Below are 57671 nucleotides of genomic sequence, written 5' to 3'. Positions count from 1 at the left end.
CATGCCCATTGTCCTATAAATTGAGCTATTGCCATAATATGAGTACGCTCATGGAAATCATTACTCATTTCATAACCCATAGCTACATAAGGCACACTAAAAAGAGTAAGACCCAAATAAAAAACTAATGACCACAAAAAGAAATACCAAAAATTATATTGCAAAGAGTTTTCTCTAAAAAGTTGCCACATAATAATGTATGAAATTCCCATGATAATGGCACCTATAAACACATACTGTCTCCGACGTCCCCATTTAGACTTTGTATTGTCAGAGATAAAACCCATAATAGGATCAGTGATAGAATCGAATATTCTTGGCGCGAAGAAAATAACGCCCCACATCCATCCGGGAAAACCTAAATCCTCTACCAAAACAACCATAAAAATCCCCATAATAGCAGGAAACATTTGATTAGCAAACATTCCGATACCAAAAGCAATTTTTTGCCCGATTGGAACTTTATTTATAGCTGAACTTGACATATTTATCTTGTTTTAGTTGGAATTAGAATCGTTTGTATAGCTTGTTGGTTAATTTTTACTTTTACAGTTCGTTCACTAAGAGATAAAGTAAAGTCCTTTGGTGTTTCACCTTCATTAAATAATACCACTGCTATTGATCCATCAGGATTTTTCGCAGCCGTAACCATTAAATCCATATCTGTATTTTCTACTCCAATAACTTCTGCTCCTGGTCTAATGTATTTGCTAAAATGTGCCATGGTATAATACAATGGTGTAAAGTAAACCTCATCGGCTTCTGGGTCTACAATAACTGGTGCTACACACCAATTTTTAAACCAGTTTGGTCCTCCTTGTCGGTCTAAAACCATATTCCAATCGACCCAACCATCTACCCAATTGTTAAGGCAGCCAATAATATCTCTTGCATAGCGATTTACTGGTGCATACTTTGGATGTAAATGTTTATCTTCTTCTGATGCCCAATCCCAACCCCAATCTGTAGCTTCTTTTCTCCAATACCAAGCATCATCTTTCCATTTTGGGATTTCAGAATCTACACACCCTTCGGTCTCTATTAAATATTTATTTGGTGCTTTGTTATGAGCGTATTGTAATTCTTCGGGAAAATAATCATAGGTACTTTCATACCAATGAATGGCTAATCCATCAAAATATTTTGAGGCCGCTTCATCTTTATACATTTCATCTACCCACTCTTTTATCCCTTTTCGGTTTTGATCGTAACCCAAAATATTAACGTTTGCGAAACCATCAGCTTCCAATTTAGGGCCTAAGTGATTTTGTACAAAGTCTGTTTCTTCTTCTGGAGAAAAGTGCATACTTTCCCAATTGTTCCCGTTTCCATGTGGTTCATTAACTGGTGTTAGACCCCAAATATCAATTCCCTCTGCTTTATATGCTTCTAGATATTTTGAAAAATACAGTGCAAATGCATCGTAGTATTTTGGTAGTAATTTTCCGCCTACATATGCCTTATTATCTTTCATCCAAGGAGGTGATGTCCACGGTGAAGAAATAATTTTAAATCCATCTTTTGAAACCTTCTGAGCATCCTTAATCATTGGAATTAAATCATCACGATCGTCATCAATGTTAAAGCTTTTCATTTCCATATCATCTGCAACAGGTGCATATGTATAATTGTTTAATGAAAAATCGCAAGAAGCAATATGTGTTCTTGTTAAAGAATAACCAGCACCATCCTCAGCAAAATAAGCTTGAAGGATAGTATCGCGATTTTTTTTACTCAACTTATTTAATAAATAGGCTGAGGATTCTGTAAAAGAACCTCCAAAACCTGTTATGGTTTGAAATTTTTGCTCTGGCAATAGCTTTATAACCGTTGAAGAATCTACTTTAGAAAACTCAGTAATTCGTGTGAGTTTATTTCCATTTTCTGAAGTTTCATAAATTTCAACGTGTAAGTTTTTAATTTCTTTTTTTTCTGAAGTACAACTCATTACAGTAAAAATTAAGAGTACGATTATGCTATATCTTGATAATTTCATTTGTCTTTAATTAGTTGTTTTTATTTACAGATGTATAGATATCTTTTACTACTGTGTATACTTTCTTCTTATTTCTATCAATATCTACAATACCCCAAAACTCTTCATTAGGACTACCATCAAAGGGTACTCCTGTACTGTTTGGTGCAGTTCCACCAGTGTCTTGCACGTCGTTATTTCCTGCTTTCCACCAACCATCAGTAAATTGAAAAAGTGTTACTCCAGAACAAATATCTTTACCTTTAAATGTGGCTTTCAAAATAATTTCCGTGGCATCTGCTTGTGCCTTTTCATTAATGCCTTGCTCATAGCCTTGATTAGCAATTTGCATATAACTATCTGCTCCTGTTTCGGATAAATACATGGGCTTGTCACTGACTTCTTTCCACTCTTTAAAAATGGTTTCTGGTCGTACTGAACGATATACATTCATACCCCAAACATCAATATTAGCACCCATAGAACGAGCTAAATCATCTGGTAAATCTCCATGTGCAGTGGCCACAGGATGTAAAGTGTCGTTCTTATGAATTACAGCAGCAGCTTCATTCATGGCTTTATACCAATTTTTAATGTCTCCGTTAAACCATTCAGGATGATAATTGTATTCATTCCCTAGTTCCCACATTAAAATAGCGTTGTGATTTTTGAATTTATTGACGTAATCTATAAATGTGCCTGAAAGAATATCATTTTTTCCACCTTGGTTATATCCAAAACCAATAATTACTTTTAGTCCAACACTATCAATTTTATCCAAAACATTCTCATCTTCAATTGGCTCATAAACTCTAACTGTATTGATACCCGCTTCTACCATCAGTTTTAGATCTTGAGTTAAAGACCCAAAATCTCTTTTAGATTTGCCCTTTGATACTGGATGATAGCATATACCTGTAATTAAATAGTCTTTATCATTAACCATTAATTGTCTTCCTGTAATAGATACAATATCAATCTTTGGGGTTTCTGTATTTAATGAAATTCCCTTTTTATTCGATTCATTTTTACACGAAACAAAAGCAGTTAGACTAATTATTATGGCTATTAATTTCTTCATTCTAATCTCTTGGATATTCTGTATTTGGCACTAAAACATCTTTCATTAATGCTTCAAGGTTTCCGTTATAGGTTTTAGTAATTGGCTTTCCATCTCTGGTTAAACCATTAAATATTCCGTCATCTACTAAACTCCATAACGGATATTTTGCTTCACTTTGTAGATTAATGAGACCAAAGTGGTTTTCTGATCCTAAGGGGTTTTGTCCATCCTTCCATTGCTCATCAAAAGCTTCGAAATAGAAACATGAAATATTTTCTTTCTTGGTCCATTCTCTCATATGCTTGTGATATAAGCCTTGCTTATATTCGTCCGTAGCTCTCGAACCCTCTTTTCCGTAATGGCCATTAGACACTGACGCCCAACCAGTTTCACCGATATGAATAGGTTTGTTTACGCCAATACTTTTCATATAATTTGAAACAGAATCATATTGCGTTTTGGCAAAATTTAATGCTCGCAACATGGCAGCATCTATCTTTTCTTTATCCGTTAAATTTTCTTCTATTTGTGGTATTTTCCAAAATTCTGGGTTGTAATGAGAATTATGATATGGGTAAGTATGCATAGAAATATAATCTACCGCATTGGCTAGCTTTTCTAAATCTTCTGTATGGTAACTTGCATCTCCACCACCCCAAGATGCATAATCATCTGAACTTGTAATCCATAAATCTGCTGGTAATTCTCCTGTTTTCTTTAAATCTTGAAGATGATTTACCCATTTTAAAATAATCCATGGTTGCACAAAATAACTAGTTGCCCATCTTACCATTGCTTCGTTACCAACGGCCAAAATTTTAACGATGTCTGGATATTGTTTAGCTAATGAAACCGCTGTATTAACCTCAATAGGATTTCTTTCACTTTCTTTACTATGGTCTGGCTCACCATTTTCCCAATTAAAAGCAGATTTACAATCTATCCAAATCCCTAGCATTACATACATCTCGAAACTAGCATCTTCTTTTCTTAATTCGGTTATTGCTTTTAAGAGATTTGCGGCTTGATTAAAATGTACATTGTAAGTTCTTAATATTTTTACACCCATGGCACTTAAGATTTTCATATCTTCTTTAAGTTCAGCAATAGTTGGTTGTACTTCTCTATTCTTTTCTCTATAACCTCCATAAGAAATCGCTAAATAATCCGGATTTCCTAAAATATCTTTTGCACTCACAGCTTGTTCTTCTTTTACAATTTTTTCGTTGCGCTCTTTTTTTGTGTCATTGCACGAAAAGACTAATGACATAACCAATACAAATGCCGCTAATTTTAAACTGTTATTCATGTTTAAACCTGTTGAATTATTCTTTAACTGATACAATTATTTGATTCACTTCGCCTGCACGATTAAATATTTTAGCACTAATATTTTTATCTAGTTTTAGTTCATTAAAACTTAAAACCGAACCCTCATTAAATTTAACTTCTAAACTGTTTTTATCTTGAAGCTGGTAAATAATAGGTACTTGGCAATAGGTAAAACATAATGATCCTTTTAAAAGTTGAATTGTTTTTTTCGTTTTGTCTATTGCAGTGTACACGAATTCTTTTGGTTCGCTTAAAAACTCTTCTTTTCTTAAAAGTCTTGGGTTAAAATACAGTGAACCTTCAGTTACAAACACACCTAATTCCCCAAAACGACATAAAACATCTTCCTTAACTTGACCCGTCATTCCTGGTTGTTGTGCACCTTTTCCACCTGGTGTATGAGAATATGGATCTGTTGGAAAAGCACCATACAATTTTGGTGACTTGTGTACTCCAATACCTTCGTTAATTTCGTAATAATGTTCTAATAATCTTCCTATTGTTTCTTCGCTTTCATTTCTCGCTACTGCTAACAAACAATTTTCTTGAACCGCTAATAATAATTTAGACACCATGTGCCAATAAATGGACCCTAAGCCTTCATAACCGTAAAATGTACCTGAGCGACCTGTAAAGGATTTATGATCGAACATCTCCTCAAAAATATCTAATAACAATTGTTTCTCAGCTTCGATTAAGACTTCGTATTTTCCTTTTGGCAACCCATTTAATGCAGCTTTTAAACTGTCTGCATTATTGAAATTACCATTAAAATGATACTGACCAGTAACATCCTTTTCAATAATCTGTGTGTTATTATCTGAAATTAATTGCGTCAATAATTTTGAATTTGCAACAGATTTAGCAGGAATAATATTCTTATCCACAAAGCGCGACAATTCCTTATTTGGGTATAAAATATAACTATATTGATCGTGTCTAAAGAGTGCACTAGCTTTTAATCCATCTAATAAACTTAATGCTTCTTTTGGTTGTAAATATCCTGAACTTAAAACAGCAACTTGTCCTTCTAACATTTCTGACAAATATGAAATTGATACTTCTGTATCATTTTCAACCGTCATTAAATTGTATGCATGATATAAATTATCTGATCGTTTATTGGCTTTTATAGTATGGTCTAAATAATCTTTTAATTCTTTAAAAAACTTTAATAAGTCATCCTTAGAGATAGATGCTTTATCACCTAAAAAACCAGCTTCATAAATCTGTAATCTGTATTCACTACCAGCAGTTCCTAAACCATCTAAAATGGTTTTTCGATCTTTATCTGACACCTTACCCGAGAGTACACTTCTATTGGCATTTAATGTATTTACAACAGCTTCAAAAAACGTTTTTAATTCTATTGAAAGATCGTATTTGGCTTCTGATGCATTTTCTACAATAGCTTCAAAGAATTTAATAAATCGTCTTAGATAATATAGGGTAACCATAGAAACTCCATTGCCAACTAAGGCGTTATTAGCATCGTTCCATTCTGGTCGTTGTGTATTTAACCAAATACCTCCTTCTGGTATAAAATTAGATACCTTAGCTAATACAGTAGCTAATAATTTTTCAACTAAATTAACTTTATGAATAAAGTAATTTTGGTCTCTTAATAAAGCTCCATCAGCACCTAATCTATCTTTTATTTTATTTATCTTTACATCTAAATCATAATCAAAATCTATAGTATCCTTTGGGTTTTTTAGCGTGTCTTGATAACTCTTTATTTTATATGGCACATTAGCATAAACAAATACATCTTGAGTGAAATTGTTTGCTAGTTTATTAGGGTTGTGTTTCTCAATAAACTCTAAAAACTTCAATAAATAGATGATTTGATGATCGCCCCAATACCCAATGTAAGACCAAGGATCATCTGCTTCGATAGTTTCCCAATCGAACCCGTCTTTTGTTACTCGATAAGGGTTATAACCCTCGAAAGTAGTTGCATTAAAGAACTTATGGATCATCCCTTCCATAAAGGCAGGATATGAATGTGCAAGGGTTTCCCAATTCTGAAAAATATCTCTCCAATTCCCTTGGTAATCTAAAATTTTGGAACCATCTACTTCACTTCGTGTATTTATAGAAAACTTATTCCATGGTCGGCTTGGATCTCCATGTCTTCTACTAAACTTCAGCGGTAAATATTCGTAGCACAACCTTTTAAAATTGCTATCCTCGTCTTTATCTGCAATGTTCTTAATATAATCTACGTTAAAGATTTCTGGTAAATTATTTAAAATATCTTCTTTGCTTTTTGAAACCTTTGTATTAGCCTTAGCGATATATTTTACAAAATCTTGTTTTTCGATGTTATAATTATCATCAAAGATTCCACCTCTCATAATATTAAAAAGGGTATTGGCAAAATGCCTTGTATCCCTTAATGTATCATCTGTTAATTGAATTCCATCAGATGCACCAACTAATTCTAAAAGACTCCTTGTACCAGCGTCAATATCTTGCTGAATAAGTTCTTTGAGATTACTATTGCTTTTAATTTTTTCTGAGATATCGTTTATAGCACTAATCGTTTGATTGACATTAGCCACAAACATCCAACTTTTTTCTTCTTCTGGATTTAAGCTTAAATCTTTTGAAATAAAGTAAGCACCTTTTTCTGCTCTTATATCTTCCTCTTGTGTTATGGTTTTACCATTTCTAAAATTATCTAACTGTAAAGCCGATATTAAATGTGTAGGGTTTTCTATTCCCGTAGACCAAACCGTATTTGCTTTTAAAGCTTCACTTGGTTCTGCTCTATCTACAATTATAGCGCTTAATGCGAATATCCCAATTCCTGTATCGGCTTCTAACTCACACTTTTTATAAGCGTCAATAAGGTTACTTGTTGCATTTTGAAATACTGAATCTAAACCATAAGGCAAAATATTTTGTATACCATCTAGAATTGTTGCTTCAACTTTTTCATTGGTATTATTAATAATATTAGCCTTCCTAACAAAACCAAATTGATCACTAGTGTTCCATTGGTATCTAAAAGTTAGTCCTAAATCTTCATTGATTTCTTCAAAAAGTACTTTATTACCACAACTATTTTTATACAAATTTCGTTTTGTAGCATAAACACCTTGATAGCGATTTGAAAATGGCTCCCAAAGAAAAGTTTTTCCGTCTTTATGAACCTGAACAATAGTCTTACTTCCTGTTGTTTCTAGTGATTCTGTTATTTTATCATCTGTATAATATGGGAACAATGCATTATTAGCATCTTTTCTACCAGCCGTTAATGCTCCATTACTAGAAATAAACAACCAGTGATTAGAGTTACTTACCAAACTCATAAAGAATGGTCTCATTTTATCACTGTTTGATATTTTATAATAGGTCTCACCTATAATTGTTACCAATTCTCCTTTCACTTCTAAGGTATCAAAAGCTGCCAGCTTTTCACCTATGTATATTGGATTCTTACTCATTAATTCTTTTTGTGTCTCTTCGGTGTATTTATGAAATAAAGTATCATTCATAAAAAAGTTCTACATCATTTTAATGGTCATTAAAGACCGCTATATTCAAATTAGTTTGAAAAGGTCGAACCCATTTGTTCGACCTTTTAGATAGTTGCTCATAAAGACTACTCATAGATTTTATGATTCAATTTTTTTTTTATCATTTTATTATTGATAAACTCTTATATAATCTACTTCCATTGTATCTTCAGTAAATGCTGGATTAATAGTTCCGCCTAAAGTTCCTCCCATTGCAATGTTCATTATAAAAAAGAAATCTGCATTAAAAGGTAAATCAGGGTTATTAGCTAAAGTCATATAAGGAACCTCATCTAATGAAATTTTAATAGAGGTTTCATCCCATTCAATTGAATATAAATGAAATTCTGTTGAAGCATTTGCTACAGCAGTTGTTTCTCCATAACTAGCATTTGCATTAGTGCCGTTATCAAACCAATGGCATGTTCCTAAAGTAGTCCCTTTATCCCAACCAGTTTGCTCCATTATATCCATTTCACCACTTTGAGGCCAACCTACAGTTGGGAAATTAGATCCTAACATCCATAGTGCAGGCCATGTACCTTCTGCCGAAGGTAATTTTGCACTAATCTCAATTTTACCATAAGTAAATTGTTGAAGTCCTTGTGATTTTATTCTTGCAGACGTATAACCTCCACTACCATCTGCTTTTGCTGTTATTTTTAACACACCTCCTTCTACAATTACATTTTCTGCATTACTTGTATAGGTTTGCACTTCACCATTTCCCCAGCCACCTGCACCAAGATCGTAAGTCCAGTTTGCGGCATCTGGCGCACCATCTGTATTAAACTCATCTGACCAAACTAATTCATAATCAACTACATTTCCACCTTCCTCTGAAGTTAAAATAAAACCCCAATCAAATTCTCCGTTACCATCGGTTGATCGCACGCTCATTTCATTAGCAGAACGCATTTCAATTTTATAAGTATGATCTCCACCTATATAGTAGCCTAAAAACGCAATACCAGATAAACTTAATGTTTCAACACCTCCTGGCGCAGAAAGCGACCATTGTGCCGTATAATCGGAATAAGGATAATTTTCAATATCCGCACCATTTGCTGTACCAGGACCACCAGTTCCGTTTAACTCGTCGATTAAAACTTCGCGACCAAACACAGTGCCATCTGTATTAACTCCTCCATCATCATTTGTACTATTGGTAATATGTGTAAATGTACCATCTACATTAAAAATATAGCGATCATCATACATACCCACTCCAGCTTTCTCTTCTGCACTAGCTTGATACCATTCATTAAAACCGCCACCAACTGGACCTAAACCAAAATGACTACCTGTTTCACTTTTAATTCTCCATGTTCTCGAACTGTCTGCCGTAAGCATTGTAATTAAATCTGCTGGTGGCTCATATAATGAAAGCACGTCAACATCTATTGTCTCGCTAGTTGATGCACCACCAGTACCAAAAGCAATTACAGTAACCGAATACGTATTTAAACCAAGGTTTGCGAAGTTGTAACTCTGTTCACCATTTGGTGCTGAAGTTCGTGATCCATTATACACATATTGATATGAAATAGCATTAGTTGCTGTTGTCGTAAAATTTACGACTCCACTACCATCACCATTTGGGTTATTAGCATCAGCACCAACAATATCAACAGTAATTTGAATATTACTTGGTGCAACAACTTCCCCAAAATCTGCATCATCTTCTTGACAGCTAGTAACCACTAAAAACATGGTCAACAAACTGTATATTATATATTTTAAATTCTTCATAATTAATAAATTAGTTTGTTAAAATAAAATCATCAAAATAAAACGTTTCACCTTGACCTAAGTTTCCAAAATCTGGAAAAACAATTACATTGCTATATTCAATTGACGTACTAAATGCAGTAAAACTTGTTAGGTCAAAACTTACTTCTTCCCAACCATTAGCAATAGTTGTTGTTCCTATAACTTCAACAAATACACTTGGGTTTCCATTACCATCTGGTGGTGAATTCACATCTTCCATTTTAAATAATACAGGAACACCTGATCTAGGAGACCATACTTTTATTTTAACAATTGTTCCATATGCAAAATCTACAGGAGCATCTAACGGCATAGAAGCACCAGCCCATACTTGAGAGCCCGTTGGTTTTTGAATTTCTAAAACATTTGAGGAAGTATTTATTCCTGAAGAATTTGGGTTAGCAATAACTGTAGCCGGAATTGGTCCGAAACCAGGATCTCCAAAACCTGACCATGTATAATCTAAAGCATTGGTTTCAAAATTTATTGGAAACTTCTTAGATGCAAACTCTATATCATCGAAATAAAATGTTTCTCCTTGTCCTAAATTACCAAAATCTGGAAAAATAATTACATTTTCATAGTTGATAGCAGTATTAAAGCCACCGAATGTAGTCATATCAAAAGATAATTCTTCCCATTGGTTAGCTGTGGTTGTATTGGCTATAACTTCAGCGAATACAGAAGGATTACCATTGCCATCTGCCGGTGAACTTGGATCTTCTGTTTTTAACAAAATAGGTACACCGACTCTTGGAGACCAAACTTTAATAGTTAGTGTAGTACCGTTAGTCGCAAAATCTATCGGGCCATCTAAAGCCATTGAAGCTCCCGCCCATACTTGTGAGCCACTAGGCTTTTGAATTTCTAAAACATTTGATGTTGTATTTATTCCTGTTTGATCAGGATTAGCAATAACTGTTGCCGGAATTGGTCCAAAACCAGGATCACCAAAACCTGACCATGTATAATTTAAATTAGCATTATCAAAAGTAACAGGTAAGTTATTTAGAACAGAAGGGTTTTTCCAAAAATAGATGTTATCTATAAATACTGTTCCGGCAGCCCAAGGTGTACCTACAAATTTTAATTGAAAAATCTCTGTAACTGTTAACCCTTGATCTGTATAATCTGAAATTGGAATTTCAATACTTGTCCAACTATTTGGTGTTAATGCTGAAGTAATCGGTGCTTCTGTAACCGTACCAGAAGCATTGTTAATTAAAGATGTTTCTATATCTGTAACTGCTTCTGCTGTCCATACATCTAAATGAAGGTATTCCATTTGCGATACATCTACTGTTGTTCCATCTGCAAGTGCAATTCCTTGGTAACTTAGATTAATATATTGTAACATATCATCGCCATCTAAATTATACATTGCCCAAGAACTTCCTTGTCCACCTTGTCCCCAATCTGGGAAATAATTAGTGTCTGGCACGTCATTATATGCTGCACTAAAAATAGATATTACATCAGCATCATTTCTAGCAGGAGGTGCCGGAGCAGATACAACTGGTGCTTCAATAGCAGTTACTTCAAACGCTTCTGTATAAGTTGTGGTTTCAATTGCAGAACCCATAGCCACTACTGTGATAGTATATGTACCAGCTTCTTGGTATATATATGAAACTGTATCACCTATATTTCCACTTACTGGTGTATCTTCTCCAGGCTCACCGAAATAAACATCATAGCTCATTGCAAAGTCTGCTGTTGCTGTAACATTTACTTGTTTTGAAACTGCTGCATCATTTTCTATTGTTACCACTAGATTTTGAGGTGCCTGAAAAGACACAACTAATTGTTGTTCGGCTTGTGTTGTTAAACCATTAATACTTGTAGCAGTTACCGTAACCGTATGTGTTCCTTCTGGATAAACATTGTCTACAGATTCACCAGGATCTAAACTTACAGATTCGCCTGAGCCATCACCAAATAATATATCGAACTTTGTAGCTCCTACCGCTGTAGGTGTAATGGTAACAAGCCCTGAATTGTCTTGTGTAGTTCTAAATTGCAATACAACTTCGCTAGGAGCATCTGCATTATCAACAAATTGGGTACTGCGTTCATCCTCTTCACAGCCTAAAAATGCAATGAGAAAAAAACTTGCTAAAATTAATTTAATATTTTTCATTTTTCTTTTTTTTAATATCCTGGATTTTGTTCCCACTGATTACCAGCTAATTGAATTTCTATTAATGGTATTGGGAACACTTCGTGCTTACCCGCTTCAAATCCATCAATTTCAGCTGCTGCTCTTCCTGTTCTTACCAAATCAAAGAAACGGTGACCTTCGCCAACCAACTCTACTCTTCTTTCGTGATAAATTGCATCTGTTAATGTTGCACCTGTAGCACTCACATTATTATCTGAATTACCAAAAGCACGTTCTCTAACTCTATTTAAATACATTTGTGCTCTAGCGTCACTTACGTTACCTCTATTAAGTGCCTCTGCAGCCATCAATAGTACATCTGCAAACCTAATAGCTCTATAATTATTAGGATTAGTAAGGTTAGCATCACCTGTATTAGCATCACCTTGTCTTGAGATATACTTTCTATTATAATAGCCCGTATGCTCATAACCTGTACCAAACGTTGCTCCTGTATTTGCAGCCCAAGTCTCAATATCCAAGATTGCAGTTTCTAATCTCATATCACCATCTTCAAACTCATCTACAACTTCTTGAGTTGGTACATTAAAACTGAAACCAGACTCAAATAATGGTCCATTGTAATTTCTTATGCCATTAAATCCAACAGCTACATTTCCTTCACTACATTGTAAACAACCAAAACCAGCACCTTCTTCATCAGTGTATTGTACTTCAAAAACTGATTCGATGTTATTTTCATTATCATTCTCAAACATGGTACTATAATCTGATAACAAATCATATGGCCCATTGTCTATTAAATCTTCTAATACGGCACCAGCTTCAATAAATTTGTCTTGAAATAAATATACTTTTCCTAATAATGCTTGTGCAGCACCTTTAGTTATTCTTCCTGTTTCGGACTGTACATATGGTAAATTATCTGCTGCAAATATTAAATCTTGCTCTAATTGAGTATAGATTTCTGCTTTTGGGGTTCTTGCAATTGAAAACTGGTCACCAAATTGAATACGTCTATCAACAGCAAAAGGCACATCTCCAAACCACTTTACCAATTCGAAATAATAATATGCTCTTAAGAATCTTGCTTGAGCCAAAACACCTTCTTTACCAGGAAAATCTGTTTTATCCTGAAATTCCATAATATAATTAGCTCTATTTACACCAGCGTACATCCAATTCCAAAGCGATCTTAATTGAGCATTTATTGGAGTATGAATCATATCATCAATTTGCTGAAAACCAGGTACATCATTTGCATTCTCTCCACCACACAATGTATTGTCTGATGCTATTTCACCTAGCAAAACATTTTGATATGTTGCTTGTAATAAATCGTACGCACCAATTAAGGCGTTTTGATAGTCTTCTTCTGAATTGAAATAATCTTCAGAATTTTCATTGTTAGATGCTACATCTACAAAGTCGTCACTGCATGAAGCCATGACAAACAATGCTATAAAAATGTATGTAATTTTTAAATTTTTCATGGTTCTATTAAAATTTTAAGTTCATTCCTACTAAATAAGTTCTTGGATTTGGATAAAATCCGTAATCGATTCCACCACCAATTGGTGCACCATTTGATGTTGTTGGGTCATAACCGCTATATTCCGTTAACGTAAATAGGTTGCTTGCTGATACATAGAATCTCAGTTTATCAATTCCCCATTTTTCGGCAGTATCAGATGATATTGAATAACCTAATTGTACGTTTTGTAATCTCACAAAAGAACCATCTTCAACATAAAAATCTGAGAATAAGGTGTTATTTGTTGCACCTGTAGTTACCCTTGGAAAACTATTACTTGTTCCTTCACCCGTCCAACGATTTAAATACTGAATAGGTCTATTGGTTAAAGGAAGATTTCTTTCGTAATTCCTTACAATTTCATTTCCAATTGATGCAAACGCATAAGCTCCAAAATCGAAATTATAAAAATCGAATGATAGGTTTAATCCCATTGTAGCATCTGGTATAGGATCTCCGAGGTTTGTTTTATCTAAATCATCAATGACTCCATCTCCATTAATATCGACAAAAATTAAATCACCAGGCTGCGTATTATTGTTAAGCACTGCCGAATTATCTATTTGTGCTTGATTTTGAAAAATACCATTGGTTTTATATCCTCTAAAGTAACCGATTGGATAACCAGCTTCCATCCTTGATGGTGCTTCTTGACCTATTCCAAACGCACCACCTGGCACAAAACCACCTTCTTGACTTACCGAAATAACGTTATTATCTAAAGCGGTAACATTATATTTAAGGTTAAATTTAAAATTGTCACTAATCTCTTCAGAATAACCAATAGCAAATTCTAAACCTTTATTTTCCACAACACCAGCGTTAATAATTGGAGGAGAAGCTCCTGGAGCGGCAGTACCCAAAATACCTGAAGCATCCGGTTGCACTAACAAATCTTCGGTACGCTTTTTAAAGTAATCTACCGTAACATCAATTTTATTATCCCAAAAACGCATGTCTAATCCAACATCGAAAGTTTTTTGCTTTTCCCATCTAATTTCTGGATTTCCAATTCTTCCTGCTGCAGAACCAAAATATAATGTATTATCAAATACATAAGTAGCTTCACCGTCTAAAACAGATACAAAGCCATAATCTCCAATTCTATCGTTACCTAATATACCATAGGAAACTCTAAACTTTAAAAAGTCAATAAAATTGCTATTTTCTAAAAATGTTTCTTCGGAAGCTATCCACCCAATCGAACCAGATGGAAAAATACCAAATTTGTTTTCTGGACCAAACTTAGTTGAACCATCACGTCTTACTACTGCAGATAATAAGTATTTTCCTTTATAATCGTATTGAAGCCTTCCAAAATAAGATAACAATCTAGAATCGAAACTAAGATCATTGCCATTTGGATTGTTATTTTCGACTCTCATTGCGTCTTCTAAGTTAGCATTACCAAAATAATTATCTCTAATGCCATAACCCGTAAAAGACTTAAAGTCTCCAGTGGTCTTAAATACCGATGTTCCTAACAATACATTTAAATTATGATTGTCAGCAAAGGTATTTTGGTATTTAATAAAAGCATCAAAAGTATAATCTCTATAATGCGCTTCACTTTCATAAACCGTATTATTATCTGCATCTGCATTTGGTATTAAATCGAATACTTTATCAACTGTCCCTAAAATTCCGTAATCAACAAAAGGGGCAAACGACTTAATATCTACTCTGGCATAATTAAATTGATAGCTTGCTTGCGCTGTAAAATGTTCTAAAAAATTATAAGACAGATTAAGGTTTCCATTAATTTTATTCACTAAACCTCTGTTATGTGTATTGCTTATTTGTTTTAAAGGATTGACAACCTCAAATCCAAGATTGTTTGCAGCATCATTTACACCTAGTGTAGGAGCCATGTTTACAGCATTGAAAAGTACAGAACCAATTCCTGTTTCTGGTAAGGTTTGTCTTGTAGTGTGGGTCCAAGTAATACCAGTGTTTAGTTTAAAGTTTTTAAGAAAATCTAAACCATAACTAAGTCTTTTAGTTAATCTGGCAAAATTTGATTTATTTCCACCAACAATACCATCTTGAGTTAAAAACGAACTACCAAAAGCATACGTTGAATTTTCACCACCGCCCTTAAGTGTAAGAGCAGTACTTAATATTGGCGCTTTTTGAAAAACCTTATTTTGCCAATCTGTACCTTGTCCCAAACCAGCTGCATTTGGATAAGGTATTGTTTCACCATTAGCCGCATAAGACTCATTAAGTAACAATGCATATTCTGTAGCATTTAATAATGGTATTTGCCTTGTAGTTTCTTGTACTCCACCATAAGAATTAATTTCAATAGTTAATGGCATACTTTTTCTACCAGATTTTGTTGTGATAAGAATAACACCATTTGCAGCTCTTACTCCATAAATACCAGCAGTTGCGTCTTTTAAGATATTCATGGTCTCGATGTCATTTGGATTAATAACACTTAAGTCTTCTACTACGGTTCCATCTACCAATATTAATGGCTGATTGGCTCCGTTAGTAGAAATACCTCTAATACTAATTGTAGATGAAGCTCCTGGTGAACCAGAATTTGATACAATATTTACACCAGCCACTTGACCTTGTAAAGCTTGTTCAATCCTAGTAGGCTTTAAAGTTTCGACCGTTTCACTAGAAACGACAGATACAGCACCAGTAATTTCTTTTTTCTTTTGAGTACCATAACCAATGACTACAACCTCATTTAAAGATTCTGAATCTTCTTGGAGTAATATGGTTATTGGCTCGTTGTTAGTAATTGTAACCTCTTGTGTTACAAAACCTAAATAAGAAATAACTAATACAGAATTTAAAGGCACATCGTTTAAGGTAAACTTTCCATCAAAATCTGTGGAAGTCCCTACAGATGTATTTTTAAGGATGACATTTACACCCAGTAAAGGTTGTCCCGAAGACGCTTCAGTAACGGTACCTTTAACATTAACATTTTGCCCATAAAATGCCATTGTAAGAATAAAGGCAATGAGCGTTAAGATTTTTGTTTTCATATTATGTTGCTTAGATAATGCAACTTATAAATTGATACTGATAAATCCGCAAAATATAGCAATACAAAAAACATACAATTCAAAAAAAAGACACATATTTTGTCAAAATCGCATTTAAACCCCTTTAAATATTAGGAATTGAACTCATAACACCAGTTAATATAAAAATAACATTTATTATAAAAAACTACTATTTAAGCTGTTTGTATAGGTATTGTATAGGTAATAATTAGATTTGTATAGGTGTTATAACTCGATAATGTAATTAGATAAGCTCTGGTCGTGATCTAATCCTATTTTTTTTCGCAAACGATATCGCTTAACTTCAACACTTTTATGTGAAATATTTAATAAGGGAGCAATTTCTTTTGAAGATAGATTAAGTCTTAGATAAGCGCATAATCTTAAATCATTTGGAGTAATGGCAGGATGTTTACTTTTTATCTTTTTCATAAAGTCTTTGTCCACATTATTAAAAGCTTCTTCAAATAATTTCCAATCGCCAGTGTTATTTAAACTCGAATTTATAAGCTTAACTACCTTTTTAATGTCATTTACTGAATTACTTTTCGATAATTCGGTCTTAATATTATTTAGCAATTCATTTCGTTTTACCAAATTCATAGTAGCCATACCAAGCTCTCTATTTTTATTCTCAATGTCTAATTGTAAGTTTTTATTTTTAAACTGAATTAATTGACGCTGATTTTCTAATTGGTCTAACTTCAATTCTCTTTCTTTCTTTTCAAGAAGCTTTTGTTGCTGCTTCTTATAATGGCGTTTATTAAAAAAATGCAATAAATACATTAAAAACAAACCAAAACCAACATATAGAACTATTGCTAATGGTTTAATGTACCAAGGTTTTTCAATATTAAAACTATAAGACAAGACTTTATCTGATAAAATTCCACCAGACATCGCTTTAGCCTCAAATGTATAATCACCATGCGGTAAGTTCTTAAAAAAGACCTCTGAATTCCTTGACCAATCGCTCCAATCGTTATAAATACCTTTTAATCTATATTTATATTTAGAAGACAATAGTTTTTCATAATTGGCTATACTGTAATTAAATTTTAAGTTATTGAACTTATTTTTAAGCATGGCTTCATTAACCAGGTTTAATGGTTGAAGTTCATTAGGCAAAGCACCATATTTAATGTTGTTTAAATGTATTTCTAATGGTTGATGTGCAATTTTATTTAGGTCCATTATCAGATAGCCTTCTGTTGTACCAATAAGATAATTATTATCACGAAGAAGCAGTATGTTCTCAAAAGCGGGTTTACTTTTACGAACTTCACTTGAGATAGCAATGACGTTAACTTTTGGTTTGCTAGATAATTTTCCAGGTTCTACATAAATAATTTCATTATTAGAAAAACCCCAAAGTTTATCCCCTTTTTTATCATAGATAAGCTTACCTGAAACGTATTTATCGCCACTTAACAACTTGCTTAAAACGGTATCTTTTTTAAAGCTGTTATTTTTAAATTTGAATACGCCTTCTCTAGAACTATATAAAATTTCATCATTATAATTAACAATACTCGACTTTATACCTTCATTAATTGACATTTTTTTGTAATCAATTATCTTCTGATAATCTTTATCAATCTTTATTTTATAAACTCCTTTATGCTCATGACTAACAAACAATTCATTTAAATCTATAAATTCAAAATATCGAGATGAGATATTAAACCCTTCAATCTTATTTCTAAATTGCCATGTGTTATTTAATTTTTCGAGTATAAATAACCCTTTATAGTTTCCTTGAATTAAAAGATTTGGTCTACCCACAATTTCTTTTACAGCCCAAGTTCCTATCTCACTGGATACTTTTTGTGCAACAAAATTATTGATAACAAATGTTCCTTTATCATGACCACAAAATAAGGTTCCTTTTAGAAAGGATAAACTCCATACTTGACCTTTTGTACCCTCAATAAATTTAAATTTCACATTTGTATTTATAGGCTTATAAAACAGTCCTTGATTTGTACCTAAATAGAGGAAATCATGCGTTTGAGCTGCAGCATAAACCGTTCCTAAAACCCCTTGTTTGTCTGTGTAAACTTTAAACGGAGAATTTAAATTAACAACATTAATTCCGTTATCAAGACCAAGCCAAATATTACCAAAATTATCTTCGAGCAAAGAAAGTATTGTGTTATTACTAAGCCCGTAAGATTGATCAATTTTTAATAGCTGCTTACCATTTTTATCTAATTGTATAATCCCATTAGCAATAGTCCCAAGAATAAAACCACCTTCCCTTAAACTTATACTACTATAAATACTAATATTAGATAATAAATCGTCTATTTCTGTACTCCATCTATTAACACTATTATTCTGAAAGGTATAGAAACCATGTTCTTTAGTTTGTAGTAAAAGGCCATTGTCAAAATCATAAATATTAACTAACTCTTTACCTTTTATAGCTTCTGATGATATAATTACGTTGGCTTTACCATTTCTTATTTCAAAAACACCAACATCCATCTTCTGAAAATAAATAGATTGGCCGACCTTAAATACTTTATTTATTCTTTCATCTGATTCTATAATATCAAAACTTAAATCTGTTGTATTATAAATATAAATTCGGTCAAAAGATTGAAAAATTACATAACCCTCAACATCAATAATGCCCCAAAAATCCTCATCTTCTTTAATTGAAAAGTTTTTATTTTCTGCAAGTGAAGTATATTGAAAACCGCCGAAATCATCTTTAAGCCAATACCCAAAATCCATATAACCTCCAGAAAAAATCTTATCACCTACAACTCTTACGGATCTTAAAATACCATCATTGGGTGAATTATAAAGTTGCCATGATGCACCATTATACTCTAATAAACCCTTATTGTTTGCGACATATATAAAGTCATTATCAGCTTGAGAAATAGCCCAGTTTTGATTCTCAGCACCATAGTCTTGGGATGAAAAAACTTGGATTGGAGGCATCTCTTGACTAAATGAATTAACATTAGTAATTAATAAAAATAATACTAGGCAAAAATTAACCTGCCTATTAATATTTAACAACATAAATTTAATTTGTATTAATGTTGTTAAGGTATAAAAATTAAAGAAGACTAGAAAACATAGTAAAAACCGCTACGCTTGAAATGACATTGTATAGGTATATTTACTCAATACTGTTTATATTTTTTAATGTGAATTTTTAAGTACTAAGAATAAGAAATGGCTTCGCGGAGTTTTATATCAACATCTTGAGAAAAGCCAAATCAAAATATTGGATTGCTTTTTTGGTTTAAAAATACACTTGAAAGTAAGCTCTCAGCTATTTTTAAAACAAAAAAGCCGAAACTTTCGTTTCGGCTTTTCATCTGTACTGAAGACGGGAATTGGCTTAACCGAGTCCCAGTTTCAACATTTTGAGAAAAGCCGATTCATAAAAATGAATTGCTTTTTTGGTTTAAAAACATACTTGAAAGCAAGCTTTCCGTATATTTTTAAACCAAAAAAGCCGAAACTTTCGTTTCGGCTTTTCATCTGTACTGAAGACGGGACTTGAACCCGTACGTCCTAATGGACATTGGATTTTAAGTCCAACGTGTCTACCAATTCCACCACTTCAGCATCCTGATTACGACATTGTAATCAAATTGGTATTTTATAAAAGAATAGAGCGAAAGATGGGATTTGAACCCACGACCTCCACCTTGGCAAGGTGATGCTCTACCCCTGAGCTACTTTCGCAATTTTTAAAGAACTATTTCGCTTTAAAAGCGGATGCAAATTTAAAATATTTCTTATAAATGCAAAGCCTTTTTCTAAATAAATTAAAAAACTTTTAAGCTTGCTTTTTCTTTACAAGCATTCGTTTAATCTCATTAAGCTTCATTAGGGCTTCTACAGGCGTTAATGTATCTATATCTGTATGCAAAATTTCATCCTTTATCTCTTCTAATAAAGGATCATCTAAGTTAAAAAAACTTAACTGCAGATCGTCTTTTAGTGTTTTTACCTTGTCTGTTAGCTCTTCACTAGAATGTGACTTCTCTAATTTAGATAAAATTTTGTTAGCTCTTCTTATAACTTGTTGTGGCATTCCTGCCATTTTTGCAACATGTATTCCAAAACTATGCTCGCTACCTCCTTCAACAAGCTTACGCACAAATAAAACATTGTCCTCTAGTTCTTTTACTGAAACATTAAAGTTTTTTATACGACTAAATGTTTCAGTCATTTCATTTAACTCATGGTAATGTGTAGCAAATAAGGTTTTTGGTTTTGCAGGATGCTCGTGCAAATATTCACTAATTGCCCAAGCAATAGAAATACCATCATAAGTACTGGTTCCTCTTCCTATTTCGTCCAGCAGTACCAAACTTCGGTCGGAAATATTATTAAGAATCGACGCTGTTTCGTTCATCTCTACCATAAACGTAGATTCTCCCATAGAAATATTATCGCTGGCACCAACTCTAGTAAATATCTTATCTACTAACCCAATTCTAGCACTTTCTGCAGGTACAAAACTTCCTATTTGTGCCAATAAAACAATTAAAGCGGTTTGTCTTAAAATAGCCGATTTACCAGACATGTTTGGTCCAGTAATCATAATGATTTGTTGAGATTCGCGATCTAAATAAACATCATTGGCAATATAGGGTTCTCCTAACGGTAATTGCTTTTCAATTACAGGGTGACGACCATTTTTAATCTCTAAATCGAAACTATCATCAATTTGTGGGTAATTATACTTATTAGTTTTTGCTAAGCTTGCAAAACCACATAAACAATCTAATTGTCCTATAAGCTGAGCATTCTGTTGTACTTGAATAATAAATTGATGCATCCACGTCACCAATTCGGCAAATAACTGTTGCTCAATGGCTAAAATACGCTCTTCAGCACCAAGAATTTTTGCTTCGTATTCTTTAAGCTCTTCTGTAATGTAACGTTCAGCATTTACCAAGGTTTGTTTACGTATCCATTCTTCTGGTACTTTATCTTTATGCGAGTTTCTAACTTCAATATAATATCCAAAAACGTTGTTTGACGCTATTTTTAAAGATGTAATGCCTGTGCGCTCACTTTCGCGCTGCAACATATTGTCTAAATAATCTTTTCCAGATTTAGACAAACCTCTTAGCTCATCTAATTCTTCTGAGAATCCTTCAGCAATAGAATTTCCTTTTAAAATATTTACAGGAGCTTCTTCATTTAAGGTTTGCCTAATTTTTTCTCTGAGTAAATCGCAATTATTTAAGTTATCTCCTAAAACTTTTAAGGCTTCGTTATTACAGTTCTCAGCTAAAGATTTGATTGGCACAATAGCTTCCAATGAATTTTTAAGTTGAATAACTTCTCGTGGACTCACTTTGGTGGTAGCAATCTTAGAAATTAAACGTTCTATATCACCAATATGCTTTATCTGTCCTTGTATTTTTTGAAGTACAACTTCATTATCTAATAGAAATTGAACGACCTCATGACGTTGTTTTATTTTATCTGCATGCTTTAATGGTAATGCTAACCAACGTTTTAACGTTCGTCCTCCCATTGCAGAAATCGTTTTATCTATAACATTTATAAGCGTTACCGCATTAGCGTTGGTAGAATTATATAATTCTAGATTTCTTATGGTAAATTTATCCATCCACACATAATCGTCTGTTGCTATTCTAGAAATTGTTGCAATGTGTTCTAACTTATTATGTCTGGTTTCACCTAAATAATGAAGCACAACACCAGATGCAATAATGCCTTCGTATAAATCTTCAATACCAAAGCCTTTAAGGGTTTTAGTATTAAAATGTTTAATTAAGCTCTCATTAGCATAATCTGCTTGAAATACCCAATCTTCTAGATAAAATGTATGAAAATCATTTCCGAAAGTCTCTGCAAATACTTTTCTGCATTGTTTAGAAATTAAAACTTCACTTGGCTTAAAATTTTGAAGTAGCTTATCAATATACTCGGCATTACCTTGCGATGTTAAAAATTCTCCTGTAGAAATATCTAAAAATGAAATTCCAATATATTTTTTATCAAAATGGACAGCCGCTAAAAAGTTGTTTGATTTTGAATGTAAAATATCATCATTAAAAGCCACTCCTGGCGTTACCAATTCCGTAACACCACGCTTTACAATAGTCTTAGTCTGCTTAGGATCTTCTAATTGGTCGCAAATGGCAACACGCTCACCTGCTCTTACTAGTTTAGGTAAATACGTATTTAAGGAATGATGTGGAAAACCTGCCAGCTCTGTTTCACTATCGCTACCAGCACCACGCTTGGTTAAGATAATATCTAAAATCTTAGATGCTTTTACCGCATCACTACCAAAGGTTTCGTAAAAATCCCCAACACGAAACAATAACAAGGCATCAGGATATTTAACCTTGATGGCATTATACTGCTTCATTAATGGTGTTACTTTTTTTACTTTTTTAGCCAATGGTTTTCTTTATTTTTGTTGAAATTGTAAGATTGTAAATTTACTTATATTTTGAGGCTTATTGAAGCTTAAAACCTATAAGTTATCTACAAGTGTTGATAAACTATACTGTCATTCCTGCGGAAGCAGGAATCCACAAGCTGTAATAAAAAATAGATTCCTGCCTTCGCAGGAATGACAAATATGAGAAAACTAAAAAACGAAGAATTAGACAGACTAGATGTTTCAGAGTTCAAAGCAGCTGAGAAGTCACCAATCATTATCATTCTAGATAATATTAGAAGCCTAAATAATATTGGCTCTGTCTTTAGAACAAGTGATGCCTTCTTAGTTGAAAAAATTTATCTCTGCGGAATTACTGCACAACCACCTCATAACGATATTAGAAAAACAGCTCTTGGCAGCACAGAAACTGTAGATTGGGAGTATGCAGAAAACACGTTAGAAATAATTGAAAAGTTAAAAATTGAAGGTGTAACTATTTGTTCTATTGAACAAGCTGAAAACGCCAAGATGCTCAACGAATTTAAACCTCGACCTAATACTAAATACGCATTTGTTTTTGGTAATGAAGTTAAAGGTGTGGCACAAGATGTTGTTGATGCCAGCGATCTAGTTATTGAGATTCCGCAATATGGCACTAAACATTCATTAAATATATCTGTAAGCTGTGGTGTTGTGGTTTGGGATGTGTTTAGTAAACTTAAAGACTAATGAGACTGATAAAATTAATTATTGTTTTTTTTATTTCAATTCAATTGTGTCACTCTCAAAGTGAATTTTCAAAAAAAGGAATTAAAAGAATAAATATTACAGAAACATATAGACAGTTATTAAATGATAGTACATATCATAACTCTATAACTGAAACAAATGAAACATTTTATGATATACATGGAAAAAAGCTAAGAAGTATAAGAACCATTTATAACAATTCTATTCCAAAAAGTAAAAATGAAACTAAGTTTTATTACAACAACAATAATCAAATAATTTATTCTAACTCATATCTTGAAAGAGATTCTATCAATATTAAAACCCATTACGAATATCGTAATGAACTATTATTTAAAATACATTTCAATTATATTAGAAATGAAAAAGAATACAAATTTGAAGAATTGTATTATTATGATTCTAATAATAAACTAATCTCTAGCAACTATTTTTATTATGAAAAGTATTTAGATGCAATTAAAGATGATTACTCCACTTATATAAATCTTAAAGAAAAATACGATAAAAAAGAGAGAACAATAGAAATGGATTGGACTAAGTCGGATATTAAATACAAGCATAATAGATTTACTTATAAATGGAGAAAAAGCAAACTTTTAAAACTTGAAAAAGAGTTTGATAAAAATGATAAATTAATTAGTATTACAAGATTTAAATATATTCTTGACAAGAAAAATAACTGGATAGTTAAAAAAGAAATTAAGAACAAAGCCTTGAATAAAATTACTTACAGAGAAATTGAATACTATTAAAAAATAGTAAAGTGGTTCTTAAATAAAAATGTCAAAAAAAACAAAAACACCATGGCCTACAAAAGCCGTAATGCAACAAATTTACGAGCAACATCTTTGGGGTGGTAAAGATTTCGATTTTTATTCTGGAGAAGGTTCTCACGAGGCTACAATAATAAAGCCTTATTTAGATGCTGTTATTTCTTTTTTAAGTTCTCACAACAATGATTTAACCGTTTGCGATTTGGGCTGTGGCGATTTTAATATTGGAAAACATTTAGTTAAGTACACTAAAAAATATATTGCCGTAGATATTGTTGAAGACCTAATCATTAGAAATAAAAAATTGTTTCAGGCTAATAATCTTGAGTTTCATTGTTTAGATATTTCAAAAGATAAATTACCAAAAACAGATTGTATTATACTAAGACAAGTGCTTCAGCATTTATCTAATGAAGAAATAAAGAGTATTGTCAACAAACTTTTAGATTACAAGTACATTATTCTTACAGAGCATTTACCGAATGGTAATTTTGAACCCAATAAGGATAAAATTGCTAGTCAAGGGATAAGGTTAAAACAGAATAGTGGTTTAGATTTGTTGGCTGCACCTTTTAATTTCAAGGTTAGATCATCAGAAATTATTAGTGAAACTACTCTTAGCGAGAATAAGGGTAGAATTACAACTATTCTTTATTCACTTTTTTAGCCATTTATCTCATTCAGCAACCACAAATAATCTTCACGATTCTTAACAAAATCACGATCAGAAATATCTATAATCTTCACATTTAAATCGGTTTGAGATTTTAAGAATTCTAAATACCCAGAATTTATTTTTTCTAAATACTCATCCTCTATTTCACTTTCGTATTTACGCCCTCGTTTTTTAATATTAGCTTGTAAACGCTCTGTATTTTGGTAGAGATAGACATATAAGTCTGGCCTAGCAATGTCTTTATATACCTGATAAAACAGTTTTCGGTATAATCTAAACTCGTCTTCTGGCAAGGTCACTTTAGAAAACACCAACGATTTATGTACATCGTAATCACTCACCATAAAATCCTTAAATAAATCTAATTGCGATAAGTCGTCAGAGATTTGTTGGTAACGATCTGCGAGAAAAGACATTTCTAAAGTAAAGGCATAACGTTCTGGCTCTTTGTAAAACTTTGGTAAAAACGGATTGTCAGCAAAACGTTCTAAGATGAGCTTGGCATTAAAATCTTGTGCTATTTTTTTAGATAAACTTGTTTTCCCTGCACCAATATTACCTTCAATCGCAATAAAATTAAAATCACTAAAACTGTAGCTCTTTTTTGGATTTTTTAACCATATTCTAATTGCTTCTATTTGCGATGTATCTTTACATTCCTCCAATAAAACTGCAATAGATTTTTTAAACACAGGATGCTCTATATCTTTTGCAATATCAGCAAGCGGCTGTAAAACAAACCTTCTTAAATGTAAACTTGGATGCGGTACAATTAAGGACTTTTCATTTATAACCTCATCTTCATAAAACAAAATATCTAAATCTATTTCACGAGACTCGTAACTATCTTTAGTTTTCTTTGCTCTACCTAATTTAGACTCAATGCCTTTAAGTTCTTTGAGTAATTTTTTAGGCTTCAATTCGGTTTTCACCATTATACAAGCGTTATAAAAATTGTCTCCCTCAAAACCTAAAGCTGGTGTCTCATATACCTTAGAAATTTTACCAACCGCACCAATTTTCTCAAAAACAGCATCAATGGCAGATTGCAAAAACTGCATCTTATTGCCCTTGTTACTTCCTAATGCTATATAAATGGTTTTGTTAGATGTCATCGAATTAGCAAAATAACTAAAAGAATAATTAATCCTTTATCTTTACTAAAACTATTTATTAACCATTTTCAATGCCATTAAAAGACAAGCTTTTAGCGCAACGTATATATTTATTACTTGGTGCTCTTTTTATAACCTCATTAGTCGTTTCAAACTTAATTTTTCAGAAGTTTTTTTATTGGTATCCTGTCGATATAGAAATCTTTGGATCTAAACTTTTCGAGATTTCAGTAGGTATTCTGCCGTATCCTATAACATTTCTTATTACCGATTTAATTAGTGAAATCTATGGTAAAAAGCGTGCTAATGATGTTGTCGTGGTTGGAATTTTTGCCTCACTTTTTTCATTACTGATTATTTACGCTGCTTCAATTGTACCAGCAACGTCGTGGTCTCCTGTTGATAATAGTTTGTTTAATACAGTTTTTGGCAATTCCACAATTGCAGTATTTGCAAGTATGCTCACCTATTTATTTGCTCAGTTTATTGATATTCAGATTTATCATTTCTGGAAAAAACGAACACAAGGAAAACACCTATGGCTACGTAATAATTTCTCAACTTGGTTTTCGCAATTTGTAGATACATTTACAATTGTATTTTTACTTTGTTCTTTTGGTATAATCGAATGGGAAAATTTTAAAGGTCTTTTAATCAGCGGCTTCTTATTTAAAGTTTTAGTAGCCTTCTGCGACACACCATTTTTGTATTTAGGAGTTTACTTGTTTAGAAAACGATTTAAACTAAAAGTAAATGAAGAAATTGACTTACTCTAAACTCCTTGTTCTCGATATAAAATTGCAAAAAAGCAATTTCACTCGAACTGACGTTAAAAATCTAACCTTTCGTCACTTCGAGTAATTTTGAAGTATGAGAAATTGTATCGAGAAGCTTTTTTAATGTTACTAAATCATTAAAGTCTTCTTAAAGTTTAATAAAATCACAACTATTCTAATGACTTTTGCGTATAATATATAGAACCTATATTAAAACCATACTCCTCGTTATGAAGAAAATTTTCAAGATTATTGGTATTGTATTATTAATTTTCATTGCAATTCTTATCGCTATTCCTTTTGTTTTAGAGTCTAAAATAGACACTATTGTACAAAATTATGCGGATGAAAATTTAGATGCCGATTTAAGTTTTGATGATATTAGCTTAAGCCTAATTAGTAGCTTTCCAAAAGCTGAAGTCAATGTTGAAAATTTAAAAATAATTAACCGAGCACCATTTAAGGGCGAAACTTTAGTAACCGCCAAGTCTTTATCTTTTGAAATGCCATTGGGTGAATTATTTAAAGGAGGAGAAGAACCTTTAGTCGTTAACGAAATCATCGCAGATGAAATGTTGTTAACCCTAATAACCAATAAAAATGGTACTACAAATTATGATATTGTAAAGGAAGATGACAATACTGAAGTAACCAATAATAATGATGAATCTAGCGGTTTTAGTTTTGATATTGAAAATTACGAACTCAACAATAGTGCATTTACCTATATAGATGAAGGAGCAAATACGCAACTATACGCTACCGAAATAAATCATAATGGAAAAGGTATTTTTTCTGGTGAACAATCTGAATTAGACACTAAAACCGAAGCTAAAATTAGCATGTCTATTGACAGTACAGAATACCTGAGCAATAATATTATAAAGCTCAATGCTTTAATTGATTTAGACCTAAAACAAGAAAAATATACGTTTAAAGAAAATAAAGGTTACATAAATGCTTTGCCGTTAGAGTTTGAAGGATTTGTTCAGATGGTGGAAGAAGGACAACAGATAGACATCAGTTTTAAAAATCCTGAATCTTCTTTTAAAGATTTTTTAGCTGTAATTCCAAAAGCCTATGCAAAAAATATTGAAAGTGTAAATACTACAGGTAATTTTACGGTAAATGGTATTATTAAAGGATTGGTTTCAGAAGAAACAATTCCTAATCTCGATATTAATTTACGTTCGGATAATGCCTCTTTTAAATATCCTGATTTACCTAAAAGTGTTAGAGATATAATGATTAACGCTTCCGTAAAAAATACGACAGGAAATGTTGATGATACTTATGTCGATTTAAATCAACTCGATTTTAAAATAGACGAAGATGTCTTTAAGTCTGAAGCGCATATCAAAAACCTAACAGGCAATATGTTAGTAAATGCCAACTTAGATGGAGTTTTAAATTTAGCTAATATCTCTAAAGCCTATCCTATTGAATTAGAAAATCAGCTTAGTGGAATATTAAAAGGAAAATTAAATACATCTTTTGATATGGATGCTATTGAAACTAATGCCTACCAACGTATTAAAAATAATGGTACTGTTTCAATTTCTGACTTTATATTCTCTTCTGAGGATATTGTAAACCCAATTCAGATTAACAAAGCAGATTTAACTTTTAAGCCAGGTACAGTTAGTCTTAACAATTTTGATGCTTTAACTGGTAAAAGTGATTTCTCAGCAACCGGAACTATAAATAATCTTCTCGGGTTTTTATTGAGCGATAAAAAACTACAAGGTAATTTTAATGTGAATTCTAACACCTTTGCCATTTCAGATTTTATGGTTGAAGATGAAGCTGCTTCAGAAACGTCTAACAAAACAACTTCTGATGCTGAGTCTCTTAAAATCCCAGACTTTTTAGATTGTACTATTACAGCCAATGCAAAAACAGTTATTTATGATAATTTAAATTTAAAGAATGTAAAAGGGCAATTATTAATTAAAGACCAAAATGCCAATCTTAAAAATATGACTACAGATTTGTTTAATGGTCAATTAGGCATTTCGGGTAATGTTTCTACAAAAGAGGCTAAGCCAAAATTTGATATGAAACTTGCTATGCAGCAATTTGATATTTCGCAATCTTTTAAAGAATTAGAAATGTTGAAATTTTTAGCACCTATAGCCAAAGTATTACAAGGTAAACTGAACTCTACAATAGATTTGAGTGGTATTTTAGATGAAAACTTCTCGCCAGACCTAGCAACCATAACTGGAGATGCGCTAGCTGAAGTATTAACAGATAAAGTAAATACAGAGCAAAGTGCCATATTATCTGGACTAAGTAGTAAATTAAATTTCTTAGATTTAGATAAACTAGATTTAAAAGACATAAAAACTAAATTAAGTTTTGAAAACGGTCAGGTTTCTGTAAAACCTTTCACGATTAATTATAAAGACATCCCTATTGAAGTATCAGGAACTCATAGTTTTTCTAACTCCATGAATTATAGTGCTGTTTTGCAAGTACCAGCAAAATATTTAGGTAGTGAAGTTAACCGTTTGGTAGGAAAAATAAATGATGCAGAAGTAAATAAAATTACAATTCCTGTAACGGCTAATATCGGAGGTACATTTTCTAGTCCAAATATTACTACAGATTTAACGAGTGGGGTTTCTAACTTAACGAAACAACTCATTGAAATAGAAAAACAAAAGCTAATTGGTAAAGGCAAAGACAAAATTAATGATTTATTAGGAGGTGTTTTAGGTGGAAACTCTACTACAACAACTGATTCTACAAAAACTGATAGTACAAAAAACAAAGCTGAAGATAAAGTGAAAGAAGGTATAAAGGATGCTTTGGGAGGTATTTTTGGCAAAAAGAAAAAAACTACGGATAAAAAAGCCCAAGATTCAACTAAAAAGAATTGAAAATTACGCTAAAACCGTACATTTCTCCCAATTTCTGTTAAATATTCCATTTTTACTTGCTTTTCTAAATAATTAGATTATAATGTAGGTTCACTAAATTTCTAAAGGATATATGAGGCAATTAAAAATCACCAAGCAGGTTACCAACAGAGAAGATAAATCGTTAGATAAATATCTTCAAGATATCAGTAAAATTCCACTTATTACTGCAGAAGAAGAGGTAGAACTTGCACAACTTATTAAAAAAGGTGACCAAGTTGCATTAGATAAATTAACTACAGCCAATTTAAGATTTGTGGTTTCTGTAGCTAAGCAATATCAAAATCAAGGTTTAAAATTACCAGATTTAATTAATGAAGGCAATGCTGGATTAGTTAAAGCTGCAAAACGTTTTGATGAAACACGAGGATTCAAATTTATTTCTTATGCTGTATGGTGGATTAGACAAGCTATTCTACAAGCCTTAGCAGAACAATCTCGTATTGTACGTTTACCATTAAATAAAATTGGTACCATAAATAAAATTAACAAAGCATTTTCTCACTTGGAGCAGCTTCACCAAAGGCCTCCAAATGCTGAAGAAATTGCTCGTGAGTTAGACATCAGTGCTCGTGAGGTTAAACAATCTATGAAAAATTCTGGTCGTCACTTATCTATGGATGCACCATTAAAAGATGGAGAAACATTCAGTCTTTATGATGTTGTTAGCGCAACGGAATCTCCAAGGCCAGATAAAAACTTAATGAAAGAATCTCTAAACCTTGAAGTTGAACGTGCTCTTGAAACACTGACGCAAAAAGAGAGTGATGTTATTAGATTAAATTTTGGAATTGGTGATCAACCACCAATGACTCTTGAAGAAATTGGAGGAATTTACGATTTAACTCGTGAGCGTGTAAGACAAATTAGAGAAAAAGGAATTCGTAGATTACGACATGCTAGTAAGAGTAAAATCTTAAAAACTTATTTAGGATAATTTAATTATAGATCTCTACGCTGTTAGATTTAAGCAACTAGACTTATTTAATGGTTCAATTTATAATTTAATTGCTATTTTTTTAGTTGTTAAATGCATTTTAAATTTAAAAGTTTAAAATATTATTCTAAAACGTAGATTTAATTTTTTATTTTCAAATAGTTAGCATATATTTGCCGACCATTTGCAAGAATTAGATAACAAAAATATATCGATATAATGATTAAAATCGAAATCAAAGAAGGAGAAAACATAGAAAGAGCTCTTAAACGTTACAAGCGTAAGCACAGAAATGTACAGATTATGCAAAACTTAAGAGAATCTCGTTATTTCACTAAACCTTCTGTAAAAAGAAGAAGAGAAATTCAGAAAGCTGAGTACATTCAAGGTTTAAGAGACGCTGAAAACGTATAGTCTTTTCTTATATAAAATTATAAAAGAGCAACATTTTTGTTGCTCTTTTTTGTTTTTAAATATTTATTTCAACCACTAGGCCTTCATTAGCTCTAATGTTAAAAACGGTTTGGTCCTTAAAAATTAAATATTGTCCTTTTATACCTACCAACTCTCCAGAATATTGAAGTTGCTTTTTTAAATTTAAACTATTGGGCTTTATTGGGTATTGCTCCACCGGAAACTTTAGATGTGTTTCTGTATTAGTTTCAATAAAATAATCCTTTGCTTCTTCTGGTATATATTCTTTTAGTTTTTGCCTCCATTCTATTAAATCTTCATCTTCAATATCATTTTTTAGCATTTTTCGCCAATTAGTTTTATCAGCAACATAATCTTTTAAGGCTACTTCGGTTATACCGGCTAAATACCTATTTGGTACTTCCACAATTTCTATAGCTTCATGTGCACCTTGGTCTATCCAACGTGTTGGCACTTGGCTTTTGCGCGTTACGCCTACTTTAACATTACTAGAATTTGCTAAATAAACAATATGTGGTTGTAATTGCACTTTCTTTTCATATTCTAAATCACGATCTTCTTTATTTAAATGCGCTGTACTTAGCTCTGGTCGCATAATCCAATCACCAGCCAAAGGCTTATCGAAAAAACAAGTTCTACAGAATCCTTGTCTATATATTGGTTTGTCTAACCCACAGCTTAAACATTGATGTCCAACAAGTTTCATTTCAATTGATTTATTTAATAATTGATTCATATGTATAAAATCATTATCAAATACCAAATAATATTGAATAGGTTCTAAAAATTCAGTTTGCATTTTAGTAAGGACACCTTGATAAATCATAGAAGAAATTTAGTATTTTTAGCAATACAAAATTAGCCAAAAGAAAAGTAATCCATGCCAATTCCTATAGTAAATTCCATAGCTTCATGGTTTTTGAAAAAACGATTTCATCAAATTGAATTGTTTTTAAAATATCCTAATGAAGTACAGAATGAATTGCTTTTTAGCTTATTAAAAATTGCAAAAGATACTGAAGTAGGTAAACAATATGATTTTGCTTCGATTAAAACTTATAAAGAATTTAATGAGCGCATACCAGTTGTTAACTACGAAACTTTTCAGCCTTTAATAGAGCGTTCTAGAAATGGTGAACAAAATATTTTTTGGCCAACACCAATAAAATGGTTTGCTAAATCGAGTGGAACCACAAATGCTAAAAGTAAATTTATTCCTGTAAGCACTGATTCTTTAGAAGATTGCCATTATGCGGCAGGTAAAGATTTACTTTGCATGTATCTTAATAATAATGAAGATTCGCAACTCTTTACTGGTAAGAGCTTACGATTAGGTGGTAGTAAAGAATTATATAAAGAAAACGGAACTGTGTTTGGAGATTTAAGCGCAATTCTTATTGATAACATGCCTTTTTGGGCAGAGTTTAGTAGTACTCCTAGTAGCAGAGTATCTCTAATGAGTGATTGGGAAACTAAAATGGCTGCTATAGTTGATGAAACTATAGAGGAAAATGTTACAAGTTTAGCGGGAGTTCCATCCTGGATGCTAGTACTTCTAAACAATGTTTTAGAGAAAACAGGGAAAGATAATCTTTTTGATATTTGGCCAAACTTAGAAGCTTACTTTCATGGTGGAGTGAGTTTTAATCCATATGTAGATCAGTATAAAGCTATATTACCTTCTAATAAATTTAAATACTACGAAATTTATAATGCCTCTGAAGGCTTTTTTGCAATTCAAGATCAAAATAACTCAAGTGATCTACTCCTCATGTTAGATTATGGTATTTTTTATGAGTTTATACCAATGGATACATATGGCACTGAAACCCAAAAAGTAATTCCGTTGAGTGAAGTAGAGCTTAATACCAATTATGCTGTAATCATTACTACAAATGCTGGTTTATGGAGATATAAAATTGGAGACACCATTCGCTTTGTCAGTTTAAGTCCGCATAGAATTAAAGTTTCTGGTAGAACCAAGCATCACATTAATGCCTTTGGCGAAGAGTTAATTATTGAAAATGCCGAAGAAGCACTTAAAAAAGTATGCAAAAATACAGCTACAGAAATTGTAGATTATACAGCTGCCCCAATTTTTATGAAAGGTAAAGAAAAGGGAGCACATGAGTGGATTATAGAATTTAAGAATCCTCCAGATAATATGTCTCAATTTGAAGAATTATTCGATAATGCACTTAAGTCATTAAACTCTGATTACGAAGCCAAGCGTTTGAATAATATGACATTAAACAAACCATTAATCCATAGTGCAAGACCTAATTTATTCTACGATTGGTTAAAAGAAAATGACAAGCTTGGAGGACAACATAAAGTACCTCGTCTTTCTAACTCTAGAGATTATGTTGATGCCTTATTGCGCCTAAACTCAGGTAATTACATCGGATAAATTTGTGTTTTATATTAGATTGTCGAATAAAAATGAGTCTTAACTAATAAATCATGTAAAATACTGAGTGTTCGCTTTTTGATTAGTAATTTGTTATATTATTAATCCATAATTCCCTCAATTATGAAACTCACCCTCTATGTGGTTGCTATAGCTGTAATGTTATTTACTAATGGCACTTCACACAAAACAGACCCAGTTAAAAATATTAAAGTTGATGCATTAAACGAAAGCGGTTACGTTTTTAATGTTAATGTTTCTAGGATAAACTCCAAATACTCTGAAGTTGCCAGCGCAGTTTTTAGAAACAAACTAGTTATTGTATCGTCCAAAAAAATTGGTGCATTAGGTAATAACGTTGATCCTGTAACAAATGAACCTTACACAGATTTATTCTGTATGGATATAAAGCCAAAAGGCGATTTTTCTCCTCCATTATTGTTTAGTAGAATTTTAAATACAAAAGCCAATGAAGGGCAAGTGGCCTTTTCCTTAGATGGTTATACTATATATTATACCCGTAGTACAAGAGAAAACTCTAAAAACTATAAACTATATAAAGCTACTTTAGAAGAGAACTCTTATGGTAATTGGGACAATCATATAGAACTTTCAATTAGCAGTGACAGTTATTCTATTGAAAACCCACATTTATCTGCAAACGGTGAATTTCTATATTTTGCTTCTAATATGGTTGGAGGTTTTGGTGGTTTTGATCTTTATAAGGCAGCTATTTACGAAGATGGTAGTATTGGTAATCCTATTAATTTAGGAAGTTACGTTAACTCATCGAAAGATGAGAAATACCCTCACACGTCTTCTGATGGTAAAGAGCTATATTATTCTTCTAAAGGTTTTAATAGTATTGGCGGATATGATATTTTTATTTCTAATATAACCAATGGAGTTTATTCTAAACCTAGAAATTTAGGATATGCAATCAATTCAATAAAAGATGAAGTTGGATACATGATTATTGATAATAATACAGGAGTATTCTCATCTAATAAAAATCATGCATCAAATGGGTTTAATATATACCATTTTGAAGCTGAAGCCATTTACAGAGAATTACAAGGTGTGGTAGTAACTGAAGACAATAGAATTTTACCAAACTCTATTGTTGTATTATTAAATAGTGAAGGCCAAGAAATAGAACGCCAAACCACTAGTATTGACGCATCGTACCGTTTTAAGGTAAAAGCTTTTGGAGATTATAAACTTGTAGCTGTAAAAGAAGGCTTTGAAGATTACTCTCTTAAATTTGAATCAGAAACAAAGCAATTAAGAGCCGTTTTAAGGTTATCACCAAATGTAACTTACAATAAAAGCAAGCCTTAACCCTTTATCGCAAAAAAATGCAATAAAGTTTCATATAACCGAAATTCTTAACTTTTGTCTAATAAATAAGCTTAGTGAGCTCTGCTTTAAAAACAAGCCTATATATTAGCATCAAATAAATGTGCTACATTATTTAATAACCCATTAATAAAATATTGCAATCAATATTAAATTAATCAATCCCTAACTAAGTAAAAACCACAATTTCAAATAGTGAAATTGTGGTTTTTTTTATGCATTAAAATTATATTAATACGTAATATTACGTTTGGTGTCGCTTCTTTATTTGCTAAAACTTGTATCAAACAAAATAAGGCGAATTTTGCTACGAAAAAGTAGATTACTTTCATAATTTACCTAATTTTAGTTAGAAAAATAACATCAGTTACGAAATTTTACGCTAAAAGATAACCGCTATTTTATAACTTAGAATAATAAACCTAATCTTATGAAAAGTTTAAAAAAATTATTCCTATTGTTTATCATCTTAGCATATACAACTCTTAATATAGCCTGTAACAATGATGACGATAATGAGGGTCCGTCATGGGATTGTGGCTGTGACTCGGAAACATATGACACAGTCCCAAGTGAACACTTTCCAAATGTACCAATTGATGTACAAAAAAGTGGGTTGTTATTTTATAAAACTTCTGAAATCGAAGACGAATATGTTAATGAAGACCAATTTAATAACCGTTTCTGGATTTTTCAAGGTACAGAAGGATGTAACAATTGCCAACGAAAATTTATTATTTGTGATACAGATTTAATAGGTGTCGAATTCGATTATTTAAAAAATGTTACTGATTCTGTACCTATAAGTTTCTCAGGAGATTTAAAATTACCGTGCATAGAACCATTTCCTGCACCTGCAGACTATTCTTATGCAGAAATAGCACTTAACTCAATAGCACAACAATAATTATAAAATTTAAACAAAATGAAAAACTTTTACACTATTATCCTTCTCTTATTTTTCTTTTCATTCCAAGCACAAGATTACTATTCTAGCGGTAGAAGTCATAGATAATACTTTGAGTGGTCATCAAACCATAAATGCTTCGATAGAATCAGTTGTTGTAATTACAAAATAAGGTCTATCAAGTAATATTAAATATATAATTATTAGCCTTAAACATAAAAACCACAATTTCAATATTAGAAATTGTGGTTTTATTTTTTATTTAAGTGAAATCTTTAAGATACCGCTTTCAACTTTTTTAATGTGGACTTGGATAACCTATCTTCTGCATAAGCTTTAGTAACGTTTAATTTGGTTTCTCCAGATCCTGGTAAATCGAACATTGCTTCGGTTAGGATTTCCTCACAAAGCGAACGTAAACCACGTGCTCCCAACTTATATTCTATAGCTTTTTCTACAATATAATCTAATGCACCATCTGTAATAGTAAAAGCAACCTCATCCATAGCAAACAATTTTTTGTATTGCTTAATAATGGCATTTTTAGGCTCTGTTAATATGGCTCTTAGTGTATTGGCATCTAAAGGATCCATATGTGTTAGTACAGGCAAACGACCAATAATTTCTGGAATTAAACCAAAGTCTTTTAAATCTTTTGGAATGATATATTGTAAAATATTATCATCATCTATAGTATCTGTTTTTATAGAACTATAGCCAATAGCTTGCATATTAAGTCGCTTAGTTATTACACGCTCAATACCATCAAAAGCACCACCAGCAATAAATAAGATATGCTCTGTATTAACTTCTATAAATTTTTGATCTGGATGTTTACGTCCACCTTTAGGTGGTACATTAACTACCGTTCCCTCTAACAATTTTAGTAATGCTTGTTGCACACCTTCACCAGAAACATCTCTAGTAATGGATGGATTATCACTCTTACGTGCAATTTTATCTATTTCATCTATAAAAACGATACCTCGTTCTGCCTTTTCAAGATTATAATCTGCAGCTTGTAATAGGCGCGTTAAAATACTTTCTACATCTTCACCAACATAACCAGCTTCAGTTAGCACTGTAGCATCTACAATAGCTAAAGGTACATTTAACATTCTGGCAACCGTTTTAGCCATTAAGGTTTTACCTGTACCTGTTTGCCCAACCATAATGATATTACTTTTTTGTATTTCAATATCATCATCACTTGGTGGTTGCAATAGACGTTTGTAATGATTATAAACCGCAACAGACATTACACGCTTTGTATATTCTTGCCCAATAATATATTCATCTAAAAAAGATTTAATTTCTTTAGGCTTTCTTAGCATTAATTCTGCACTGAGATCTGAATTTCCTGCTTGTTTGGATTCTTCAATTACAATACCATGAGCTTGCTCAATACAACGATCACATATATGTGCATCTAAACCTGCTATTAATAAATTTGTTTCTGGCTTCTTCCTACCACAAAATGAACATTCTAATTCTTCTTTTGCCATATTATAACTTTAAAATATTGTGCTTTAAAAAAACACTTTACTGCCATTCTGAGCGTAGACGAGAAACTTTTGAAATATAACATTTCGACTAGGCTCAATGTGACAGTATTAACTAAATTTTATTCTAGAACTTTTAGTCGCAATTAATTACAATTACTTGCGTTCTAAAACTTCATCAATCATTCCGTATTCTAAAGCTTCGCTAGATCGCATCCAATAATCTCTATCAGAATCTTTCTCTACTTGCTCTATTGTTTGTCCAGAATGTTTTGCAATAACTGCATATAATTCTTCTTTTACTCTTATTGTTTCTTTTAAAGCAATTTGCATATCACTTAACTGACCTTGAGTACCGCTACTTACTTGGTGTATCATTACTCTTGAATGCTTTAAAGCAGAACGCTTACCTTTTTCACCTGCACATAATAATACTGCTGCCATAGAAGCTGCAATACCTGTACAAATTGTAGCTACATCTGGTTTTACAAATTGCATAGTATCATAAATACCTAAACCAGCATAAACAGAACCACCTGGTGAATTTATATAAATCTGAATATCTTTTGAAGCATCTGTACTCTGTAAGAATAATAATTGTGCTTGAATAATATTTGCTACATGATCGTTAACACCTGTACCTAAAAAGATAATACGATCCATCATTAAACGTGAGAATACATCGAAAACAGCAATATTCATTTGACGCTCTTCAATAATGTTAGGCGTCATATTAGAAGGATACATGCTTTCTATAATCTTACTGTAATAATTACTGTTAATTCCCTGGTCTTTTATTGCGAATTTTTCAAATTCTTTTCCGTAATCCATATATTTTTTAATCTATTAATTAATGAGTTTGTTTTATATACAAACTGTCACATTGAGCCTAGTCAAAATGCTTTTAAGCGTTATAGCCTTGAAGTTCTCGACTACGCTCAAAATGACAGAATTATTAGCTTCTTTATAGTCATAAAAAAAGCGTAAAACTTTTCAGTTCTACGCCTTAAAGATACTAATATTTTTGGGTTCCGTTTTTACCAGAACAACATTTTAATGTTTTAAGGCTTAGCCTTAACAAATTTTATAATTAACTGTAGAATTCTTTAACAAAATCATCGTAAGTGATTTCCTTTGTCTTAATATTCGCTTCAGTTTTATATAGGTTTAATAATTTCTGACTCATTAACTGTTCAGACAATCTCTTCACCTCTTCTTGGTTACCTAAAATACGTGCTGCAATATCTTCTAATTCTTTTTCTGAAGGGTTCATTTGACCAAACTGAGCCATTTGCCCTTTTATCATTTCCATGGCAAAAGCTTTCATTTCTTCAAACTGAACTTGAAGATTATGCTCAGTAATTAATTTACCTTCAATTAACTGGTAACGCATGCTTTTTTCAGACTTTTCGTATTCTTCTTTAGCTTGCTCTTCAGTCATTTCTTCTTCACCTGCTGTTTGCATCCATTTTTGTAAGAAACTTGCTGGCAAATCGAATTTTGTATTCTCAACTAAATATTCAGTAACATCGTTTAATAATTTCTGATCACCTTGTTGTGCAAATTGTTTTTCAGAATCTTCTTTAATCTTATCTTTTAATTCAGTTACAGATGTTACTGCTTTTGGTCCAAATAATTTATCAAATAAGTCTTGATCTAAATCAGCTAATTCTCTTCCGTTAATTTCAGTAATCTCAAAATTAACTTCAACATCTAATCCATGAGCATCATCATGAGATACTTTTAAAAACGTCATTAAATCATGATCATCGTTAAAAAGTCCTTTAGTTTTTAATGTGATAACATCACCAACTTTAGCACCGATAAATTTCTTAGGATTAGTTTTTCCTTTTAATTTATCTAACGTAATCATTGTAGAATTATCTATTTCTTTTTCCTCATTGAAAAAAGTACCTGTGATTTCAGAATCTTTTTCTACTTCTGCTTGAGATACAATTTTACCATATTGTTTTTGGATATGCTCAATTTGATTATTGATCATTTTATCATCTGCAACAATATTGTAATGTGTTATTGCCTTTTTACCTTTTAAGTTTACGTCGAATTCTGGCGCTAAACCTAATTCGAATTCAAAAGTAAATGCATCTGCATCCCAATCTAAATCATCTTGTGGTTTTGGTAATGGGTTACCTAAAACATCTAGTTTTTCTTCAACTAAATACTTACCAAGAGCATCTTGAAGTAATTTGTTAACCTCATCCACCAATACAGCTTTACCATATTGCTTCTTTACCATTCCCATTGGCACATGGCCTTTTCTAAAACCAGGAATGTTAGCAGACTTGCGATAATCTGTTAAGATTTTCTCTACTTTATCGCTATAATCTTCTTTAGCGATATCCACTTTTACAACTGCATTTAATGCATCGATGTTTTCTCTTGTAATATTCATTATAATTTGAAACTAAAATTGGGCTGCAAAAATACAATATTTTTTACAACCCAACAACAGTTTTAAGTGTTTGAATTTTAGTTACTTTTTGTCTTCTTTTAAGAAAGATTGAAGCAATGATTGAAGTATGGATAAAAGAATACTAAAAAGAAGAGCTGTCCAAAAACTACTAACTCCAAATCCGTCAATAAGTTTATCTGCCAAAAGTATTATTAAAGCATTAATAACTAGCAAAAAAAGACCTAAGGTTAATATAGTTATAGGCAAGGTTAATATGACCAAAATTGGTTTCACTAATAAATTAAGTATTGATAGCACTACTGCAACAATGATAGCACCAACATAGCCATCTACAGTTACTCCGTTTAGGATATGTGCTAAAACAAAAACCGCAATAGCATTGAGCAAAAGTCTAATAATTAAATTCATAATTTAGGTTTTTACCTAATATACAAAATTCATCACTGATTTATAAAAATCTTTTGGGTTTTCAGCATGTAACCAATGGCCAGCATTAGAAATAGTAATAATTTCTGAATTTGGAAAATGTCTTTTTATAATAGCTTCATCTGCATTACCAATATATTCAGATTTATCACCACGCAAAAACAAAGTGTCTTTTTCGAAAGCTGCGTGAATAGGCAAAGCTTCACCAACCTCAGAAACATTTTCTTTTAAAACTGGTAAATTAATTCGCAATCCTAACTGCCCTTTTTCTACCCAATATAGATTTTTTAGCAAAAACATGCGAGTTCCTATTTCATGCACATAATTGGCTAAAGCTTTATCTGCCTGTCCTCGGCTTTTAATTTCAGAAAAATCTAAATTACTTAAACCTTCTAAAATAGCATCGTGATGCACTGGATAGTAACGTGGTGAAATATCTGCAACAATAAGCTTACTAACTAATTCCGGATATTTTGTTGCAAATAGCATCGCTGTTTTGCCACCCATTGAATGACCAAGTAAAACGATGTCTTCTAAACTATTTTCATTGCAATAATGTTTTAAATCCTCTGCCATTAAATCGTAGTCAAAATCGTCTGAATGAAAACTACGTCCATGATTACGTTGATCTACTAGATGTATTTCAAAATTAGATTCAGAAAATTGCTTTGCAAGTGTTTTCCAATTATCTCCCATTCCTAAAAAACCATGTAGAATTACAAATGGTTTTCCTTCTCCTATTTTATTTGAATGTAATATCATATTGTTCTTTCTAGCAAAAACGCTAAGACGCAAAGCTTTGTATTATTATGTTGTATGATTTTTTCTTTGGGTCTCTGTGTATTAGCGAGACACTTTTTATTTCAGTTTATCTAAATACATACCAATTACATTTTCAACACCCATGTATAAACTTTCTGCAATTAAAGCATGCCCTATAGAAACCTCTAACAGGCCTGTAATGTTTTCTTTAAAAAACTTAATATTATCTAACGATAAATCATGCCCAGCGTTCACTCCTAATTGTATAGCATTTGCCAAGCCAGCACATTCCATATAAGGTTTAATAGCGTCTTTGTTTCCTAAACTGTATTGATGTGCAAAAGCTTCAGTATAAAGCTCTATTCTATCTGTTCCGGTTTCTTTAGCTCCTTCAATTTGATGTAAGTCTGGATCTACAAATATGGATGTTCTAATACCATTATTTTTAAATTCTTTAATCACTTCAATTAAAAAATTTTTATGTTTTATTGTATCCCAACCAGCATTAGATGTAATGGCATCTATTGAATCTGGCACTAAGGTTACTTGTGTTGGCTTTATTTCTAAAACCATATCTATAAATTTAGGAATTGGATTGCCTTCTATATTATATTCTGTATAAACTTCTGGTTTTAAATCGTAAGCATCTTGGTAGCGAATATGACGTTCATCTGGTCTTGGATGAATAGTAACTCCTTCTGCACCAAAACGCTGAACATCTTTTGCAAATTGCACTACATTTGGCACATCACCTCCTCTACTATTTCTTAAGGTTGCAATCTTATTTATATTAACACTTAATTTGGTCATATCAATAGCTTTTGAATAGCAAAAATACAAACTACAACACGCATTTTATGGTTATTTTTGATTAATTTGCAAGATATTTAAAGTCCATTATGCAGCTACAAGATTTTATCATAAACGATATAAAACCACTAAGTACAACAGATAAAATAAGTGATTTACAATTACTTTTTAATCAGCTAACCTATTCTCATATTCCTATTTTTAATGATGGAGTATACCTAGGTTGTATTTCTGAAACGGATGGTCATTGTTTTGACGGAGCCATTTCAATAAATGATTGTAAATATGCCACTGAAGGTTTTTTTGTTAGACCTACTACAAACTGGTTAGATGTCTTAGAAGCATTTGCTCAAAATGACTCTAACATTATGCCTGTTTTAAGTGAAAACAATAAATATCTTGGTTATTACGAGCTTAATGATATAATTCACTTATTTAATGAAACACCATTTTTCTCTGAACCTGGCGGGATTTTAATTGTAGAAAAAGGCCTTAATGATTATTCCTTTAGTGAAATTAGTCAGATAGTTGAATCTAACGACGCTAAACTTTTAGGAGCATTTATTTCTAAAATGGATGGAGATTTAGTACAAATAACAGCAAAAATAGCCAACGCAAGTCTTAACGAAGTAATACAAACCTTTAGACGTTACAGTTATAATATCGTTTCGGGCCATGAAGAAGACTCTTATATAGAAAGCCTAAAAGAACGTTCGCAGTATCTCAACAAATATCTAAATATGTAATTGATGAAAATAGCAATTTATGGACAGAATTACATTAAGAATGCTACTCAAGAAGCAGTAGAAAAACTATTAGATTTTTTATTAGAAAAGGAGGCTAATGTCTTTTTTGAAAAAGAGTTTATAAAAACTCAAAATTCGGCCATTCAAAAAAGTTCGGCTGTAAGGACATTTAACCAACTAGACGATAGTTTTGATTTACTTATTAGTATCGGTGGAGATGGTACTATTTTAAGAGCTATTACTTATGTTAGAGACCTAGGAATTCCTATAGTAGGAATTAACACAGGTCGATTAGGTTTTTTAGCAACAATACAAACCGATGAAATTGAAAATGCTTTAGAAGAGATTTTTAAGGGAAATTATAAAATTTCTGAACGTTCACTTCTAAGTGTATCGACAGACCCAAAAAACAATGACATCACCGAAATTCATTTTGCTTTAAATGAAATAGCCTTAAGTAGGAAGAATACTACTTCAATGATTACAGTAGAAACTCATCTTAACGATGAATATTTAACATCGTATTGGGCAGATGGTCTTATTTTATCTACACCTACTGGCTCAACAGGATATTCTTTAAGTTGTGGTGGCCCTGTAATTACACCAGATGCTAATAATTTTGTGCTTACGCCTATTGCACCACATAATTTGAGTGCTCGGCCCTTAATTATTCCTGATAGCACTAAAGTAACATTAAGAGTAGATGGAAGAGAAGATCAATTTTTAATGTCATTAGACTCAAGAATTGTTACACTTCCTAATGCTACTACAGTTACTATTAAAAAAGCCAATTTTGTTGTTAAAATGGTTGAGCTTTTAGATGAAACCTTTTTAGATACACTAAGAAAAAAATTACTTTGGGGAGAAGATAGACGCAACTAAGTCTAAACCATACAATAATTACCTCTAAAATCTGTTTATCTGTAATACAATTTGTGTCAAATTATTTAACACAAATCTTAATTACTATATTTGCAAACTTTTAAAATTTTATGAGGTACTTTTTATTATTATTAATAAGCCTTTTTGTAATCGAAAATTCTGATGCTCAAATCTATGAAGTAGGAATATTTGCTGGTGGAAGTAACTTTATTGGAGATATTGGGTCTACAGATTATATTTCACCAAATCGCATAGCATATGGTGGAATTATTAAATGGAATAGAAGTGCAAGACATTCATTTAGAGCGACTCTACTCTATACTCGTCTAGAAGGTTATGACTCCAAATCTAATGACCCAAGACGAATTGAACGAGATTATAAATTTAGTATGCGAACAGTAGAGTTTTCTGCCGGAATGGAATTTACCTTTTGGGATTTTAACCTTCATCAATTAGGTTACCAAGGCACTCCGTATATATACTCTGGCATTAGTGCTTTGTTTCACCCTAATTATTATTTTATATCTAATGGTACACAGACAAGGGAAAATACTATGAGTTTGGCGTACGGAATACCAATTGTACTTGGTTATAAACAACGTATAAGTAACAACTTAATATTAGCTGGCGAAATTGGTGCGCGCTACACATTTTCTGATGAGTTAGATGGTAGTGTGCCAGATTCCGAAAACAGAGAACAATTTAGTTTTGGAAATACAAATAGTAATGATTGGTATGTATTTTCAGGAATTACATTAACTTACACCTTTGGAAGAAGACCTTGCTATTGCAATTTTTAAATGAGCTTAAAAGAACAAATACATAAAGACAAACTTCCCAACCACTTAGCAATTATAATGGATGGAAACGGTCGTTGGGCAAAACAACAAGGCTTTATGCGTGTTATTGGGCACGAAAATGGAACAAAATCAGTGAGACAAACCGTTGAAGCAAGTGCAGAACTTGGTATAAAAAACCTAACGCTTTACGCGTTTTCTACTGAAAACTGGAATAGACCCAAACTAGAAGTACAAACACTCATGAAGCTCTTAGTAAAGTCATTAAAAAAAGAGATAAAGACTTTACAAGACAATAACATAAAACTATCCGCTATTGGGTGTCTAAATGATTTACCAAAAAAAGCACATCAAGAACTCCTAGATGTTATAGAAAAAACCAAAAATAATACAAATATGACATTAACCTTAGCGTTAAGCTACGGATCTCGTGAAGAAATTGTTAATGTTGTTAAAGAATTATCATTTAAAGTTAAAAATAATATAATTTCTTCTGAAAGTATTGATGAATCCATTATAAATAAGCATCTTTACACGCAAAATTTACCAGATGTAGATCTACTTATTCGCACAAGTGGAGAGCAACGCATTAGTAACTTTTTGTTATGGCAAATAGCCTATGCAGAATTATATTTTACAGATATTTTATGGCCAGATTTTAAAAAAGAAAATCTGTACGAAGCAATCATAAACTATCAAAATAGAGAACGAAGATTTGGAAAAACAAGCGAACAACTTACCTAATAAAACAGTATTGAAATCATTAATTAAAATAATTTGTACTGTATTTCTTTTTACAATTTCACTTACTGGTAATGCCCAAGTAGAAGGTGGAAAAAAATATTTAATTAAGGAAATTAACGTTACTGGAAACACTAATTTTAGTGCTCAAACTATTATAGCCTATTCTAAGCTTAGAAAGGATGAAGAAATTCAAATTGGTGGAGAAAAAATTGCCAATGCCGTAAAAACCTTATGGAAATCTAATCTTTTTAGCAGTATTGATATCTACGTTACTGATATCGAAGGAAGCACTGCAAATTTAGAAATTAGACTTATTGATTTACCAGAGCTTTTAGATCTCACAATAGAAGGTATTAAAAAGGGTAAGAAAGATGAAGTTGTTAATGAAAACAATCTTCAATCTGGTCAAAAAGTTACTGAAAACCTTATTGCTACTACAAGAAATTATTTAACTAATAAATACAAGAAGAAAGGTTTCTTAAACACTAAGGTTAATATTAGCACATCTCAAGTTATTGATTCTGTTGAGAAAGAACGTGTTAATATGCGTATTAAAATTGATAAAGGCCAAAAAGTTAAAATTAAAGCCATTAATTTTGTAGGTAATGAAAAAATAAAAGGTAAGAAGCTTCGTAAAGCGATGAAAAACACGAAGAAAAAGAATTTTATTCGCCTATTAAAACGTTCAAAATATATAGAAGAAGACTTTAAAGAAGATTTAGTTAGCGTAATAGATTATTATAAAGAAAATGGCTATAGAGATGCTAGGATAATATCTGATTCTATTATCTATAACGACGAAAAAACAATAAGCCTTAATATAAAAGTAGAAGAAGGTGAAAAATACACTTTCGGTAAAATCACCTTTGTTGGTAATACGGTTTACACTGACCAACAGTTAGCTAATTTTCTTCAAATAAAAGAAGGAGACACCTATAACGGTGTAGAGTTAAGAGAACGCATCGCTGATCCTTCTAATCCTGATGCACAAGATTTAACCAATGCATATCAAAATACTGGTTATATGTTCTCTACTATAAATCCGGTAGAAGTTAGTGCAGAAGGCAATGTTATTGACATGGAAATTAGAATTGTAGAAGGTAAGCCTGCATATTATAATAATATAACTGTATCTGGAAATGACGTTACTAACGACCATGTTATATATAGAGAAATAAGAACAAGACCAGGTGAGCTTTATCAAAAATCAGAAATAATTAGAACGCTTAGAGAACTAGGACAACTTGGCTTTTTTGACGCTCAACAATTAGTTCCAGATGTTAAAAACCCAAATCCAGTAGATGGAACATTAGATATTGATTATAAAGTAGTAGAACAAGGGTCTAGCCAGATACAACTACAAGGTGGTTATGGTGGAGGTGGCTTCATTGGTACTTTAGGTTTATCATTTAACAACTTTGCAATCAAGGATATTTTTAAGAAAGAAGCTTATAAACCTGTACCTAGAGGTGACGGACAAAGTTTGGCATTGAGACTTCAGGCAAGTCAATTCTTCCAGACCTATAGCTTCTCTTTTAGCGAACCTTGGCTTGGAGGCAAAAAGCCTTATCAATTATCTACCTCTATATCGCATTCTAAGCAGTTTTTATACAACTCAGCAACTCGTAAAGCAGATAAGAGTAGAAAATTTGATATTACTGGTGTAACAGTTGGTTTATCGACTAGATTAAGTGAACCTGATGATTACTTTGTATTATCGCAAGCTTTGAGTTACCAGCACTATAATCTTAAGAATTATAACACAGGCTTATTTACCTTTGGAGATGGTACATCAAATAACCTTTCTTATACCATAGGTCTTAGCAGAAGTAATTTAAGTATAGATCCTATTTTCCCTACTGCAGGTTCAAATTTTTCCGTTTCAGCTAAATTTTCATTCCCTTACTCTTTAGTTAATGGTGTTGATTATGGCGCATTAAAAGAAGAAAGAGATGGATTAGACCCAACAGATGTTGATGATTTTGCACGTATTGGAGAAATAGATCAAGAACGTTACAAATGGTTAGAATTTTATAAAATTAAATTCAAAGCAGATTGGTATACTTCATTAACAAAAAAACTAGTTCTTAGGCCAAGTATGGAATTTGGTTTCTTAGGAGCTTATAATAATGATAGAGGTGTAATTCCTTTTGAACGTTTCTTTGTTGGTGGTGACGGTTTAGGTAACTTTTCATTAGATGGTAGAGAAGTAATTCAATTACGTGGATATCCTAATCAGTCCCTATCCTCAACTGATGGTGGATCTATTTACAATAAATTCTCATTAGAACTTCGTTACCCAATTACACTAGGTGCACAAGCAAAAATATATGCACTATCGTTTTTGGAAGCAGGTCAATCTATAAATGATTTCAAAGATTTTAATCCTTTTGAGCTTAAAAGGTCTGCAGGTTTTGGATTAAGAATCTTTATGCCAGCCTTTGGTTTATTGGGTATAGACTTCGGTCATGCTTTCGATAATTTACCTGATGGTTCATCTCCAAAAAAATGGGAAACTCACTTTATAATCGGACAACAATTTTAAGTTTGGCACGATATTTTCTAATAGCTAAACAAGTATTTCATCATGATGCTAAAATTTTTAAGAATATATTTCGTTAAATTTGAAGCAAAGTAATACTAAAACGACTAAACATTTGGTTTTACCAACATACGTCTCAAATACTAAAACTTATTAATGATGAAATATAAAGTTCTTTTTTTACTGGCAATAATAAGTCTAATGAGCTTTAATGCAAATGCGCAGCGTGGAGTTAGAATAGGATATATTGATACCGAATACATTTTACAAAATGTTCCAGAATATCAAGAAGCTTCTACACAACTTGATAAGAAAGTTTTACAATGGAAAACAGAAATTGAAAAGCGTCTTGCGGAAATAGAGCAAAAGAAAAAAGAATTGGATAACGAAAGTGTACTCTTAACAAAAGAATTATATGAGGAGCGTTTTGAAGATATTTCTTTTGAAGAAGCCGAAATATTAGATTATCAACAAAAACGATTTGGACCTAATGGAGATTTAATGATTCAGAAGCGTCAATTGATAGAACCAATACAAGATCAAATATTTGCTGCAGTACAAGACATCGCAGAAACAGGTAAATACGATTTTGTTTTTGACAAATCAGCTGATGTAGTGATGTTGTTTTCAGCAGAGCGTTACGATTTAAGTGAGCGAGTTTTAAATACAATTACCAGAACATCAAAACGATCGCAAGCTAAAAACAAAAAAGAGCGTAAGGCATTAGAAGAAGAAGCTGTAGTACCTGTTGTAAATGATGAGAAAGACGATCGTCAAAAAGCATTAGACGAAAGAAAAGCAACTAGAGAAGCAGAGTTAGCGGCTAAAAGAGCAGAACGAGAAAAAGCTGCAGAAGATAGAAAAAAACAACAACAAGAATTAAGAGAGGCTAAAAAGAAAGAAGCAGAAGAACGTCGCCAAAAAGCTATCGATGCTAGAAACAATAGAAATTCTAAAACTAGTGATTCAACAAAAACAACTGTTAAAGACACTACTGTAAAAGCAAAAACAAGTGTAAAGGTTGATAGTACAAAGGCAAAAGGAGCTGTTAAAAAAGATTCAACAAGTACTAAAAAACCTAAAACTGCCGCTCAAATATTAGAAGAACAACGCCAACAAAAAGTAAAAGATAGAGAAGCTCGTAAAAAGGCTTTAGAAGATAGAAAAAAGAAAATTTTAGAACAACGAAAAAAAGCACGTGAAGAACGTGAAAAACAAGCAAAAAAGAACGACTCTATAGCGAAAGCTAATAAAAATGGAGGAAACATTTAATATTTTATAACACACAAATACAATTTAGAAAAAATGAAACATTTTAAAACTTTACTATTCGCAGCAGCACTTTTTATTGGAGCTACAAGCTTTTCAACTGCCCAAAGTAAAATTGCGCATATTAACACGCAAAAGCTAATTGAAGCTATGCCAGAATATATTTCAGCAGATGCTGAAATTAAAAAACTTGGTAAAACTTATGAAGCTACAATACAAGAATCTTTTAAAGAACTTGATAATAAATTAAAACAATACAACGCTGAAGCTGAAGCGCAAACGCAAGAAGAAAACCAAAAGCGTATGGAAGAAGTTGAAGGTATAAAGCAAAGTTTAGGTCAATACCAACAGCAAGCTCAAAAGGATTTAGAAGAAAAGAGATTTAATCTTTTAAAGCCAATAACTGAAAAAGCAAAAGCTGCTATAGAAAAAGTAGCTGCAGCACAAGGCATTGAATATGTTCTAGAAGCTGGAACATTAATAGTTGCTAAAGGAAAAGACCTTATGCCAGACGTAAAAGCAGAATTGGGAATTTAATCTCAAAAAAAAAATCATATAGAAAGTCGCTTAGTATTAAGCGACTTTTTATTTTTGTAGTAATGAGTAATTTACCTGTTGGCATATTCGATTCTGGTATTGGAGGTACATCTATCTTTAAGGAGCTTCATGCCCTTTTACCAAATGAAAACTTTATTTATTTGGCAGACAGTAAAAATGCACCTTATGGCAATAAGTCAAAGGAAGAAATAATTCAATTAAGCATTAAAAATACTGAATTACTTATTGAAAAAGGCTGTAAACTTATTGTAATAGCTTGTAATACGGCAACTACAAATGCGATATCATATTTAAGAGAAAATTACCCAATTCCTTTTATAGGTATAGAACCAGCCATAAAACCAGCTGCTTTAAATACAAAGTCTAAGGCTATAGGTATATTAGCGACTAAAGGAACTCTTAGTAGTCAACTCTTTCATAAAACTACAGACTTATATGCAAATGGTGTAAAAGTCGTTGAGAAAATTGGAGAAGGCATAGTACATCTTATAGAAACAGGACAAATAGAGTCTAATGAGATGAAAGCGCTTTTAAAAACTTACATGGAACCAATGGTAAAAGAAAATATCGACTATTTGGTCCTTGGATGCACGCACTACCCATATCTTATTCCTATGCTTAAAAACATGCTTCCAGAACATGTAAAAATTATTGATTCTGGGTTAGCTGTTGCTAAACAAACAAAAGCTATTTTAGAGTCTAAAAATTTATTGAATGATTCTGAAATTAAACCAACTATAGAATTATATACAAATGGAAATATTAATGTCCTAAATTCAATTTTAGAACATCAATTTCCTACCAATTATTTAGATTTTTAGTAAGGTTTTATACTTAAATCGCACAAATGCATTATGAAATTACTGTTTGTATATAATGCCAACTCAGGTACGTTAAATGCTCTATTTGATGCAGGTCATAAATTATTTAGTCCATCAACATACAAATGTAGTTTGTGCACTTTAACACATGATACATTTACTGAAAACACAATCTGGAAAACCTTTAAGGAAGACAGTAATCTAAAAATGGAATTTTATCATAAGGATGAGTTTGAAACAACCTTTCCTAATGTAAAAATGATTTATCCCACAGTTTTAAAGCTTAACGGCAATCAAATCTCAACAGTTTTAAGTAGTGATGTTATAAATGAAATTGTAGATGTTGAGGAATTGATAAGTAGTTTAAAAACTAAAGTTAAGATGCTGAAATAAAATCAGCATAACAAAGTTTAAGGAGTTTTTCTAATTCATATACTAAAGTATATATTCTAAATTCTTAACTAAAACTTCTAGGTTTCTTAACTACTCTTTAAACCAACTAGAATATTCCACATAATTATCGGCAATTCTATTAATCTCTCCAGAAATTAATTCTTTACTAATGTCTTTTACCTTTTTGGCTGGTACACCAGCATAAATACTACCAGATTCTACAATGGTGTTTTTTGTTACTACAGCACCAGCTGCTATAATGCTATTGCTTTCTACAACACAATCATCCATAATAATACTACCCATACCAATAAGTACATTATCTTTTATGGTACAACCATGAACAATAGCATTATGTCCAATAGACACATTATTACCAATAGTCGTTGGCGACTTTTGGAATGTTGCATGGATTACGGCTCCATCCTGGACATTCACCTTATTCCCCATTTTTATATAGTGTACATCACCTCTAATAACAGCATTAAACCAAACACTACATTGATTTCCTATAGTTACTTCTCCTACAATGGTGGCATTTTCTGCCACAAAGCAATCTTTAGGTATTTGAGGATGTTTTCCTTTTACTGGTTTTATTACTGGCATAATCTATTCCTTTGAAAAAAGGAATCTCATTATTTTTAGATGAGATTCCTTAATATAATTATTGTTTTTTTGTCTTACTCAAATTCTTTAGTTTCAGGCTAAGCTTAAAAAATTTAGTTTTCAATTTATCAGATCCCTTTTTTTAAAGGGATTTATTACTTAAAATAAGATAACAAATCAGACTTTTTAGAAGCAGAAACCATAATTTCTTTTCCGTTGCTAAGTACTACACTACCGCCTTTACCTTTAACATACTTAACTATTTCATTAACGTTAACCAAATAGCTTTTATGTACTCTGGCAAAATTAGCATCTTTTAAGCTCTCTTCTATATACTTTAATGTTTTGCTTACGAGCTTCTTTTTGTTAGTATTAAGGTAAATTTCTGTATAGTTATCATCTGCTTTGCAATACATAATATCATTTGTTTCTATAACCTCAAAACCATCTTGTTGAGGAATGGTAATTTTACCATTAACCGAATTGGTTTTAGGGATCAAAACCTGGTCTTGCAAAGCATCTTCTTTCGTTCTTATTTCTGTGACATAATCCACGGCTTTAATCAACTCATCAATAGAAATAGGTTTCATTAAATAATAGGAAGCATGTGCATTTAAAGCTTCAATAGCATAATGGTTATAGGCTGTTACAAAAATAGTTTCAAAATTTATATCACCCACTTTATCTAATAAATCAAAAGCATTACCATAAGGCATTTCTACATCTAAAAACACAACATCTAAATCATTATTTCTTATTAAAACTAACGCTTCGTCTACATTAGCAGCCTCACCGATAATTGAAATATTTGGACAGTATTTAGTGAGATAGTTCCTTAAAATTTCTCTACTTTTTTCTTCGTCTTCTACAAGTATAGCGTTTAGTTTCATACGTCTTACCTATTTAATCTTTTTTTAATGTGACAACTACTTTTGTGCCCGCGTCTTCTAAATCTTGAAAATCTTCAATTGCCACATCAACTTTATCTTTATACATTTCATTTAAAATAGCAACACGTTTCTTAATGTTATTCATTCCTTTAGATTTCTGCTTCTTTTGATGATCTGTCTTTAATGCTTTTGATCGCATTCTCCCAATACCATCGTCTGTGATAGTAATGGTAATTTCATCTTTAGATTTTGGTTTAATGTTTATGTTTAAATGACCTTTTTCTGTTTTATAACGCAAGCCATGCCAAACCGCATTCTCTATATAAGGTTGCAATAACATTGGCGGAATTTGAAAGCTTTCAACATCTATAGTGTCATCTACATCTATTGAATAATCAAACTTATCCTGAAATCTAAAATGCTCTAGTTTGGTATATAACTCTAATAATTCTACTTCCTTTTTTAAGGGAATAAAATCTTCTTCGCTATTCTCTAAAACAGAACGCATTAAATGAGAAAAATCAGATAAATATTTATTAGCCGTACGCTCATCATTTGTCGCTATAAAACTATTTACAGAGTTAAGAGCATTAAAAATAAAGTGTGGATTCATTTGGCTACGCAAAGATTTTAAAGCCAGTAAGTTATTTGCCAAACGTTGTTGTTTTATATATTTATACATAAAGTAACCTGTAATAAGAAACAATAGTAAACCGCCTATTAGAGAATATATAATAAGTTGTTGACGCTTGTTACGCTCTTGAGTTAACTCGTACTCACTTTTAGATAATTCACGATCACTTTCTAAAGAAGTAATTCTATTTTGTTGCTCTGCAATATTCCTACTAAAACGCGCAGCTTGTGATATTTCTTGTTCCTTTCTTGCATACAATTCATCAACTATATTTTCATAGTTCTCTATCATGGCAAGTCCTTCTTTTGTATCTCCTTTTTTAATAAGAGCTTCAGACAATTTTCTGGTAGCGTCCTTACCAACGATAAGGTCCCCTTTTTCATTTGCTTCTTTTCTACTTTCTTCTAAATAAGGTATAGCATCTTCATTTCTGTTCTGTAATATAAGGGCATTACCTATCTTATAATTTTGCTTTTGTGAGGTAATTGGGCTTTCATTAGAAATAATGGAATCCCGTTCAATATCTTTAATATCATTTATAATTTCTTTTCTAAGTTCAATTTCACTTTCATAATCTTGATTTACACTATTAAATTCGGCTACTTTAACTTTTTCTTCAACGGAACGTTTCTTATTCTCCTTTGCTGCTAAATTTAATGAATTATCAAAATAACCTTTTGCTTTACTCACTTCACCTTTTTCATTATAAGCCTGAGCAATTTTAGAATTTAAGTCCGTAACTTTTGGAGCGATTAAATGTTGCTTTGCCACCTTTAGTCCTTCTTCATATGTGGTAATAGCTTTAGGAATATTTTTAATTTTAAGGTTAGAATCCCCTAAACCCTCATATAAAAGGGTTTTTTCATAATTAGATAAATCCTTTATATTTAGATTTTCATAAGTAGAAATACTTTTTTGAAAATCCCCGTTACTATGAAAAGCTTTGGCTAATTTTAATTTTACAGAAGAAGTTTCTGTATTTTGAATACTAATTTTATAAGCCGAAATTGCCAAATCAAACTGCTTCCAATACATATATACATCACCTAATAACTCATGCGCTTCTGCACTTTGACTTGTGCTCACATTTACATCTAAAGCGTCACCAACAAATTTTAAACTTTTTTCTGCATCTTTTTTGAGATAAGCATCCGCTGAGTCAATCATTTCATTAAAGCGCTTTATATCTCTATTAGTCTTAAAAGACCTTCCTGAACGATTGCTTTCTATAACCTCGATGTCTATGCGTTCATTTTTTTTAATGGTATGATAAATAGTTTCAAAATCTTTATGACTTATAATTATTTCGTCACCAATCTTTGCTTGTACAGTAAACTTACCATTAAAATCTGTTCTAGTATATCGACCTCCATTTATCATAATCTCAACATCCTTATACGGTTGTCTCGAGGCTTTATCATAAACAGATCCCCTTATGGTAAACGACTCGTCACTTGCCACTTTTTTCATTTCGTTTACCTGCCCAATAACAATGCTACTGAGTAAAAGAAAAAAAAGTGTTAGACTATATGTTTTAAATATTTTCAACTATTCGATTTTATTAATTTGAATAAACTTACATACTTTATTTGGTTTCAAAAAATGGCCTATCTACATTTTAAACCAATTATACCTTTAAAAAGTGATTATCCCTAAAAATTAAAACCGCTTCACTCACTGAAAACAACACTTTACTCATTGCTGTTTTTTCTTAAAGTTTTTTCAGCGCAGCTTTACAGCATTAATCAAAAAACATAAATCAAAATGAAAAAAAGCAATTTAGCTTTAATGCTATTACTAGCAATCGGTATTAATCTTTATGCTCAGCACAGAGGAAACTATAACCAGATTACACAAGATATTTCTCGGCAAAATATTTTAACTTCAGGAAATGCCCAGATTTACAATCCAACAGTACAACAACAAATTAACAAAACACTCCATCCAAGTAATATACTAACAATTGATGTAAAAGCACTTCAAAATACTGGTGCAACAACTTATACAGCCTTGTTTAATGTATCGCAAATTGGACCATCAGCAGAAAAAACAAATCAGTTGATGAAAGAGCGTATGGATAACATTAAAAATCGTCTCAATGCTATAGGTATCACACAAAAAGATATTGCGATAGATGTCATTTCATTTATTCCGATTTACGAAGTTGAAGTCACCAAAAAATTATTTAGTAAAACTTATACCGAAGTTCCTAAAGGGTTTGAATTGCAGCAGAATATCCATATTCAATTTACTAATACCAATCAATTTGAATCCATATTAGGCGCCTGTGCACAAAGTGAAGTTTACAACTTAGTAAAGGTTGATTACTATATTGAAAACATTCAAGAGGTTTACAAAAACTTACAAGACCAACTATTAAAACTCATAGAAGATAAAAAAACTTACTACAAAGTCTTAGGTTTTGATATGAGTCAATATAACGTTGCCATTGCAGATGATAAGTATTGTTATTTCCCAAAGGATTTTTATCAGAGTTATCAGGCTTATAACAGTACTTCAGTTGAAGCTCTAGATAAAAATAAAGGTGTCACTGTAGCTAAAAAACAAACTTCATACTATTATCAACCTTTGACTTACGAAAATTATGATGTAGTTATAAATCCATCCATTTTAGAACCTGTTGTGCAAATAGGAATGAATATAAAACTCGTTTTTACTCCTAAACCAAAAGAGAAAAAAGAGCGACCAATTACAAAAACAGAAATAGACCATAAATACTATGTAATATCTCCAAACGGAACCATAGATGTTAAAGAATTAAATACAAAAAATTAGAAATTATGAAAACACAATTGAACGCTTTTATCTTAACCTTATGCCTTACTACAGTTATGGCATGTAATGCAAATTCAAAATCGAATCAACAAGATCTTGCAATTGCAGAAACGAAAATTGAAACCAAATCTAAATATGATAAGCCTGAAATAAAAGTTGCCCTTCTCTTAGATACTAGCAATAGCATGGATGGTTTAATAGATCAGGCAAAAGCACAGCTATGGCAAGTTGTAAATGAACTATCTTATGCAAAATGTAAGGATGAAAGTCCTAACCTAAAAATTGCACTTTACGAATACGGAAATAATAAACTAAATGCTGATGAAGGCTATTTAAGACAAGTAATTGCCTTTAGTGATGACTTAGATGAAATTTCTAAATCGTTATTCTCCTTAACTACTGATGGTGGTGAGGAATACTGCGGAAAAGTTATTTCTACTGCCTTAAACCAATTACAATGGGGAAACGATAAAGATGATTTAAAACTTATATTTATAGCAGGTAACGAGCCATACACTCAAGGTAATGTTAGCTATAAAACGGCTTCGAAGTTAGCACATCAAAATGATGTTACTGTAAATACTATATTCTGTGGAGACTACAATCAAGGTATTACTAGCTATTGGAAAGATGGTGCCGATTTAACTCATGGAAATTACATGGCTATTAATCATAACCAAGCAACTGTGCATGTGGCTTCCCCTTATGATGATAAAATTTTAGAATTAAATGAAAAATTAAATAGAACCTATGTAGCATACGGAAGCACTGGTAGAAAAAAAATGGAAATGCAAGCAGAGCAAGATTCTAATGCTAGAAGTTATAATAAGGCAAATGCGGTTAGCAGAACGGTTAGCAAAAGTTCTAGATTATATAAAAACAGTTCTTGGGATTTAGTTGATGCAGAAAAAGAAGATGACTTTTCTTATGACCAATTAAAAGAAGAGCAACTCCCTAAAGAATTAAAAGGAAAATCTAAAGCCGAAATTAAGTCTTATGTAGAAAAGAAACGTAAAGAACGTGAAACTCTACAAAAAGCTATTGCAGAACTTAATATTAAGCGTCAAGGTTATATTGAAAGTAAAACCAAAGATTCCGATAACGGTCTCGAAAATGCCTTAATTAAAGCTATAAAAGCACAAGCAAAACAGAAAAATTACAAATGGGAAAAATCTTAGAAACAAAAAAGGCTCAATTTACATTGAGCCTTTTTTATTAATTTATTGCTGGACAGTTACATTCATATTTCTCTCGTCTACAGTTAAAGTTATAACCTAAGGTTATTTGATGAAAACCACCTTTATTAAAGCTAACCGTATTAGCTTGGTAAGAGAATGTATAAGCAAATACAAATTGATTATAATCTACACCTACAAATGGTGTAATATATTGTAATTTTTGATTGCTAGTACCAGAGCCATCAACAAACTCTGCACCATCTAAGCTACGTCTATATGACAAACCTCCCCAGACTTTACCAAAGTCCATCTCTTTATATACTTTTGCATTAATATCAATCGAAGATTCTTTTGTTGCTTCTCTGTACATATACATAATAGAAGGTTCATAACTCCATTCACTACCAAATTTATTAAAAGTATAACCTGTAGAAAATAAATACGTCCTTAGATTTTTAAATTCAAAACCTTGATCGTTAAAGTTTATTCCTTCATTCTCTAATATGTTTTTAGCCGTAAAATGAAAATAAAAGTCTATAAAATGATATGAAAAACCAAAATCGATATTAAAGTTTGTAGCACTTTGTTCTATTCCAGCAATTAATTGATCGAATTCACCCGGTGCTAAAAAGTCTGTTTCATCTAATTTATATTGAAGAAGTCCTGCACTCAAACCAAATGATAACATATTTAAGTCAATTTCATTTCTTGAAAACATTAAATGATATGCAAATGTAGCATAACCACCAACTGTCGAATGGTACCCGTTAGAATCATTAAATAGTACACCTCCAACTGCTACTGGAGAATCGCCTATTCTTCCATTAATACTCAATGTTTGTAAACTTGGTGCATCATCTACACCAAACCATTGTTGCCTTGCAGTTAATCTTACCTTAGCACAATTAGCTACGCCAGCCATCGAAGGATGAATTAAATAATAATTATCTGTTAAATAATCTGAATAAATAGGTATTCCCTCCTGAGCAAAACTAAAATTTGCTACTAAAGCTATAAATGCTACTAAACAATACTTTTTTAATCTCATAGTTTTT

44 protein-coding genes and 2 tRNA genes (1 of these 46 running past the window's edge) are annotated in these 57671 nt (G+C 31.8%); 21 read left to right on the top strand and 25 right to left on the bottom strand.

What is annotated here, in order from left to right:
• The 13 genes from H8K90_RS13490 to mutS form a co-directional block, all read right to left on the bottom strand.
• A protein-coding gene (locus H8K90_RS13490) for an MFS transporter (protein WP_186846521.1) crosses the window boundary here: on the bottom strand, positions 1-485 show its beginning. The gene continues 931 nt to the left of window position 1, outside the view; 485 of the gene's 1416 nt are visible here — the first part of the coding sequence; the start codon lies at positions 483-485; the stop codon falls past the left edge of the window.
• 2 nt (positions 486-487) lie between these two features.
• Positions 488-1996 carry a glycoside hydrolase family 30 protein gene (locus tag H8K90_RS13485; protein ID WP_186846520.1) on the bottom strand — a complete coding sequence of 503 codons (1509 nt, stop codon included), beginning with the start codon at positions 1994-1996 and terminating at the stop codon, positions 488-490.
• 10 nt (positions 1997-2006) lie between these two features.
• A complete protein-coding gene (locus H8K90_RS13480) occupies positions 2007-3056 on the bottom strand; it encodes a glycoside hydrolase family 2 TIM barrel-domain containing protein (protein ID WP_186846519.1) in 1050 nt (349 codons plus the stop codon).
• 1 nt (position 3057) lies between these two features.
• Positions 3058-4347 (bottom strand): glycosyl hydrolase family 17 protein, encoded by a 1290-nt coding sequence (locus tag H8K90_RS13475; protein ID WP_186846518.1) that lies wholly within the window; start codon positions 4345-4347, stop codon positions 3058-3060.
• Between the two features lie 16 nt (positions 4348-4363).
• On the bottom strand, positions 4364-7825 hold the full coding sequence (locus H8K90_RS13470; protein WP_186846665.1) for a hypothetical protein: 3462 nt from the start codon (positions 7823-7825) through the stop codon (positions 4364-4366).
• Between the two features lie 201 nt (positions 7826-8026).
• Positions 8027-9649: a glycoside hydrolase family 16 protein gene (locus tag H8K90_RS13465; RefSeq protein WP_186846517.1), complete on the bottom strand. Its 1623-nt coding sequence runs from the start codon at positions 9647-9649 to the stop codon at positions 8027-8029.
• Positions 9650-9659: 10 nt separating this feature from the next.
• Positions 9660-11810 carry a PKD domain-containing protein gene (locus H8K90_RS13460; RefSeq protein WP_186846516.1) on the bottom strand — a complete coding sequence of 717 codons (2151 nt, stop codon included), beginning with the start codon at positions 11808-11810 and terminating at the stop codon, positions 9660-9662.
• An 11-nt stretch (positions 11811-11821) separates the two neighbouring features.
• Positions 11822-13285, bottom strand: coding sequence for a RagB/SusD family nutrient uptake outer membrane protein (locus H8K90_RS13455; RefSeq protein ID WP_186846515.1), 1464 nt, complete (start codon positions 13283-13285; stop codon positions 11822-11824).
• 7 nt (positions 13286-13292) lie between these two features.
• Positions 13293-16334: a SusC/RagA family TonB-linked outer membrane protein gene (locus H8K90_RS13450; protein WP_186846514.1), complete on the bottom strand. Its 3042-nt coding sequence runs from the start codon at positions 16332-16334 to the stop codon at positions 13293-13295.
• Between the two features lie 246 nt (positions 16335-16580).
• Positions 16581-19310: a helix-turn-helix and ligand-binding sensor domain-containing protein gene (locus tag H8K90_RS13445; protein ID WP_246457771.1), complete on the bottom strand. Its 2730-nt coding sequence runs from the start codon at positions 19308-19310 to the stop codon at positions 16581-16583.
• Between the two features lie 555 nt (positions 19311-19865).
• A tRNA-Leu gene (locus tag H8K90_RS13440) sits at positions 19866-19949 on the bottom strand.
• 48 nt (positions 19950-19997) lie between these two features.
• Positions 19998-20069: transfer RNA gene (locus tag H8K90_RS13435), tRNA-Gly, on the bottom strand.
• Between the two features lie 94 nt (positions 20070-20163).
• Positions 20164-22776 carry a DNA mismatch repair protein MutS gene (mutS, locus tag H8K90_RS13430; protein WP_186846512.1) on the bottom strand — a complete coding sequence of 871 codons (2613 nt, stop codon included), beginning with the start codon at positions 22774-22776 and terminating at the stop codon, positions 20164-20166.
• A gap of 183 nt (positions 22777-22959) precedes the next feature.
• Here mutS and H8K90_RS13425 point away from each other — a divergent pair, with 183 nt between their 5' ends.
• Genes H8K90_RS13425 through H8K90_RS13415 form a run of 3 tightly spaced genes read left to right on the top strand, consistent with a single transcriptional unit; the run spans position 22960 to position 24954 of the window.
• Complete coding sequence (locus tag H8K90_RS13425; protein WP_186846511.1) at positions 22960-23490, top strand: RNA methyltransferase; 531 nt, start codon at positions 22960-22962, stop codon at positions 23488-23490.
• Positions 23490-24266: a hypothetical protein gene (locus tag H8K90_RS13420; RefSeq protein WP_186846510.1), complete on the top strand. Its 777-nt coding sequence runs from the start codon at positions 23490-23492 to the stop codon at positions 24264-24266. The genes H8K90_RS13425 and H8K90_RS13420 overlap by 1 nt, the downstream gene beginning before the upstream one ends.
• Before the next feature lie 28 nt (positions 24267-24294).
• A complete protein-coding gene (locus H8K90_RS13415) occupies positions 24295-24954 on the top strand; it encodes a class I SAM-dependent methyltransferase (protein ID WP_186846509.1) in 660 nt (219 codons plus the stop codon).
• Here H8K90_RS13415 and folK read toward each other — a convergent pair.
• Positions 24951-26078: a 2-amino-4-hydroxy-6-hydroxymethyldihydropteridine diphosphokinase gene (folK, locus tag H8K90_RS13410; protein ID WP_186846508.1), complete on the bottom strand. Its 1128-nt coding sequence runs from the start codon at positions 26076-26078 to the stop codon at positions 24951-24953. The two genes, H8K90_RS13415 and folK, sit on opposite strands and share 4 nt — an antisense overlap.
• Positions 26079-26149: 71 nt before the next feature.
• On the opposite strand from folK, the gene H8K90_RS13405 reads away from it, so the two are divergent.
• The 4 genes from H8K90_RS13405 to rpsU all read left to right on the top strand — a co-directional run bounded on the left by H8K90_RS13405 (position 26150) and on the right by rpsU (position 31129).
• Entirely contained in the window at positions 26150-26854 is a 705-nt protein-coding gene (locus H8K90_RS13405) for a queuosine precursor transporter (RefSeq protein WP_186846507.1), read from the top strand.
• A 230-nt stretch (positions 26855-27084) separates the two neighbouring features.
• A complete protein-coding gene (locus tag H8K90_RS13400; protein ID WP_186846506.1) occupies positions 27085-29739 on the top strand; it encodes an AsmA family protein in 2655 nt (884 codons plus the stop codon).
• 112 nt (positions 29740-29851) lie between these two features.
• Complete coding sequence (locus H8K90_RS13395; RefSeq protein ID WP_008269491.1) at positions 29852-30715, top strand: sigma-70 family RNA polymerase sigma factor; 864 nt, start codon at positions 29852-29854, stop codon at positions 30713-30715.
• A gap of 219 nt (positions 30716-30934) precedes the next feature.
• Entirely contained in the window at positions 30935-31129 is a 195-nt protein-coding gene (rpsU, locus tag H8K90_RS13390; RefSeq protein ID WP_008269492.1) for a 30S ribosomal protein S21, read from the top strand.
• A gap of 55 nt (positions 31130-31184) precedes the next feature.
• Here rpsU and H8K90_RS13385 read toward each other — a convergent pair whose 3' ends face one another.
• The gene (locus H8K90_RS13385; RefSeq protein WP_186846505.1) at positions 31185-31976 is read right to left on the bottom strand and encodes a DUF2797 domain-containing protein; all 792 of its coding nucleotides are present in this window, start codon (positions 31974-31976) and stop codon (positions 31185-31187) included.
• 54 nt (positions 31977-32030) lie between these two features.
• Here H8K90_RS13385 and H8K90_RS13380 point away from each other — a divergent pair, with 54 nt between their 5' ends.
• The 3 genes from H8K90_RS13380 (at position 32031) to H8K90_RS13370 (ending at position 35826) form a co-directional block, all read left to right on the top strand.
• Complete coding sequence (locus H8K90_RS13380) at positions 32031-33560, top strand: GH3 auxin-responsive promoter family protein (RefSeq protein WP_186846504.1); 1530 nt, start codon at positions 32031-32033, stop codon at positions 33558-33560.
• Between the two features lie 123 nt (positions 33561-33683).
• On the top strand, positions 33684-34901 hold the full coding sequence (locus H8K90_RS13375) for a carboxypeptidase-like regulatory domain-containing protein (RefSeq protein WP_186846503.1): 1218 nt from the start codon (positions 33684-33686) through the stop codon (positions 34899-34901).
• A gap of 448 nt (positions 34902-35349) precedes the next feature.
• Complete coding sequence (locus H8K90_RS13370) at positions 35350-35826, top strand: hypothetical protein (RefSeq protein WP_186846502.1); 477 nt, start codon at positions 35350-35352, stop codon at positions 35824-35826.
• Between the two features lie 275 nt (positions 35827-36101).
• On the opposite strand, the gene clpX is transcribed toward H8K90_RS13370, so the two are convergent.
• The 6 genes from clpX to H8K90_RS13340 all read right to left on the bottom strand — a co-directional run bounded on the left by clpX (position 36102) and on the right by H8K90_RS13340 (position 41760).
• Complete coding sequence (clpX, locus tag H8K90_RS13365; RefSeq protein WP_186846501.1) at positions 36102-37331, bottom strand: ATP-dependent Clp protease ATP-binding subunit ClpX; 1230 nt, start codon at positions 37329-37331, stop codon at positions 36102-36104.
• A 153-nt stretch (positions 37332-37484) separates the two neighbouring features.
• Positions 37485-38159 (bottom strand): ClpP family protease, encoded by a 675-nt coding sequence (locus tag H8K90_RS13360; RefSeq protein ID WP_186846500.1) that lies wholly within the window; start codon positions 38157-38159, stop codon positions 37485-37487.
• A gap of 259 nt (positions 38160-38418) precedes the next feature.
• Complete coding sequence (gene tig / locus H8K90_RS13355) at positions 38419-39741, bottom strand: trigger factor (protein WP_186846499.1); 1323 nt, start codon at positions 39739-39741, stop codon at positions 38419-38421.
• 81 nt (positions 39742-39822) lie between these two features.
• On the bottom strand, positions 39823-40170 hold the full coding sequence (locus tag H8K90_RS13350; RefSeq protein ID WP_186846498.1) for a phage holin family protein: 348 nt from the start codon (positions 40168-40170) through the stop codon (positions 39823-39825).
• A gap of 15 nt (positions 40171-40185) precedes the next feature.
• Entirely contained in the window at positions 40186-40950 is a 765-nt protein-coding gene (locus H8K90_RS13345; protein ID WP_186846497.1) for an alpha/beta fold hydrolase, read from the bottom strand.
• A gap of 96 nt (positions 40951-41046) precedes the next feature.
• A complete protein-coding gene (locus H8K90_RS13340) occupies positions 41047-41760 on the bottom strand; it encodes a pyridoxine 5'-phosphate synthase (protein ID WP_186846496.1) in 714 nt (237 codons plus the stop codon).
• A gap of 89 nt (positions 41761-41849) precedes the next feature.
• On the opposite strand from H8K90_RS13340, the gene H8K90_RS13335 reads away from it, so the two are divergent.
• From H8K90_RS13335 to H8K90_RS13295, 9 genes are all read left to right on the top strand, one after another.
• Positions 41850-42506, top strand: coding sequence for a CBS domain-containing protein (locus tag H8K90_RS13335; protein ID WP_186846495.1), 657 nt, complete (start codon positions 41850-41852; stop codon positions 42504-42506).
• A gap of 3 nt (positions 42507-42509) precedes the next feature.
• Positions 42510-43388, top strand: coding sequence for an NAD kinase (locus H8K90_RS13330; protein WP_186846494.1), 879 nt, complete (start codon positions 42510-42512; stop codon positions 43386-43388).
• Positions 43389-43498: 110 nt separating this feature from the next.
• Positions 43499-44188 (top strand): type IX secretion system protein PorG, encoded by a 690-nt coding sequence (porG, locus tag H8K90_RS13325; RefSeq protein WP_186846493.1) that lies wholly within the window; start codon positions 43499-43501, stop codon positions 44186-44188.
• Positions 44189-44929, top strand: a complete 741-nt coding sequence (locus H8K90_RS13320; protein WP_186846492.1) for an isoprenyl transferase — start codon at positions 44189-44191, stop codon at positions 44927-44929. It abuts the gene before it with no gap.
• The gene (gene bamA / locus H8K90_RS13315) at positions 44901-47474 is read left to right on the top strand and encodes an outer membrane protein assembly factor BamA (RefSeq protein ID WP_186846491.1); all 2574 of its coding nucleotides are present in this window, start codon (positions 44901-44903) and stop codon (positions 47472-47474) included. The genes H8K90_RS13320 and bamA overlap by 29 nt, the downstream gene beginning before the upstream one ends.
• A gap of 153 nt (positions 47475-47627) precedes the next feature.
• Positions 47628-48743, top strand: a complete 1116-nt coding sequence (locus H8K90_RS13310; protein ID WP_315970280.1) for an OmpH family outer membrane protein — start codon at positions 47628-47630, stop codon at positions 48741-48743.
• Positions 48744-48776: 33 nt separating this feature from the next.
• Positions 48777-49277, top strand: a complete 501-nt coding sequence (locus H8K90_RS13305; RefSeq protein ID WP_186846490.1) for an OmpH family outer membrane protein — start codon at positions 48777-48779, stop codon at positions 49275-49277.
• 62 nt (positions 49278-49339) lie between these two features.
• On the top strand, positions 49340-50119 hold the full coding sequence (gene murI / locus H8K90_RS13300; RefSeq protein WP_186846489.1) for a glutamate racemase: 780 nt from the start codon (positions 49340-49342) through the stop codon (positions 50117-50119).
• 33 nt (positions 50120-50152) lie between these two features.
• A complete protein-coding gene (locus H8K90_RS13295) occupies positions 50153-50512 on the top strand; it encodes a GTPase (protein ID WP_186846488.1) in 360 nt (119 codons plus the stop codon).
• Between the two features lie 90 nt (positions 50513-50602).
• Here H8K90_RS13295 and H8K90_RS13290 read toward each other — a convergent pair whose 3' ends face one another.
• The 3 genes from H8K90_RS13290 to H8K90_RS13280 form a co-directional block, all read right to left on the bottom strand.
• On the bottom strand, positions 50603-51118 hold the full coding sequence (locus H8K90_RS13290; RefSeq protein WP_186846487.1) for a gamma carbonic anhydrase family protein: 516 nt from the start codon (positions 51116-51118) through the stop codon (positions 50603-50605).
• Positions 51119-51273: 155 nt separating this feature from the next.
• A complete protein-coding gene (locus tag H8K90_RS13285) occupies positions 51274-52008 on the bottom strand; it encodes a LytR/AlgR family response regulator transcription factor (protein ID WP_186846486.1) in 735 nt (244 codons plus the stop codon).
• Positions 52009-52021: 13 nt separating this feature from the next.
• Positions 52022-54112 (bottom strand): tetratricopeptide repeat-containing sensor histidine kinase, encoded by a 2091-nt coding sequence (locus H8K90_RS13280; protein ID WP_246457768.1) that lies wholly within the window; start codon positions 54110-54112, stop codon positions 52022-52024.
• A gap of 294 nt (positions 54113-54406) precedes the next feature.
• Here H8K90_RS13280 and H8K90_RS13275 point away from each other — a divergent pair, with 294 nt between their 5' ends.
• Positions 54407-55438 (top strand): SIMPL domain-containing protein, encoded by a 1032-nt coding sequence (locus tag H8K90_RS13275; RefSeq protein ID WP_186846484.1) that lies wholly within the window; start codon positions 54407-54409, stop codon positions 55436-55438.
• A 5-nt stretch (positions 55439-55443) separates the two neighbouring features.
• Positions 55444-56616 carry a vWA domain-containing protein gene (locus tag H8K90_RS13270; RefSeq protein ID WP_186846483.1) on the top strand — a complete coding sequence of 391 codons (1173 nt, stop codon included), beginning with the start codon at positions 55444-55446 and terminating at the stop codon, positions 56614-56616.
• Positions 56617-56653: 37 nt separating this feature from the next.
• Here H8K90_RS13270 and H8K90_RS13265 read toward each other — a convergent pair whose 3' ends face one another.
• Positions 56654-57664: a PorP/SprF family type IX secretion system membrane protein gene (locus H8K90_RS13265; RefSeq protein WP_186846482.1), complete on the bottom strand. Its 1011-nt coding sequence runs from the start codon at positions 57662-57664 to the stop codon at positions 56654-56656.
• Positions 57665-57671 lie beyond the last annotated feature (7 nt).

The sequence above is a fragment of the Winogradskyella echinorum genome (assembly GCF_014297365.1).
Taxonomy (GTDB): domain Bacteria; phylum Bacteroidota; class Bacteroidia; order Flavobacteriales; family Flavobacteriaceae; genus Winogradskyella; species Winogradskyella echinorum.
This window is presented reverse-complemented; position numbering and strand designations above follow the sequence as displayed.

What these genes read in the sequence shown, in the direction of transcription:
- H8K90_RS13485 (WP_186846520.1), bottom strand. Translation starts at nt 1,996, where the DNA reads ATGAAATTATCAAGATATAGCATAATCGTACTCTTAATTTTTACTGTA.
- H8K90_RS13480 (WP_186846519.1), bottom strand. Translation starts at nt 3,056, where the DNA reads ATGAAGAAATTAATAGCCATAATAATTAGTCTAACTGCTTTTGTTTCG.
- H8K90_RS13475 (WP_186846518.1), bottom strand. Translation starts at nt 4,347, where the DNA reads ATGAATAACAGTTTAAAATTAGCGGCATTTGTATTGGTTATGTCATTA.
- H8K90_RS13470 (WP_186846665.1), bottom strand. Translation starts at nt 7,825, where the DNA reads ATGAGTAAGAATCCAATATACATAGGTGAAAAGCTGGCAGCTTTTGAT.
- H8K90_RS13465 (WP_186846517.1), bottom strand. Translation starts at nt 9,649, where the DNA reads ATGAAGAATTTAAAATATATAATATACAGTTTGTTGACCATGTTTTTA.
- H8K90_RS13460 (WP_186846516.1), bottom strand. Translation starts at nt 11,810, where the DNA reads ATGAAAAATATTAAATTAATTTTAGCAAGTTTTTTTCTCATTGCATTT.
- H8K90_RS13455 (WP_186846515.1), bottom strand. Translation starts at nt 13,285, where the DNA reads ATGAAAAATTTAAAAATTACATACATTTTTATAGCATTGTTTGTCATG.
- H8K90_RS13450 (WP_186846514.1), bottom strand. Translation starts at nt 16,334, where the DNA reads ATGAAAACAAAAATCTTAACGCTCATTGCCTTTATTCTTACAATGGCA.
- H8K90_RS13445 (WP_246457771.1), bottom strand. Translation starts at nt 19,310, where the DNA reads ATGCCTCCAATCCAAGTTTTTTCATCCCAAGACTATGGTGCTGAGAAT.
- H8K90_RS13425 (WP_186846511.1), top strand. Translation starts at nt 22,960, where the DNA reads ATGAGAAAACTAAAAAACGAAGAATTAGACAGACTAGATGTTTCAGAG.
- H8K90_RS13420 (WP_186846510.1), top strand. Translation starts at nt 23,490, where the DNA reads ATGAGACTGATAAAATTAATTATTGTTTTTTTTATTTCAATTCAATTG.
- H8K90_RS13415 (WP_186846509.1), top strand. Translation starts at nt 24,295, where the DNA reads ATGTCAAAAAAAACAAAAACACCATGGCCTACAAAAGCCGTAATGCAA.
- folK (WP_186846508.1), bottom strand. Translation starts at nt 26,078, where the DNA reads ATGACATCTAACAAAACCATTTATATAGCATTAGGAAGTAACAAGGGC.
- H8K90_RS13405 (WP_186846507.1), top strand. Translation starts at nt 26,150, where the DNA reads ATGCCATTAAAAGACAAGCTTTTAGCGCAACGTATATATTTATTACTT.
- H8K90_RS13400 (WP_186846506.1), top strand. Translation starts at nt 27,085, where the DNA reads ATGAAGAAAATTTTCAAGATTATTGGTATTGTATTATTAATTTTCATT.
- H8K90_RS13395 (WP_008269491.1), top strand. Translation starts at nt 29,852, where the DNA reads ATGAGGCAATTAAAAATCACCAAGCAGGTTACCAACAGAGAAGATAAA.
- rpsU (WP_008269492.1), top strand. Translation starts at nt 30,935, where the DNA reads ATGATTAAAATCGAAATCAAAGAAGGAGAAAACATAGAAAGAGCTCTT.
- H8K90_RS13385 (WP_186846505.1), bottom strand. Translation starts at nt 31,976, where the DNA reads ATGATTTATCAAGGTGTCCTTACTAAAATGCAAACTGAATTTTTAGAA.
- H8K90_RS13380 (WP_186846504.1), top strand. Translation starts at nt 32,031, where the DNA reads ATGCCAATTCCTATAGTAAATTCCATAGCTTCATGGTTTTTGAAAAAA.
- H8K90_RS13375 (WP_186846503.1), top strand. Translation starts at nt 33,684, where the DNA reads ATGAAACTCACCCTCTATGTGGTTGCTATAGCTGTAATGTTATTTACT.
- H8K90_RS13370 (WP_186846502.1), top strand. Translation starts at nt 35,350, where the DNA reads ATGAAAAGTTTAAAAAAATTATTCCTATTGTTTATCATCTTAGCATAT.
- clpX (WP_186846501.1), bottom strand. Translation starts at nt 37,331, where the DNA reads ATGGCAAAAGAAGAATTAGAATGTTCATTTTGTGGTAGGAAGAAGCCA.
- H8K90_RS13360 (WP_186846500.1), bottom strand. Translation starts at nt 38,159, where the DNA reads ATGGATTACGGAAAAGAATTTGAAAAATTCGCAATAAAAGACCAGGGA.
- tig (WP_186846499.1), bottom strand. Translation starts at nt 39,741, where the DNA reads ATGAATATTACAAGAGAAAACATCGATGCATTAAATGCAGTTGTAAAA.
- H8K90_RS13350 (WP_186846498.1), bottom strand. Translation starts at nt 40,170, where the DNA reads ATGAATTTAATTATTAGACTTTTGCTCAATGCTATTGCGGTTTTTGTT.
- H8K90_RS13345 (WP_186846497.1), bottom strand. Translation starts at nt 40,950, where the DNA reads ATGATATTACATTCAAATAAAATAGGAGAAGGAAAACCATTTGTAATT.
- H8K90_RS13340 (WP_186846496.1), bottom strand. Translation starts at nt 41,760, where the DNA reads ATGACCAAATTAAGTGTTAATATAAATAAGATTGCAACCTTAAGAAAT.
- H8K90_RS13335 (WP_186846495.1), top strand. Translation starts at nt 41,850, where the DNA reads ATGCAGCTACAAGATTTTATCATAAACGATATAAAACCACTAAGTACA.
- H8K90_RS13330 (WP_186846494.1), top strand. Translation starts at nt 42,510, where the DNA reads ATGAAAATAGCAATTTATGGACAGAATTACATTAAGAATGCTACTCAA.
- porG (WP_186846493.1), top strand. Translation starts at nt 43,499, where the DNA reads ATGAGGTACTTTTTATTATTATTAATAAGCCTTTTTGTAATCGAAAAT.
- H8K90_RS13320 (WP_186846492.1), top strand. Translation starts at nt 44,189, where the DNA reads ATGAGCTTAAAAGAACAAATACATAAAGACAAACTTCCCAACCACTTA.
- H8K90_RS13310 (WP_315970280.1), top strand. Translation starts at nt 47,628, where the DNA reads ATGATGAAATATAAAGTTCTTTTTTTACTGGCAATAATAAGTCTAATG.
- H8K90_RS13305 (WP_186846490.1), top strand. Translation starts at nt 48,777, where the DNA reads ATGAAACATTTTAAAACTTTACTATTCGCAGCAGCACTTTTTATTGGA.
- murI (WP_186846489.1), top strand. Translation starts at nt 49,340, where the DNA reads ATGAGTAATTTACCTGTTGGCATATTCGATTCTGGTATTGGAGGTACA.
- H8K90_RS13295 (WP_186846488.1), top strand. Translation starts at nt 50,153, where the DNA reads ATGAAATTACTGTTTGTATATAATGCCAACTCAGGTACGTTAAATGCT.
- H8K90_RS13290 (WP_186846487.1), bottom strand. Translation starts at nt 51,118, where the DNA reads ATGCCAGTAATAAAACCAGTAAAAGGAAAACATCCTCAAATACCTAAA.
- H8K90_RS13285 (WP_186846486.1), bottom strand. Translation starts at nt 52,008, where the DNA reads ATGAAACTAAACGCTATACTTGTAGAAGACGAAGAAAAAAGTAGAGAA.
- H8K90_RS13280 (WP_246457768.1), bottom strand. Translation starts at nt 54,112, where the DNA reads ATGAAAAAAGTGGCAAGTGACGAGTCGTTTACCATAAGGGGATCTGTT.
- H8K90_RS13275 (WP_186846484.1), top strand. Translation starts at nt 54,407, where the DNA reads ATGAAAAAAAGCAATTTAGCTTTAATGCTATTACTAGCAATCGGTATT.
- H8K90_RS13270 (WP_186846483.1), top strand. Translation starts at nt 55,444, where the DNA reads ATGAAAACACAATTGAACGCTTTTATCTTAACCTTATGCCTTACTACA.
- H8K90_RS13265 (WP_186846482.1), bottom strand. Translation starts at nt 57,664, where the DNA reads ATGAGATTAAAAAAGTATTGTTTAGTAGCATTTATAGCTTTAGTAGCA.